Below are 57,050 nucleotides of genomic sequence, written 5' to 3'. Positions count from 1 at the left end.
CGGCAGCCACGCTCGGCGGCTGGAACCTGGCTGTTTCGAAATATTCGAAGCATCAGGAAGAAGCCATCAAGCTGGTCATGTTCCTCGCATCCAAGAAAGTGCAGAAGGACAACGCCATCCTGCAATCGCATCTGCCGACCATCGTGTCGGTCTATGACGATGCAGACGTAGTGGCCAAGCAGCCGGTTCTGGTGAAGTGGAAAGACATTTTCGCCCAGGCTGTGCCGCGTCCTTCGGCTCCGACCAAGACCAAGTACAACGAAGTGTCCAACCTGTTCTGGACCGCCGTGCACGACTCGATTTCGGGCAACGGCACGTCTGCCGAAAATCTAGAGACACTTGAAGCCAAGCTGACGGAACTCCGCGGCGACGGCTGGAAATAAGCTGACATCTTGAAACCCGCAGGGGGCATCTGTGCCGCCTGCGGGCACTCTTTCCTGAAGTCCCGAATGGGGTCATCCCGCTTTTCAAGCGGGAAAAAGGGGCATGCCGATGAGCACTATCACAGAACAACCGCAAGCGCCTGAGCGCAACCAATTGATGGCCGGGCGCCAGCGCGCCGCCTGGCTTTTCCTCACGCCGATGCTGATCGTGCTGGCGCTGGTCGCCGCCTATCCGCTTTTTCTGACCATCTGGTATTCCTTCACCGACGCATCACTGGTGCATCTGAAGGATGCGCAATGGATCGGCTTCAAGAATTACTTCCGCAGCTTCACCACTGACAGTGGCAAGACCGTCTATGGCGGCGTGCTGATGGACAAGGCCTGGTGGGGCGCGGTGTGGAACACCGTGCGCTTCGGTGCAGTTTCAGTGTTCCTGGAAACGGTGCTGGGCCTCGCGGTGGCGCTCGTGCTCAATGCCAATTTCAAGGGCCGTGGCCTGGTGCGCGCCGCGATCCTCATTCCCTGGGCCATTCCCACGGTGGTTTCGGCCAAGCTGTGGGGCTGGATGCTCAATGACCAGCTCGGTATCATCAACCGCCTGTTCATGGACCTTGGGCTGATCCACCAGAAAATCGCCTGGGCCGCCGATGCGGATTATTCGATGATCGCCGTCGTAGCCGTTGATACCTGGAAGACGCTGCCTTTCATGGCGCTGCTCATACTCGCCGGCCTTCAGCAAGTGCCGGGCGATGTCTATGAAGCAGCCTCGATCGACGGCGTTCATCCAGTCAAAGTGTTCTGGAAGGTGACGCTGCCGCTGATCCGTCCGGCGTTGATGGTGGCGGTGATCTTCCGCCTTCTTGATGCGCTGCGCATCTTCGATCTCGTCTACATCCTCACGCCGAACTCTTCACAGACCAAAACCATGTCGGTGATCGCGCGCGAGAATCTCTTCGATTTCGACAAATTCGCCTACGGCTCGGCGGAATCGACCATCCTCTTCCTGTTCCTGCTCATCCTGGTGACGCTCTATGTCAAACTGGGCCGCGTCAATCTCGCCGGAGGCAACTGATGAAAACCGCATGGTATAAAACTGCAGCTTTTTACGCCTTCGTCGCCTTCATCATCGTGCAGGCGGTGTTCCCCTTCTATTACGCGATCATCACCAGCTTCAAATCTGGCGCTGCCTTGTTCGAGATCACCTATCTGCCCACCAGCTTCTCGCTGGAGAATTATCAACAGGTTCTGTTCGGCGGCAACGGCACGTTCCTGCAGAATCTGTGGAACTCGCTGTGGGTCGCCTCGATCACCGTCATCCTGGCCTTGTTCCTGGCGGTCACGGCGGCCTATTCGCTCAGCCGGGTGAAATTCAAGGGCCGGGGGCTCCTTCTGATGACCATTCTGGCCGTGTCCATGTTTCCGCAGGTTGCGGTTCTAGCCGGACTTTTTCAGGTGATCCAGTCCATGGGCATCTACAACACCGACTGGTCGCTGATCTTCTCTTATATGATCTTCACGCTGCCCTTCACCGTCTGGGTGCTCACCACCTTCATGCGTGACCTGCCGATCGAGCTGGAGGAGGCGGCCATCGTCGACGGCGCATCGCCCTGGGTCATCATCACCAAGATTTTCATGCCACTGATGTGGCCGGCCTTGGTTACGACGGGCCTGCTCGCCTTCATCTCGGCATGGAATGAATATCTCTTCGCGCTCACTTTCACAGCGTCCAACAATGCGGCCCGCACCGTGCCGGTCGGCATTGCGCTTCTCTCTGGCTCCACCGATCACGAAATCCCGTGGGGCCTGATCATGGCGGCATCAGTGATCGTCACTATTCCACTCGTCGTACTCGTTCTCATCTTCCAACGAAAAATTGTTTCCGGTCTCACCGCCGGTGGGGTCAAGGGGTAAATCATGGCAAATATCCAGCTCAAGAACGTCAAGAAGTCCTTCGGTGCGATCAATGTCATCAAGGGTGTCGATCTCGACATCAAGCAGGGCGAATTCATGGTTTTCGTCGGCCCCTCGGGCTGCGGCAAATCCACCTTGCTGCGCCTGATCGCCGGCCTGGAAGACATTACCTCCGGCACTCTGTCGTTCGACGGCAAGGTGGTCAACTCACTGGCCCCGTCGCAGCGTGGCATCGCCATGGTGTTCCAGTCCTATGCGCTGTACCCGCACATGACGGTTTACGACAACATGGCCTTCGGCCTGAAACTGGCCAAGGCCGGCACGGACGACATCAAGACCCGCGTGACCAAGGCAGCAGAAATGCTGCAGATCAGCCAGTATCTGGATCGCTTGCCCAAGCAACTCTCTGGCGGCCAGCGCCAGCGCGTGGCCATCGGCCGCGCCATTGTGCGCGATCCCAAGGTGTTCCTGTTCGACGAGCCGCTGTCCAACCTTGACGCTTCATTGCGCGTGGCCACCCGCCTCGAAATTGCCAAGCTGCATCACGCGATGGGCAAGGCCACCATGATCTATGTAACCCACGATCAGGTGGAAGCCATGACGCTGGCCGACCGCATCTGCGTGCTGCGCGACGGCCTGGTGGAGCAGGTGGGCACACCGCTTGAGCTCTATGAAAAGCCGGCCAACCTGTTCGTGGCAGGCTTCATTGGCTCGCCCAAGATGAACTTCCTGAGCGGCAAATTTGCCGAGCCCTACAAGTCCCACACGATCGGAGTCCGTTCCGAGCATCTGGAATTCGTCAAGAGCGGCGGCTGGACCGGCAAGGTCATCCACTCTGAAAAGATGGGCTCAGACACCTATGTCTTCGTCGAGCTGGGCGGTGCTGAGCCGGTGATTGTGCGTGAAACCGGCACCTCCAAACATGATGTGGATGACAAGGTGCAAATCGGCCCGATGAAGGGCTATGTTCACCGCTTCAACGAAGCAGGCAAGACGCTCTAAATCCGACGCGTGGCCTCGAACTAATGGAGATGAGGCATGAGTGACAAGAATTGGTGGCGGGGCGCGTCGATCTATCAGATCTATCCGCGCTCCTACCAGGACAGCAATGGCGATGGCATTGGTGACCTGAAAGGCATCACCCGCCGGCTTGATCACATTGCAGGGCTGGGTGTGGATGCCGTCTGGCTCTCGCCCTTCTTCACCTCGCCGCAGCTCGATTTCGGTTACGATGTGAGTGACTACAAGGGTGTCGACCCGATGTTCGGCAACCTTGAGGATTTCAAGGCGCTGATGGCGCGTGCCAAGGACCTGAAGCTCAAGATCATCATCGACCTTGTCCTGTCGCACACTTCGGACCAGCATCCCTGGTTCAAGCAAAGCCGCCTCTCGCGCGACAATGATTATGCCGATTATTATGTCTGGGCCGATGCCAAGCCCGATGGCACGCCGCCCAACAATTGGCTGTCGATCTTCGGCGGTGGCGCCTGGGAATGGGAAGCGCGTCGCCTGCAATACTTTTTCCACAACTTCCTGAAAGAACAGCCGGACCTCAATTTCCACAATCCGAAAGTGGTGGAAGAGTTGCTCAACGTGGCGCGCTTCTGGCTGGAGCTCGGCGTCGATGGCTTCCGACTCGACACGGTGAATTACTACACCCACGATCCAAGCTTGCGTGACAATCCGCCCTTCCCAGACCGTCTGGTCAGCGATGTGCCGCGCGTCAATCCTTACGGCTGGCAGGATCACATCTATGACAAGTCGCGGCCCGAGAACCTGTTGTTCCTCGAAAAGCTTCGCGCGGTCATGGATGAATATGGCGCCACCACCGCCGTGGGCGAAGTGGGCGATGGCCACAAATCGCTGAATACCATTGCTGAATATACCCGCGGCCAAAACCGCCTTCATATGTGCTACGCCTTTGAATTCCTCAGTCCCGCCTTCGGCAAGGATCACACCGCCAAGACCATCACTGCTTTTGAAAATGTGGCTGCGGATAGTTGGGCCTGCTGGGCCTTCTCCAATCACGATGTCATGCGCCATGCCTCGCGCTGGGCCGGCTTCATTCCGGATCGTGAAACACTCTCAACTTTCTCAATTGCACTGCTCTGCGGCTTGCGCGGCTCAATCTGCCTCTATCAGGGCGAGGAACTGGGCTTCACCGAAAGCGAGCTGACCTTCGACCAAATTCAGGATCCTTACGGCAAAGTCTTCTGGCCGGAATTCAAGGGCCGCGATGGTTGCCGCACGCCGATGGCCTGGGAGCAGAAGGCCTCGCAGGCTGGCTTCTCCAATGCCAACCAGACCTGGCTGCCAGTGAACCCGGCGCACCAGCAAGTGGCGGCGGACACGCAGGTGAAAAACCCGCAATCGATCTACAGCACCTATCAAAGCTTCCTGAAGCTGCGCAACGCGCATCCGGCTCTGCGCCAGGGCGACATCAACATCCTGTCATCGGACGCTGATATTCTGGCCTTTGAACGCAGCGGCGGAAATGAAAAACTGCTCTGCGTGTTCAACTTCGCCAACGCCCCAGCAAGCTATGCCTTGCCAGCTGGCGCGTCGTTGATCGCAGGCTCTGCTTTGCGCGCTGAAGTCAAAGGCAACACGCTTGAATTTGGCCCCGGCGGGGCCGCCTATCTCTCACTGAAGTAAGGTTAGTCAAAATGATCCGTACATTGATTTGGCATGAACACCGCCACGAGAAGTCCAACAAACTCGTCGCCTCGCTTTACCCCAAGGGTATGGATGGCGCCCTGGCTGACGCCCTCAAGCAAGACAAGGATTTCCAGGTCTCGCAGGCCCGTCTTGATGATGATGCCGAGCATGGCCTGTCGCAAAAGCGGCTTGATGAAACCGATGTACTGTTGTGGTGGGGCCACGTCGCTCACGGTGAAGTGAAGGATGAAATCGTCGAGCGCGTGGCCAAGCGTGTTTACGAAGGCATGGGCCTGATCGTGTTGCATTCCGGCCATTTCTCGAAAATCTTCAAGCGCCTGATGGGCACACCTTGCGCGCTGAAATGGCGTGAAGCCGGCGAGAATGAGCGCGTGTGGATTCTCAACCGCAATCATCCCATCGCCGAAGGCCTGCCCGAGCAGATCTTCATTGAACACGAAGAAATGTATGGCGAACCCTTCTCCATTCCAGAACCCGATGAAACCGTGATGATCTCATGGTTCGAAGGCGGCGAAGTGTTCCGCTCCGGCGTCACCTACACGCGCGGTGCTGGCAAGGTGTTCTATTTCCGCCCCGGCCACGAAGCCTATCCGACTTACTACAATAAGGAAGTGCTGCAGGTCATCCGCAACGCCACGCGCTGGGCCTATAATCCTGGTCCGGCGTGGAAGGGCATCCATGATGCGCCCAACGTGCCGCATGACAAGGCGCCCGTGCCGCTGGAAGTCAAAGGCCCGCGCTTGCATGCCGATGGCGAAGAAGGCTTCCGCTGATGTTCGGAAAATCTTCGACGAAAAAAGTGCGTCTCTTGGTACTCGGCACTGGCGGCATGGCAGCAGCTCACGCCGGAAACTTTGCGCAAGACCCGCGCGTTGAAATGGTAGGCACGGTTGACGTGGTGCCAGGCCGCGCGGCGGAATTCGCCAAGACCTTCGGCATCGCCAAGCATTTCACCGATCTGGATGCAGCGATCAAATGGGGCCAGTTCGATGCGGCCGCCAATGTCACGCCAGATTCCATTCATCACCCCACCACGATGAAATTGCTGAACGCCAGAAAGCATGTCTTCTGTGAAAAGCCGCTGGCCGAGAATTTTGAACTCGCCAATGAAATGGCCACCACGGCAGAGAAGAACAAGCTCATCAACATGGTGAACCTCACCTACCGCAATGTGGCCGGGCTGCATGCCGCGCGCAAGATCGTGGCTGATGGTGAGCTGGGCGACATCCGCCATGTCGAAGCCAGTTACCGCCAGTCCTGGCTGGTCGGCAATCACTGGGGTGCCTGGGACAAGGAAGACAAGTGGCTGTGGCGTCTCTCTGAAAAGCACGGCTCCAAAGGTGTGCTGGGTGACGTCGGTATTCACATTCTGGATTTCACCACCTTCTGTGTGGGCATGATGCCCACCAGCCTGCAAGCCCGGTTGAAAACCTTCCACAAGGCGCCGGATGACAAAATTGGCAAATATGAACTCGACGCCAATGACTCGGCGGCGATGACGGTGGAATTTGAAAACGGCGCGCTGGGCATTATTCATGCCAGCCGCTTTATGACCGGTTACGGCAACACGCTGCGCCTCAATGTCTTCGGCACCAAGGGCGCGCTGGAAATCCAGAACGACCACGATCTCACCACTGTGCGCAAATGCGTGGGCGAGGATGTGCATACCCAAGCCTGGCGTGACGTGGTGCGCACCGAAGCGGTGGAAACCAACTACCGCAAATTCATCACCGCAGTAGCCTCAGGCCAAAACGGCGACCCGAGCTTCCGCCGGGCCGCCGATCTGCAAAAAGTTCTGGATGCCTGTTACGTCGCTGATAAGTCAGGCACGGTAACGCTCTAACCAAGTGCCCTCATCCGCCTGTCGGCACCTTCTCCCATTCTTCGAACGGGAGAAGGCGATGTGATTGAAGCTTGGCAGCAAGCTGCCTTCGCCCGTCGCGTCAGCGATGGGAGAAGGTGCCGAAGGCGGATGAGGGCTCTTTCAGCCCCGCGCCTTCGCCTTCAGCCGATATGCATGCAGCACCGGCTCGGTATAGCCATTCGGTTGCTCGCGGCCCTTGAACACCAGTTCACATGCGGCCTGGAACGCGAGGGACGTTTTGAAATCCTTGGCCATCGGCTTGTAGGCGGGATCGCTGGCATTCTGGCCATCCACCACCAGCGCCATGCGCTCCAGCGTTTCGCTCACCTGGCCGTCGGTCACCACGCCATGTGCTAGCCAGTTGCAGATATGCTGCGATGAAATGCGCAAGGTGGCCCGGTCTTCCATCAGGCCCACATTGTCAATGTCCGGCACTTTCGAGCAGCCCACACCTTGCTCTACCCAGCGCACTACATAGCCGAGTAGGCCTTGGGCGTTATTGTCGAGTTCCTTCTGGATCGCATCAGCGCTCCAGTTCGGCCGCGTCGCTACCGGAATGGTGAGGATGTCATCGAGCTTCGCGGGCGTGCGCGATTTCAGTTCGCGCTGAACGGCATGAACATCCACCCGGTGATAATGCGTGGCATGCAAAGTGGCGGCGGTGGGCGATGGTACCCAGGCCGTATTCGCACCCGCCTTCGGATGCGCAATTTTCTGATGCAGCATGTCGGCCATCCGGTCAGGGATCGCCCACATGCCCTTGCCGATCTGGGCATGGCCGGGCAGACCAAGCGCCAGCCCCTTGTCCACATTCCAGTTCTCATAAGCCGCAATCCATGTGGCCGCCTTCATGTCGCCCTTGCGGACCATGGGCCCAAGCTCCATCGAGGTGTGGATCTCATCGCCCGTGCGGTCGAGGAAGCCGGTATTGATGAAGAAGATTCTCTCCTTGGCGGCGCGGATGCATTCCTTCAGATTGGCCGTGGTGCGCCGCTCTTCATCCATGATGCCGATTTTCATCGTATTGGCGGCAAGGCCCAACAGCGCTTCCACCCGCCCGAAAATCTCCACTGAAAAAGCCACTTCCTCCGGCCCATGCATTTTAGGCTTCACAATATAAACGCTGCCAGCGCGGCTGTTGGCGCGGCGGCCTGATTTGCCCACATCATGCAGGGCGATCAGCGTGGTGATTACGCCGTCCATGATGCCTTCCGGAATCTCGTGGCCATCGTCCAGCGTGATTGCCGGATTGGTCATCAGGTGCCCCACATTGCGCACCAGCATCAGCGAACGCCCGGGCAGTGTGAAACTTTTGCCCGCCGCATCCACATAGGCGCGGTCCGGGTTCAGCTTGCGGGTGAAGGTCTTGCCATTTTTGGAGATCGCTTCTTCAAGGTCACCCTTCATCAGGCCCAGCCAGTTGCGGTAAACCCCGATCTTGTCTTCGGCATCCACGGCAGCGACAGAATCTTCGCAGTCCATGATGGTGGTGAGGGCGGACTCGATCACGATATCGGAAATGCCCAGCGCATCGCTCTTGCCGATCACCGTCTCGCGGTCAAACATCACTTCGATATGCAAGCCATGATTGCGCAGCAAAATGCTGTCGCGGCCTGTGCCCATATATTGGCTTTCGTCTTTCAGGAGTGATGGCTCAAAGCTGGTCAGCGTGGTCCAGGAATTCTGCTTCAGCGGAACCGCCACGTCGAGCAGCCCGCGCGCCCAGGCAATCACCTGCGCGCCGTGTTCAGGGTCGTAACCCTTGCCTTCCGGCTTGCCCAAGGCATCGGTGCCATAAAGCCCATCATAAAGCGAACCCCAGCGCGCATTGGCGGCATTCAATGCAAAGCGCGCATTGGACACCGGCACAACTAGCTGCGGCCCCGCAACCGATGCGATCTCCGGATCAACATTCTGCGTTGTCACCTGGAAATCCGCACCTTCAGGAATCAGATAGCCAATCGATTTCAGGAATTCCTGATACGTGGCAGCATCGAACTGCTGCTTGTGCGCGCGGTTCCAGTCATCGATCTTCGCCTGCAAGTCATCACGCTTGGCCAGCAGCGCGCGGTTCTTCGGTGCCAGGTCATGGGCGAGTTCGGAAAAGCTTTTCCAGAATGCCTCACCATCCACACCGGTGCCGGGCAGGGCCTCCTGCTCGATGAAGTGAACCAGCTGGTCGTCAACGGTAAGATTGTATTTTTTCATGAAAGTTTCCGCTCTTTGACTCGGTATTAGCCAAAAGCCCACTCGCATGAAAGGCCCTCATCCGCCTGCATGGCAGATGAGGGCGCATTGCATCAGAACGTCTCGCTGGCCCATTCTTCGCCCTTGGCCCACAGGGCCTTGGCGTGTTCGCCGTCGAGCGCATAGGCGCGCACGCCACCTGCTGCCGGGTTGATCACGCCATCGGTAACGGTGGAGAGATTGCAATCCTCGCAATAAAGCCCGCCCACATCATCGGCCTTGGCCACAAAGCCCGCCCAGACAGACGTGGCCGCGCCCTGCGGTACGGTCTTGAACGCGTAGGGCGGTTTGCCTGCAGCTGCCAATTCCGCATTGATGTTTTTCAGCATGGCGGGAATGGCGTCGGCATCCATGTGCCGGCCAAGCTCAGTCTGAATGCCGCCGGGATGCACCGCCGTAGCGCGCACACCACGCGCCTTGTGGCGGCGATCAAACTCCACCGCGAAAAGTACATTGGCAGTCTTGGAGCGGCCATAACCTGTCCACGGCTCATAAGCGGTCTTTTCGAAATTCGGATCATCCAGGCTCACATCCGAAAAGCGATGGCCTGAGGATGCCAGGCTGACAAAACGCCCACCGTCAGCAATCAGTTTCGCAATCCGGTTCACGAAAACAAAATGGCCCAGATAATTGGTGCCGATCTGCGTTTCAAAGCCATCTACCGTTTTGCCGAAAGGCGGCACCATCACGCCGGCATTGGCAATCACCACGTCGAAAGTCTTGCCATCCTTGACCAGCTTGTCAGCGGCAGCACGCGCGCTTTTCAGCGAGGCAAGATCAAGCTGGATCAACTCAATCCCGCCGCCATTCTTGGCGTCAGCGCGCACGTGCGCCGTGGCCTTTTCAGCCTTGGCGAGGTCACGCGCCGTGCCCACCACCCATGCGCCATGCGCGGCCAATGTGCGTGCCGTTTCCACGCCCAGCCCGGCTGAAACGCCAGTCACCAGAACGCGTTTGCCACGCAAATCCACGCCCGCCAGCACGTCTTCAGTTGTAGAGGTTGCCCCAAATTTGTTTGCCATGTTGATCTCCTTTTGATCTCCTTGTGATCAGGCAAGACCATCCCTTTGCCGGAAAGCACCTTGCTTCCCGGCTTCCTTGCATTTAAAAGGAGGTTGCCTCCGTTTAAATACGGAGGATGCCTCCGCTTTGCAAGACCCAAGATGAAAAAAACTCCCGCACCCCCAACCAGCCCCCGCAAACCGCGCGCCGACGCCTTGCGGAACCGCGAGCTTCTCGTCGCCACCGCGCGTGAAATCTTTGCACAGAAGGGCGCCGCCGCCAGCCTGGAAGAAATCGCCAAGAGCGCCGGCGTCGGCATCGGAACGCTGTACCGCCACTTCCCCAATCGCGATGACATGGTGGATGCGGTCTATCAGGCCGAAAGCGATGAGCTGTTCAAATCCGTCGAACGTTTCTCAGCCAAGCTGCAACCGGTAGAAGCCCTGCGCGCTTCGCTGCGGCAATTCGTCGACTACATGGAAATCAAGCGCGGCATGGGTGAGATTTTGAAATCATCAGCCAAGCCGCGCACACTGAAACCATCGGGCGGCGATAGCCTGCAGGATGTATTTGAAAAGCTGCTGCGCCGCGCCGAGGCCACCGGCGAAATAAAACTGAAGGGCGATCCCATGGATCTCTTGCGCGCCGTCGCTGGTGTGTTGACGCTGAACACCGGCCCTGCCAATTGCATCGGCGCCAAGCACTTGGTGGATGTGCTGATTGCCGGCCTGAAAACCACGGCAAAATAGTCCGGCCTTTCCAAGCGGAAAAATTCCGGCCAGAGTGCCGCAAATTTCAGGGCAGCATGGCGCATTCCAAAATCGAACTGGTGATCTTTGATTGCGATGGCGTGCTGATTGACAGTGAGCTGCTCAGCGCCGCTGTGCTGATGGGCATGATGGCCGAAGTGGGCCTGCCCATCACCACTGAAATTTTCCGCTCGGATTTTTTAGGCCGCTCTTTTGCATCCGCCACTTTGCAGGTCGAAAAACGTTTCGGCCGCCCCTTTCCGCCGGAATTCCAGATGGAATACCGCGAGCGCCTTTTGAAGCGCATGCGCGGAACGCTGAAAGCCATGCCCGGCGTGCAGGATGTGCTGAAGGCGATGACGATCCCCTTCTGCCTCGCCACCAGTTCCAGCCCGCCGCGCCTGAAAGTGTCCATGGAAGAGTCAGGCCTGGAGCCATTCTTCTTCGGCAAGTCCTACACCGCATCGCTTGTGACCAATGGCAAGCCCGCACCCGATCTGCCGCTCTATGCTGCCGCGCAAATGGGCGCCAAGCCGGAACACGCACTTGTCATCGAAGATAGCGAGATGGGCCTGCGCTCCGGTCTCGCGGCGCAGATGCAGACCTGGCATTTCACCGGCGGCGGCCATTGCAAGGATGCCGCGCCGCTGCCTGATGATGTGCGCCCGCACCGCGTGCTTGACTCCATGCCCGCCTTGCACAATGCATTCCGCGAACTTGGAATTGCAAAGTGATCCGTAAAGTAGAGCCAGAGAATGAGCGCCTCGATGATGCCGCACGGGCAGGCTGGCTCTATTACATTGCCGGCAACACCCAGGATGAAATTGCCCGCAAACTCGGCGTCTCGCGGCAAACAGCCCAGCGCCTCGTCTCGCTCTCGGTCACTGAACGCCTGATCAAAGTGCGCCTTGATCATCCTCTGGCCAATTGCTTGGAACTTGCCAACCGGCTGAAGGACAAGTTTGAGCTGCAGGTGGTGGAAGTCGTGCCGTCTGATGCGCAATCCAATTCGGATACTTTGGGCATCGCCGAAGCCGCAGCCGCCGAACTCGAACGTTGCCTGGACTCGCAGCACCCCGTCATTGCTGCCGTCGGCACCGGCCGCACCTTGAGGGCAATGGCCGAACAGGTCAGCCCGATGGATTGCCCCCAGCACAAGATCGTCACCCTTGTCGGCAACATAGCACCTGACGGTTCGGCAACGATCTTCGACGTAGGCAGCCGCATCGGTGATCGCGTGCGCGCGCCCTACTACCCGATGCCGCTGCCGGTTATCGCGACGACCGTGCATGAGAAGAACCTGCTGATTGCCCAGAAGGCCCTGCGCTCATCCGTGGAACTTGCCGAACAGGCCGATGTCACTTTCGTCGGCATCGGCACCATCGAAAATGACGCGGCTCTGCTGCGCGACGGCTTCGTGAAGCCCGATGAAATCCGCTCGCTCCTGCGGGCCGGCGCAGTGGGTGAAATCACCGCCTGGGCTTTTGATGCCGCCGGCAATCTGATCGAAGGCCTCACCAATGACCGTGTCACCAGTGTGCCCTTGTTGAAAGCCGCCAAGCGGCGGGTGATCGGTGTTTCCATGGCGCTGCCACGCCTCAAGGCCATCCGCGGCGCGCTTTCCGGCAAACTGATAAACGGCCTCATAACCAATGAATTAATGGCTTCTTCGCTGTTGCAAAAATAGAATTGACGCAATGCAGCGTTGATTCAGTCTTGACCTTCGGCTGGGTAAAAGATGAGTATCTGCCCTATGACTGAGCAAAAGCTCAGCCAATGGGAGGAATTCAATGAAGACTTTTAAGATGGGCGTCCTTGGCGCCTTCGCTTTCGCCGCCATGGCATCAACCGCTCTGGCCGAAGACACGACCTTGACCATCGCCACCGTGAACAACGGCGACATGATCACCATGCAAAAGATGACCGACGATTTCACCAAGGACAATCCGGGCGTGAAGCTGAACTGGGTCACCATGGAAGAAAACGATCTTCGCCAGAAGGTCACCAAGGACATCACCACCAAGGGTGGCCAGTACGACATCATCACCATCGGCATGTATGAAACCCCGATCTGGGGCAAGAAGGGCTGGCTCAAGGAATTGACCAAGCTCGACGACCCGAAGGATTTCCTGCCCGCAGTTGTGGGTGGTCTTTCTGCCAACGGCAAGCTCTATGCAGCGCCGTTCTATGGCGAAAGCTCCTACATCATGTACCGCACCGACCTGATGGAAAAAGCTGGCCTCAAGATGCCAGACGCTCCGACCTGGGATTTCGTGCGTGACGCTGCCAAGAAGATGACCGACCGTGCTGCTGGCATCAACGGTATCTGCCTCCGCGGCAAGGCCGGCTGGGGCGAAAACATGGCCTTCCTGACGGCCACCTCGAACGCTTTCGGCGCTCGCTGGTTCGACGAAAAGTGGCATCCGCAGTTTGATCAACCGGAATGGAAGAACACGCTGCAGTTCTACGTGGACATGATGAAGGAATCGGGTCCGGCAGGCGCGTCTTCGAACGGCTTCTCGGAAAACCTGGCGCTCTTCCAGTCCGGCAAGTGCGGCATGTGGATCGACGCCACGGTTGCTGCCAAGTTCGTGTCTGATCCGAAGGCCAGCACCGTTGCTGACAAGGTCGGCTACGCTCTGGCTCCCGATACCGGCCTCGGCAAGCGCGGCAACTGGCTCTGGGCTTGGGCCCTGGCCGTTCCGGCTGGCACCAAGAAGGAAGAAGCTGCTCAGAAGTTCATCGGCTGGGCAACCTCCAAGCACTATGAAGACCTGATCGCCAAGCAGGACGGCGTTGCCCAGATTCCTCCGGGCACCCGCACCTCGCTCTACGCGAATGCGGAATATGCCAAGCTGCCTTTCGCCAAGATGACCCTGGATTCGATGAACTCTGCTGATCCGACCAAGCCGACTGTGAAGCCGGTTCCTTACACGGGCGTGCAGTTTGCTTCGATCCCTGAATTCGCAGGCATTGGCACCAAGGTTGGTGAACTCTTCTCCGGCGCTCTTGCCGGCCAGCTGAGCGTGGACGACGCCTTGAAGCAGGCCCAGGACTACACCACCCAGGAAATGACCAAGGCTGGTTACATCAAGTAATAACCGCGCGGGCGGTATGGTTCCTCCATCCGCCCGCAGGTTTCTCCCGCACCACTCCCGTGATTCCGGGGGCCGTAGGCCGATCACGGGGGTGGTGTTTTTTTTACAAGCTGGCCAAAGCCGGCAAAATATGATCGATTGAACGAGGCATGCGTGCCGCAAAGCAGACCCGCCAAGAAGGTTTGCGCGTCGCACATGAGGGAGGTCAGGGAATGGCAACAAGCCACGCACAGAGACTTGGAAGATGGGCTTTGGCACCTTCGGTGGTGGCCCTTGTGGCATGGGCGTTTGTGCCCCTGTCCATCGCCATCTATTTCGCCTTCCTGCGCTACAATTTGCAGAACGACAATACAGGCTGGATGGGCCTGAACAATTTCTACTACTTCATCAAAGATCCCTATTTCGTAAAGGATTTCATCAACACTCTCGTGTTGGTGCTCTCCACGCTGGCGATCACCGTGGTCGGTGGCATCGGCCTAGCCATCCTGCTGGACCAGCCCTTCTGGGGCCGCGGCATTGTCCGTGTCCTGATGATTTCGCCCTTCTTCATCATGCCCACCGTGTCCTCGCTGGTGTGGAAGAACCTGATAATGCATCCGGTCTTTGGCCTGTTTGCCGAGATCCAGAAATTCTTCGGCGCAACGGAGGCGTTTGACTGGTTCAGCTCCGCACCGCTGCTTTCCGTCATCCTCATCGTCTCTTGGCAATGGCTGCCCTACGCGGCACTCATCCTGCTCACTTCGCTGCAATCGCTGGACGAAGAACAGAAGGCCGCCTCACAGATCGATGGTGCAGGCCCGATCAGCTATTTCCGCTACATCGTGCTGCCGCATCTGGCGCGCCCGATCACTGTGGTCATCCTGATCGAAACCATTTTCCTGCTCAACATCTTCGCAGAAATCAAGGTCACCTCAGTGGGCGCCTTCGCCGGCAACCTCACTTACCTGGTGTTCTCGGAATTGAATGACGCCACCGACATTGGTGAAGCAGCCGCAGGCGGCCTCATCGCGGTCGTTCTGGCCAACATCGTGTCGATCTTCCTGGTCCGCATCGTGGGCCGGAACCTGGAGAACTGATCATGGCGAGAAAAGACGTATTCCGCAAAAAAGTCGCCGTCACCATTCTGGCCTGGGCGCTCGGCATCGCCATGTTCTTCCCGATCTTCTGGACGGCGGTTGCCGCCTTCAAGACGGAAAGCGATGCATACACCCTTCCGCAGAATTGGCTCTCCACGCCATGGACGCTGGAAAACTTCTCCATCGTGCAGGAGCGTTCTGACTACGCGCGCTACATCGTCAACACGCTGGTGATTGCCGGCCTCTCAACAGTATTGGGCCTGGTCTTCGCCGTGCCGGCCGCCTGGTCCATGGCCTTCTCGCCAGTGGCCAAGCCGTCGATCAGCTGGAGTGGCAAGCGCTGGCTCGGCACCATCATCGGCACGGCTTTCCTCACGGGCCTGTTCCTCTATGTGGTTCTGGGTTGGGATCTCACCAATAATGCGGCCATCGGTTTCATCTGCCTGATCGTGGTGATCGTGCCCGCCGCCCTCTGGGTCTTCAGCCGCCCTACCAAGGACATGCTGCTATGGATGCTTTCCACCAAGATGATGCCGCCCGCTGGTGCCTTGATCCCGATCTATCTGATCTTCAACCGCAACGGCCTCGTGTTCAAGGATTGGGGCTGGATTGATCTTTCCGACTGGAACCTGATGGACTCGTTCTGGGGCATGGTGCCGCTGATGATGCTGCTCAACCTGCCAATCATCATCTGGATGCTCTATACCTACTTCAAGGAAATCCCGATGGAGATCCTCGAAGCTTCGCGCATGGATGGTGCATCAGTCTGGAACGAGCTCACCCGCATCCTTCTGCCGATGGGTGTGCCCGGCATCGTCTCGACCTGCCTGCTCAATCTCATCTTGGCGTGGAACGAGGCCTTCTGGACCCTCAACCTCACCAATAAATATGCTGCTCCCTTGAGCTTCTTCATTTCGGAATATTCCAGCCCCGAAGGCCAGTTCTGGGCCAAGCTTTCGGCGGCTTCTATCATGGCGATTGCCCCCATCATGGTGGTGGGCTGGTTCTCGCAACGTCAACTCGTACGCGGTCTCACATTCGGAGCGGTAAAATAACATGGGCACGATTTCTCTCAACAAAGTGCGCAAGGCCTTTGGCGAACACGTCATCATCCCGGGCGCTGATCTTGAAATCCGCGAAGGCGAATTCATCGTCTTCGTCGGCCCCTCGGGCTGCGGCAAGTCCACGCTGCTGCGCCTCATTGCAGGCCTGGAAGACACAACATCCGGCCACATCTCGATTGATGGCCGCGATGTGACCGATGCCGCACCGGGCGAGCGTGGCCTCGCCATGGTGTTCCAGTCCTATGCGCTCTATCCGCATATGTCGGTGCGTGACAATATCGCCTTCCCGCTGAAGATGGCGAAGCAGTCAAAGGACCAGATTGACAAGGCCGTGGCTTCAGCCGCTGGCAAATTGAACCTCACCGATTATCTGGACCGCAAGCCGCGCCAGCTCTCGGGCGGACAGCGCCAGCGCGTCGCCATCGGCCGCGCCATCGTGCGTGAGCCGTCAGCCTTCCTGTTCGACGAACCATTGTCGAATCTCGATGCCGCTTTGCGCGTGAACATGCGCGTCGAGATTCTCGAAATGCACAAGAACATGAAGGCCACCATGGTCTATGTGACCCATGACCAGGTAGAAGCCATGACCATGGCAGACCGCATCGTGGTTCTGAACCGCGGCAATATCGAACAGGTTGGTTCGCCGCTGGAACTCTACAACAAGCCCAATTCACTTTTCGTGGCCGGCTTCATCGGCTCGCCCAAGATGAATTTCGTCGAAGGCAATTCGATCGGCGTGCGCCCTGAGCATCTCTCTATTGATGGCAAGAAGGGCGATTGGCAGGGCACGGTGAAACTGTCGGAACATCTGGGTTCGGATACGTTCCTGCATGTGGATGGCGGCAAGCGCGGCCAAATCACCGTGCGTGCCAGTGGTGAAAGCAAGTTCGCCCCCGGCGACAAGATTTTCATGACGCCTGAAAAAGGCCGCACCCATCACTTCAACAAAGAGGGCAGGGCGGTCCCCGCCTGACCACTGCACATGTCCACGGGCTTTGATTATATCATCGTCGGCGGTGGCTCGGCGGGTTGTGTTGCGGCCTGGCGCCTGGTGAAAGAGCGGCAGGCCAAGGTTCTGCTGCTTGAGCGTGGGCCTGCCCGGGCTTCCGGCTTCTCACGCTTTCTCCTGCCAATGCCAGCCGCCTGGATGAAGGGCATCGGCGGCAGTGACAGTGTGGAACTGCATGTGCCGGTGCCGCAGAAACACCTGAACGGACGTTCGCCCAAAATCGGCCAGGCCAACATTCTGGGCGGCGGCACCTCGGTCAATGCCATGGTCTACACAAGAGGCCAGGCCGAAGATTACGACAACTGGGACCGTTTCCTGGGCACCAAAGGCAAGTGGTCCTATGCCGAGATGCTGAAGCATTTCCGCTCGATGGAATACAACCACGATTTCAACAATGAATATCACGGCGTGGGCGGCCCGCTGCACGTCTCCGGCACCGGCGCGCGCTGCCAGGCCACAGAAGATTACATCCTGGCTGCGCAGGGCCTGGGCATTCCCTTCAACCCGGATTTCAATGGCAAGTCGCAAGGTGGCGTGGGCACCATGCAATATACCACCCGCGCGCGTAGGCGGTGGAATGGGGTTGATGCCTTCCTCTCGCAGATCAAGGGCGACAAAAACTTCACACTGGAAACCGATGCGCTGGTCACCAGCCTCATCGTCGAAGGCAAGGCCTGCAAGGGCGTCACCTATCAATGGCATGGCCAGACGCGCACCGCCTATTGCAATCAGGAAGTTCTGATAGCTGCCGGCTGCTACAACACACCGAAGCTTCTCATGCTCTCCGGTATCGGCCCGGAATCCGAACTCAAATCCCACGGCATCCAAACCAAATTCAATCTGCCCGGCGTAGGTGAAAACCTGCAGGACCATCACGAAGTCCCCGTCGTCTCCGCCACCAATGGCCACTTTGGTTATGACGGCGAGGATAAAGGCCTGCGCGCCATCAGGAACGGTTTGCAATATCTGCTGTTCAAGACAGGCCCCGTCACCAGCGTGGGCGTAGAGGCTTGTGCCTATATTGATCCCGATGGCGGCAAGCGCCCGACGATCAAGATGTATTGCGTGCCATCCGTGTATCTTGATGCCGATGTGGCCGGCCCCAAGCCCAAGGATGGCGTCACGCTTAACGCTTGCCTGCTGCGCCCCAAATCGCGCGGCACGGTGAAACTGCGTTCCACTGATCCGCATGACAAGCCGGTGGTGGATAACAATTACCTCGGCGACCCCGATGATCTGCGCCTCGAAATCGAAGGCCTGAAATTCGCTCGCGAAATCCTCAAGCAGAAGCCGCTGGCGGACCGCATCACTTACGAAGTGCTGCCCGGCAAGGATGTGACCAGCAAGGCCGATCTCGCCGAACATTGCCGCCGCACGGTGAAAACCAATTGGCACCCGGTGGGCACCGCCCGCATGGGCAAAGCCAATGACAAAATGGCCGTGCTGGATACTGATCTCAAAGTCCGCGGCATCACCGGCCTGCGCGTCATTGATGCCTCGGCCATGCCCTTCATTCCATCCGGCAACACCAACGCACCGGTCCTGGCTTTGGCCAGCCGTGCCATTTCGTTATTGTAGGAGTTCGCTATGACCAATCTGTCGCTCGCCAATCTGCCGGAAATTGGCAAGAAGATGCGCATTCCCACTTACAAGCGCGAGGGGCTGAAGCCCGGCATCCTGCATTTCGGCGTGGGCAATTTCCACCGCGCGCATCTGGCCGTCTATCTCGATGACCTGTTCAACAAGGGTCATGATCATGATTGGGCGCTGATTGGCACCGGCGTGATGGAATTCGACGAGAAGCTGCGTCAGACGCTCGCGTCACAGGATTTCCTCACCACCGTGGTGGAGCAGGACAATGATCTTTCAACTGCCCACATCACCGGCCCGCTGATTGATTTCATCCCACCCGCCAACAAGCAGGCCATCCTCGAAAAACTGGCCGACCCCGCGATCCGCATCGTCTCGATGACGATCACTGAAGGTGGATATTTCATTGACCCCGCCACCCAGAAATTCGATCCCAAGCATCCAGCCATCGCCAAGGATGCTGCCAATCCGAATGACCCCGCCACTGTGTTCGGTTTCATTGTCGCAGGCCTGAAGCTGCGCAAGGCCAAGGGCATCCCGGCCTTCACCGTGATGTCCTGCGATAACGTGCCACACAATGGCGTGGTGACGAAGAACGCCGTGGTAGGCTTGGCGAAATTGTCTGATTCCACTTTTGCTGATTGGATTACTGCGAACGTCGCATTCCCGAATGGCATGGTCGATCGCATCACGCCGGCTACAGGTGACCGCGAACGCAAAATTTGTGCTGAAACCTTCGGTGTCGAAGACAAGTGGCCGATCTTCTGTGAAGAATTCAAGCAATGGGTGGTGGAAGATAACTTCCCCCTGGGCCGCCCGGCTTGGGAAAAGGTCGGCGCTGAATTCGTCAAGGACGTCACGCCCTGGGAATATATGAAAATCCGCATCCTCAATGGCGGCCACGCGGTCATTGCCTATATCAGCGGATTGCTCGACATTCACTTCGTGCATGACGCGATGGCCAATCCGCTGGTGCGTGATTATTTGAAGAAAGTGACGGATGATGAAATCCGCCCCACCGTAGGGCCCGTGCCCGGCACGGATCTGAAGGATTACCAGAAGCTGATCGAGCGCCGCTTTTCCAATCCCAAAATTGCCGACACCGTGCGCAGGCTGTGCTTCGACGGCTCCAACCGCCAGCCCAAATTCATCGTGCCCCCCATCGCCGACCGCCTGAAGGCCGGCAAGTCGATCAACGGCCTGGCCCTTGAGAGCGCTCTCTGGTGCCGCTACTGCTATGGCACCAGCGACAGCGGCAAAGTGATCGAAGCCAACGACCCCAGCTGGGCCGCACTGCAACCCACCGCCCAAAAGGCCAAGGACAATCCGCAAGCCTGGCTCGACATGGCCGACATTTACGGCGAAGTGGGCCAGCACCCAGAAATGAAGAAACTCTTCGCGCATTACCTGAACGAGGTCTGGAAAAATGGCGCCGAGAAAACCGTGAAAGCCTATCTAGCTTCGTAATCGGCTCATCTGCGCGGCCCCACTTTCCGACCTCGCGCCTTCATGCTAGCCTCTCAAAAAAAGCGGGAGGAACTTCGATGAAAACGCGCGCGGCCGTGGCCTTTGCTTCCGGAAAACCTCTCGAAATTGTCGAGCTTGATCTCGAAGGCCCCAAGGCTGGCGAAGTTCTGGTGGAGATCAAGGCCACCGGCATCTGCCACACCGATGAATTCACTTTGTCAGGCGCAGACCCCGAAGGACTTTTCCCCGCCATCCTCGGCCATGAAGGCGCAGGCATCGTCGTTGATGTCGGCCCCGCCGTCACTTCGGTGAAGAAGGGCGATCACGTCATCCCGCTTTATACGCCGGAATGTCGCGAATGCCCGTCGTGCCTCTCGCGCAAAACCAACCTCTGCACGGCGATCCGCTCGACGCAGGGCCAAGGTGTCATGCCTGATGGCACCTCGCGCTTCTCCTACAAGGGTCAGAAGATCCATCACTATATGGGCTGCTCCACCTTCTCGAATTACACCGTGCTGCCGGAAATCGCAGTGGCCAAGGTCAACACCTCCGCCCCCTTCGACAAGATTTGCTACATCGGCTGCGGCGTCACCACCGGCATTGGCGCGGTGATCAACACCGCGAAAGTGGAACAGGGTGCAACCGGCGTGGTCTTCGGCCTGGGCGGCATCGGCCTTAACGTGATCCAGGGTTTGAAGCTTGCGGGTGCCGACATGATCATCGGCGTGGACCTCAACGATTCGAAGAAGGAATGGGGCGAGCGTTTCGGCATGACCCACTTTGTGAATCCCACAAAGATCGAGGGCGATGTGGTGCCTTATATCGTCAACATGACCAAGCGTGGTGCAGATCAAATCGGTGGCGCTGATTACACATTCGATTGCACCGGCAATGTTAAGGTGATGCGCCAGGCGCTCGAATGCTCGCACCGCGGCTGGGGCCAGTCGATCATCATCGGTGTTGCTGGCGCTGGCCAGGAAATTTCCACCCGTCCGTTCCAGCTGGTGACGGGTCGCACCTGGAAGGGCACGGCTTTCGGCGGTGCCCGCGGCCGTACCGATGTGCCCAAGATCGTCGATTGGTACATGGACAAGAAAATCCAGATCGACCCGATGATCACCCACACCATGCCCTTGGAAAAAATCAACGATGCCTTTGATCTTATGCATCAGGGCAAATCTATCAGGAGTGTCGTCATCTTTTAAAGCGTTTTGACTTTTCGCAGAAAAGTCAAAATCGCCACACGGTCTCTAACTTCGATCATCTTAAAACTGATCTAATAACAGGAGGAAGCCCATGGCTAAAAAAGCAGCGAAGAAGGCCCCTAAAAAAGCGGCCAAGAAAAAGGCGGCAAAAAAATCAGCCGCTCCAAGCGTCAAATTGCATCCCGGCATCGATGGCGGCGTTGCAAAGTCTGCCAAGAAGGGTTTTGCCGGTGGCACCCTCACGTGTCTTTGCACCAGCGATCCGGTGGTGGTCGAGATTGGCGCGCAATCTGCTTACAATCACGCCTGCGGCTGCACCAAATGCTGGAAGCCCGATGGCGCCATCTTCTCCGTCGTCGCCGTAGCGCCGACCGACAAGGTGAAGGTTCTGCAAAATGGCCACAAGCTCAAGATCGTGGATGAAAACGCCGTGATCCTGCGCCATGCCTGCACCGGCTGTGGTGCGCATATGCATGGGCCGGTGAAGCGCGAAGGCCATGCCTTCCAGGGCCTCACCTTCATTCACACTGAGTTGTCGAAGGACAAGGGCTGGTCGCCACCCGGCTTTGCCGCCTTCGTATCCTCGGTGATTGAAAGCGGCGTTCCACCATCCCAGATGCCTGCCATCCGCAAACGCCTCACCTCATTGGGGCTTGAACCCTTTGATGCCCTCAATCACGGCCTGATGGATTACATGGCCACGGTAGCCGCCAAAAAGATGGGCACTTACCGCGAAGCTTGATTTCGGCAGCCATTCCGCCATACGTCGCGCGGAATGGCTGACCTTCTTCTCAATCTGCAAAACATCCTGCTCACCTTTGGGGGCAGGCCGGTGCTCGATCATGCGGAACTCATGCTGCATGGCGATGATCGCATGTGCTTGGTCGGCCGCAACGGCTCCGGCAAATCCACGCTGCTGAAAATCGCGGCCGGCCTCGTCGAGCAAGACGGCGGCACGCGCTTCCTGCAGCCCGGCACAACGGTGCGCTACCTGCCACAGGAGCCGGATTTCGCCGGCTTCGACACAGTGCAGGCTTACGTCGAAGCAGGCCTCGGCCCCACTGATGATCCTTACCGCGCCCGCCACTATCTCAATGAGCTGGGCCTCACCGGCGAAGAAAACCCCACCAATCTTTCGGGCGGAGAAATGCGCCGCGCGGCTCTCGCCCGCACACTGGCGCCAGAGCCTGATGTGCTGCTGCTCGATGAGCCCACCAACCATCTCGACCTGCCCGCCATCGAATGGCTGGAAGAAGAATTGAAGAGCCTGCGCTCCGCCTTCATCTTGATCAGCCATGACAGGCGCTTTCTGGAACGACTCTCCAATCGCACCATCTGGCTCGACCGTGGCGAAACGCGCCGCCTCAACCAGGGCTTCGCCTTTTTTGAGGAATGGCGCGACAAGGTGCTGGAAGAGGAAGAAATAGCCCAATCCAAACTGGCCCAGCGCATCGCCACTGAAGAACACTGGATGCGTTACGGCGTCACCGCGCGAAGGAAGCGCAACATGCGCCGCGTGGCGCTGCTCGGGTCCTTGCGGAAAGAGCGCAAAGAATATGTCGGCCAGCAAGGCGTGGTGAAACTTGCCGCGTCTTCAGGCGAACTCGGTGGTCGTTTGGTTTTCGAAGCCGAGAAGCTCAACAAAAGTTTCGGTGATCGCACCATCGTCGCCAATCTTAATCTGCTGCTCCTGCGCGGTGACCGCCTCGCCATCGTCGGCCCCAATGGCGCCGGCAAGACCACGCTGATCAAGCTGATCACAGGCGCGCTGGAAGCCGATTCCGGAGCTGTGAAACGCGGCACCAATTTGCAAGTGGTCACGCTCGATCAATCCCGCGCCAGCCTCGATCCCAATGACATTGTGCAGGATGTGATCACCGCCGGCCGTGGCCAGTCGGTCACGGTCAATGGCGAGACCAAGCATGTCGTCACATATATGCAGGATTTTCTGTTCCGCCCCGAACAGGCCCGCACGCCGGTTTCCGTTCTGTCCGGTGGTGAGCGTGCCCGCCTCATTCTGGCACGCGAACTGGCCAAGCCTTCCAACGTGCTGGTCCTCGACGAACCCACCAATGATCTCGATCTCGAAACGCTGGACCTGCTGCAGGAAATGCTCGACAGCTACAAGGGCACCGTATTGTTGGTCAGCCATGACCGTGACTTCCTCGACAAACTCGCCACCTCGGTTCTGATGTACGAAGGCGAGGGCAAGTGGGTGGAATATGCCGGGGGCTATTCCGACATGCTGGCCCAGCGCGGCGCAGGTGTCGAAGTCCGCAAGATCAAGGCAGAACCCAAAGTTGAAAAACCAAAAGCCGAAATGCCTGCAGCGCCCGCCGCCGCGCAGCCCAAGCGCAAACTCTCCTTCAAGGAAAAATACGCGCTCGAAAGCCTGCCCGCCCGCATGGAATCGCTGAAATCCGAACTGGCCAAGCTCGAACACGAAATGTCGGACGCAACGCTTTTTACGCGTGATCCGGCCCGCTTCGAAAAAGTCTCCATCCGCCAGGCCGCCGCGCATCAGGAACTGGATGATGCGGAAAATCAGTGGCTGGAACTGGAAATCTTGAAGGAAGAACTGGCGGGTTAGGGTGGTTTTCCCGCGCCCTCAAGTCGCGCCCAAGGGATTTTGACCAACGGATCAAACCGTGCTTAGCTCCCCTCATTCGCCGCCCTCAAGGCGGTTTGAAACAGGGAGAACAACATGAAACTCACCGCAGGATTCGCTGCAACCCTTCTGATTGGTACAATGCTTGCCGCTGGCGCCGCAAACGCCAAGTCGCTGGTTTATTGCTCGGAAGGCTCGCCGGAAAACTTCACCCCGGCCATCAACACCACCGGCACCAGCTTTGACGCGGCCCGCCCAGTATTCGACACGCTGGTGCGTTTCACCCCCGGCACCACCCAGACCGAACCGGCCCTCTCCGAGAAGACCGATGTGTCTGAAGACGGCCTGACGCTGACCTTCCATCTCCGCAAGGGTGTCAAGTTCCATTCCGGTGTGAACGGCTTCACCCCGACCCGTGATTTCAATGCTGATGACGTGCTGTGGTCCTTCGGCCGCCAACAGGATCCGGCCCATCCCTATGCCAAGGTCTCCGGCGGCGCTTATGACTATTTCAACGACATGGGCATGCCCGACCTCCTGGAAAAGATTTCCAAGACCGACGACAACACCGTCGTGATCAAGCTGAAGCAACCGAACGCGCCGATCCTCGCCAACCTGGCCATGGATTTCGCCACCATTGAATCGGCTGAATATGCTGACTTCCTGTTGAAGAAGGGCACGCCAGAACAGTTCGACCAAATCCCGGTCGGCACCGGCCCTTTCAGCTTCGTCGATTACCAGAAGGACGCGGTCATCCGCTTTAAGGCCAACCCGGATTATTGGGGTGGCAAGCCGAAGGTGGATGATCTGGTTTACGCCATCACGCCTGACGCTTCGGCGCGCTATGCCAAGATGAAGGCCGGCGAATGCCAGATCATGGGTTATCCAAACCCGGCTGACATTCCGACCATCGCCAAGGATGACACCATTGATCTGGTGCAGCAGGCTGGCCTGAACATCGGCTATCTGGCCTTCAATGCCCAGAAGCCTCCGTTCGACAAGCCGGAAGTGCGCATGGCCCTGGCCATGGCGATTGACCGTGATGCCATCCTGAAGGAAGTCTATCAGGGCGCTGGCCAGAAGGCCAAGAACCCGATTCCTCCGACCATGTGGTCTTACGACAATGACGCCAAGGACATTGCCTATGATCCGGCAGCTGCCAAGGCCGCTCTTGAAAAGGCTGGTGTGAAGGATCTGGAAACCGACCTGTGGTGGATGCCCGTGTCGCGCCCCTACAATCCGAACGCCAAGCGCATGGCTGAAATGATGCAGGCTGATCTCGAAAAGGTCGGCATCCACGCCAAGCTCGTGTCCTACGAATGGGGTGAATACCGCAAGCGCGCCCAGGCTGGTGAACACCAGATGGCGCTCCTCGGCTGGACCGGCGACAATGGTGATCCGGACAATTTCCTTGCTGTGCTCTTGGGCTGCGGCAAGGACGGAAAGCCGAATGGCAACAACATCCCGAAATGGTGTGACCAGAAATTCCAGGACGACGTGAACAAGGCCGCCACTCTGAGCGATCAGGCTGAGCGCACCAAGCTCTATGTCGATGCCCAGAAGATCGTCGATGCACAGGTGCCGTGGCTCAATGTGGCCCACTCCACCGTGTTCGAACCGGTCAGCAAGAAGGTCACCGGCTACAAGGTGAGCCCGCTCGGCTCGCACGTCTTCTATAACGTGGACGTTGCTGAGTAACAGGTTTTGAAGGGGCGGCCTCGCGCCGCCCCTTCATTTCTATTCGTATCATGCTTCGCTTTCTCATCCGGCGCTTGGCACTGACGATCCCTACTTTCGTCGCGCTGATGTTTGTCACCTTCATGCTTTTGCGGCTTGTACCGGGCGACCCCATCGAGGTGCGCCGCGGTGAGCGCGGCATTTCGGCTGAACGGCTGGCCGATTTGCGCCATCAAATGGGGCTGGATCAGCCTATCTGGAAACAGTTCCTCGATTACGTCTGGAGCATCCTGCACGGCGATTTCGGCACGTCGATTGTTTCGCATGCGCCTGTGTTGCAGGAATTCTGGACGCTGTTTCCAGCTACGCTTGAGCTCTCCATCTGTGCGGCACTTTTCTCCATCATCCTGGGCGTTCCCGCTGGCGTCTTCGCTGCAGTGAAGCGCGGCAGCTTCTATGACCAGGCTTTGATGACGTCGGCCCTGACCGGCTATTCGATGCCGATCTTCTGGTGGGGCCTCGTGCTGATATTCTTCATGTCGAACACGCTGCATCTCACGCCCGTGTCAGGCCGTGTTGACCTCATCAAATTCTATTACCCAGCACATACCGGCCTGCTGCTGATCGATTCACTGATCTGGGGTCCGAAAGGTGCCTTCATCGATGTGGTGCGCCATCTGATCCTGCCCACCATTGTGCTGGGCACGCTGCCGCTCGCCGTGGTGGCCCGCATGACGCGCTCTTCCATGCTGGAAGTGCTGGAGGAAGATTATGTCCGCACCGCCAGGGCCAAGGGCCTCTCGCCCTTCCGCGTGGTCAGCATGCACGCGCTGCGCAATGCCTTGATTCCGGTGGTCACCACCATCGGCCTGCAAGTGGGCACGCTGCTGGCGGGTGCCGTGCAAACCGAAAACATTTTCTCCTGGCCCGGCATTGGCAAGTGGTTGATCGGTTCCATCACAAGGCGCGATTATCCGGCTTTGCAGGGCGGCATCATGCTGATCGCCATCATGGTCATCGCCTTCAACCTGTTGATTGACATGACACTGGGCATCATCAATCCGAAGGTGCGTAATGAGCGCTGAAACCGCCGGCACCATTGTGAAAGCGCCATCGCCACCATCGCCTTTCATGGCGTTCTGGAATGCGTTTCGCGAAAACCGGGGCGCGGTGGTGGGCCTCGTTGTCTTGGCACTCATTCTCGCACTTGGCATCTTCGCGCCGCTCTTCACCCATTATGATCCAATCAGCGACCGGTTCGCCACCAAACTCCCGCCGGTCTGGGCTCATTATGGTGATGTGCAGGGCAGCTGGGAACATTGGCTGGGCACCGATCCCATCGGCCGCGACATGTGGGCCCGCATCATCTATGGCTCGCGGCTTTCGATTTTCATCGGCGTCGCGGTGATGGTGATTTCCACATTCATCGGCATCGTGATCGGGCTGATCTGCGCCTATGTGGGCGGGCTGTTTGATGTGATCGTGCTGCGCATCATGGATCTGATCATGGCCATTCCTGATCTTGTTCTGGCCATCATGATCATCGCAGTGATCGGCCCCAACCTCACCAACACCATTGTGGCCATCACCATCGTTTTCCTGCCGCGTTATGTGCGCCTGGTGCGCGCTGCAGCCCAGGTGGAACTCAGCAAGGATTATGTCACCGCCGCCAAAGTCACCGGCGTGCGGCCCTTCCGCCTGATGCTCACCTCCGTGCTGCCCAATTGCCTTGCGCCAATGATCGTGCAGGGCGCGCTTGGTGTATCTGATGCCATGCTGGAAGCTGCAGGCCTCGGCTTCCTGGGCCTTGGTGCCCAGCCGCCGCTGCCCGAATGGGGCTCGATGCTGGGTGACACCCGCGATCTCATGTCGTCTCAACCATGGGTCACCGCCATGCCCGGCATCGCAATCCTGATCACGGTGCTGGCCATCAATCTCATGGGCGATGGCCTGCGCGATGCGCTTGATCCGCGTTTGAGGCGCAGCTGACCATGGCGCTGCTCAATATCAAGAACCTCACGGTGGAATTCAAAACGGCGCGCGGCTGGTTCCGCGCCGTTGAGAACCTGACCCAATCGGTGGACAAGGGCGAAATCCTCGCCATCGTGGGCGAGTCAGGCTCCGGCAAATCTGTGGCCATGCTGGCCGTCATGGGATTGCTGCCTTGGACGGCGCGCGTCACCGCCGATGAAATGACCTTCGACGGCAAGAACTTGCTGAAGCTCTCCCCGCAGGAGCGCCGCAAGATCAATGGCAAGGACATCGCCATGATCTTCCAGGAGCCGATGACCAGCCTCAACCCCTGTTTCAATGTCGAGTTCCAGCTCACCGAAACGTTGCGCGAACACATGGGCATGAACAACAAAGATGCGAAGGCCCGCGCCATCGAGCTGCTCAAGGAAGTGGGCATCCCGGCCCCCGAACTGCGCCTGAAGGCCTTCCCGCATCAGCTCTCCGGCGGCATGAGCCAGCGCGTGATGATTGCCATGGCTTTGGCCTGTTCGCCCAAGCTGCTGATCGCCGATGAGCCGACAACCGCCCTTGACGTGACCATCCAGGCGCAAATCCTTGAGCTTCTCGTGCGCCTGCAAAAAGAAAAAGGCATGGCGCTGGTGCTGATCACCCATTCGATGGGCGTGGTCGCTGAAACCGCCGAGCGCGTCTCGGTGCAATATGCCGGCCAGAAAGTGGAAGAGCAGCCGGTACAAGGTCTCTTCGCCGAACCACATCACCCTTACACGGCCGCCTTGCTGTCGGCCTTGCCAGAGCGTGCGGTGGGCAAACTTCTCCCCTCGATCAAGGGCGTGGTGCCAGGCCAGTTTGATAGGCCGCAAGGCTGCCTGTTCAGCCCGCGTTGCACCATGGCCACCGATCTGTGCCGCACGACGCCGCCGCCTTATCAATTTGGCGCGCTGTGCCACTATCCGCTGGTGAAAGAGTTGAAAAAAGCATGACGACCGTGATTCAGGCCAACGGTCTCAAGCAGCATTACAACGTGCCGCGCGGCATGTTCTCTTCGCCCGCCATTCTGAAGGCAGTGGATGGCGCCAGCTTCTCATTGAAGCGCGGCGAGACGCTCGCTGTGGTGGGCGAGTCCGGTTGCGGTAAATCCACTCTGGCCCGCATGGTCACCATGATTGAGCACCCCACCGAAGGCACGCTGGAAATCACCGGCAAGCAGGTGGTAGGTGCCGATGATGGCACGTTGCGTGGCCTTCGCCCCAAGGTGCAGATTGTTTTCCAGAACCCCTATGGTTCGCTCAACCCGCGCCAGAAAATCGGCACCATCCTGGAAGAGCCGTTGCTGGTGAATACCAAACTCTCCAAGTCAGAGCGCACCGCCAAGGCCCGCGCGATGATGGAATCGGTGGGCCTGCGGCCGGAACATTACGACCGTTACCCGCATATGTTCTCCGGCGGCCAGCGCCAGCGCATTGCGGTGGCCCGTGCGCTGATGCTCGATCCGGAAATCCTGGTGCTGGACGAGCCGGTCTCAGCACTGGATATTTCCATCCAGGCGCAAGTGCTCAATCTGCTGGCCGAACTACAAGACCGCCTGAACCTCGCCTATCTGTTCATCAGTCATGACCTCGCCGTGGTGCGCCACATCGCCAAGGACATCATGGTCATGTATCTGGGCAAGGTGGTGGAGCAAGGCAGCGTCGAACAGATTTTCGAAAATCCGCAGCACCCCTATACCAAGGCTTTGCTCTCGGCCACGCCGCAGGCCAATCCCGCCCGCAAACGCCAGCGCATCGTGCTGCAGGGCGAATTGCCCTCGCCGCTCAATCCACCTTCCGGCTGCACCTTCCATCCGCGCTGCCCCATGGCCATCGACATCTGCAAGACCACTGTTCCGCTGCTGGAAATGAAGCAGGAGCGGTTGGTTGCGTGCCTGCGTGTAGAGCCCTTCGGCAACAGCGCCGGCACCTGAAGCGTTACTTCGCGTCTTTCGTATAGTCAGGGCCAAATCGCGTCGGCAGGCCGTCGGCCAGTTTCAACCAGGGCAGTTTTTCCTCAAAGGAGACATGCATCGTCGGCGCAAATTTTTCTGGCGCTTCCATAGCGGCCGAGAAAAAATGCATGACACCGGACATGTTCTTTGAGCGAAAAGAAATTGGCGAGCCACACTGATCGCAAAATGTACGTTCCACACCGGGAGAAGAATTGAATACTTTCGGCAACTTGCCTAGCCACCGCCAGCGGCCCTCCAGAACGCCAATATAGGCCGTCATCGGCGCCGAACATTGCCGCCTGCAACTTTCACAATGGCAGACCACGCAAGCCTTTGGCGGACCATCAACTTCAAAAGCAATGGCACCACATAAGCAATGACCGCGCATGAAATTCTCCCTGAGCCAACAAGGGAAGCATCAGGCTGAGTTGTAAGCGGGTCTCGGGTCCATGCGGCGCGTTGGCATTCAATCCCGACACGCGGCCTCGCATCCACCAGACCGCAGCCTAGGTCAGCAGCTCCGTCCACTGCGCCGCATAGCGCTTCAGCGCAGCGCCATCCGCCTTCACCCGCCGTGCAGGTTCACTCGCCGCCGCAGCCGGATTGGCCAGCAAGGCAGCACCCAGCGATGTGCCCGTAGCCTCCGCTGCCCCCAACAAAACCTCACGGCCCGTGGCGGCACTCAGCATGGCCACCAGATGCGCATTGCTGGCAAACGGCCCTTCCACCAGTACCGGCCCGTCAGCGCCGATCAACTCCAGGCATTTCGCCGTCATCAAGCCCAGATAATAAGACGCCGCCACGCGCCGCTCGCCCGGCGTGATTCCGTCGGCGTTGATCCACTCTGCCTTGCGCCCCTGATAGGGCCCGAAGCCTTCCACCACGGCTGGCAGCAGCATCACGCCATCACCAACCACGCGCGCCGCATCGGCCTCGCTTGCGACAACACTGTTGCCTTCCATCAGAATCTGAAATTCGCGCCCGCCCATGAAGCGCGCTGTGGGCGTGGGCTGCCCCATCGCATTCACATTGATCAGCGTGTCGCGCGCCGCATCAAGCTCCACCTGCTTGCCGCCCATCGCCATATTGATCACCCAGGTGCCGGTGGAGACTACGGCAAAAGGCAGCTTCTGCGAAAACAGATGCGGATAAAGCGAGGCGTTGGAATCATGAATGCCGCAATAGACGGGCGTGTCCGCAGGAAGCCCCGTGGCGTCTGCCACTTCCTCTGTAATCGGGCCTAAGCAATCGGATGCCTTGCGGATCGGTGGCATCAAACGCCGCCAGCCCAGCGCATCCACCATGCTGGAATAATCCGCCTTGGCCGGCGCCCACAAATCCGTATGGCAACCAATCGAAGTGACCTCGCCGGCGATCACACCACTCAGAAGGTAAGACCAATATTGCGCATACATCACAATCCAGCGGGTCTTGGCGAATGCCTCCGGAAAAGTCTGCGCCTGCCAGAAAATCTGCGCGCCGAGATTAAGCCCCACATGCAGCCCGGGCGATCCCGTCTCGGCAAAGGGTGGCCGCACCTTGTCATAGGCCGCGCGCGTATCATCAATGCCGATGTGTTCGTAGTCCAGAGCGGGCATGGCAAGCGAACCATCCTCCGCCAGCAGCACGCCGCTCGCGCCATGAGTGGTGATGCTGATTGCATCGACTTGGTGATCGCGTGCCAGTTCCTGCAGCGACGCCAGAATGAAACGCCACAGCCCATCCACATCATGATGCGGATAGAGCCCATCTTTCACAGCGGCATTCGCCATCCGGCGCGACCAGGTTTCCTTGCCCAACGAAAAATCAAACAGCACCAGCTTGGCATTGGTCTTGCCAATATCGATGACCGCAATTTTGGTATGTGGGCTGCTCATGCCATGTGGAAAACATTGAGCAGCGGCGTGGCCAGCGGCTCGTTGGCGGCATTGGTTTCCATGATGTCGGCCATGTAAGCCCACCAGCGCTTCATCACTGCCTGCTTCGGCAGATCGTCCATCGTGTGGTCCTTGCGTCGCCACAACACGCCGAACAGAACATTGGTCTCTTCATCGAGATGGATGGAATAATCCGAAACGCCTGCATCCTTCAAAAGTGTCACAAGTTCCGGCCAGATCTCATCATGGCGCTTCTTGTATTCCGCCGTCTTGCCTGGATGCAGCTTCATCTTGAAGGCGTATTTTTCGAGATCCATTTGGTTTCCACCCGTTTTTTTGTAGCTTAAGCCGAAAGCGTTGAGTCCCGCACGCCCTCAACATCCACAATCATCAGCATCACCCCGGCCTCGCGCAGCACCTGGGCTTCGCGGTCTTCAATGCCACTATCGGTAATCACCACATTCACCCGCGACAGCTTGCACAGCACCAGGCTCGAATGCTGGCGGAACTTGCTGGAATCCGCCAGCACGATCAGTTCATCCGCCTGGGCCAGAAGTTTCTGCTCGGCCAGGATCAGCAGCGGGTCGCTCTCCATCACGCCGAAAGGGCCAATGCCCTGCGCGCTGGTAAACATGCGCCGCGCCGAAAAATTCTGCGTCATGTCATTTTCAAACGGCGAGAGGATGATGTTCTGTTCGCGGTAAATCGTGCCGCCGGGCAGGGTGACGTGATTTTTCGAATGCTTCAGCAGATGCTCGGCAATCGGCAGCGAATTCGTAAACACCGGCATCACCCGCGCGGTGAGAAACTGAACCATCTGGGAAGTCGTCGTTCCGCCATTGATGATGATCGGCTCGCCGTCGCGGCACAGATCAGCGGCAGCGCGCGCAATGGCACGTTTCTGCGCCACATGTTTGGTGGCATTAACGGAGAAGGGCGTGCCCGCCAGATGCGCCGTCTGGTTCATGGCCGTGCAGCCCCCGCGAATGCGGCGCAACTGGTTCTGCGCGTCGAGTGCGGTGATATCGCGGCGCACGGTTGCCTCGGACGAATCCGTAAGCGCCACCAGTTCTTCAAGCGTCACCACCGGCCGTTCCTTGACGGCTTGTAATATGGCGCTGTGTCGCTCTTTCTCGTGCATGTTGATCCTGTCTGGTGTCACAAGCTATGAGCGATATTGATCGAAGTCAATCAACTTCAAGCAGAAATAGTTGCTGCACTGCAGCAAAATGATCGAAGTTGACAGTTTATGATTGACATGGGGGCAGGCGAGTGCAAATTTCCGGGAAAATTCAGGCGAGGTCCCTTCGTGACACAATCATCCACTTCCATTCCAAATCTCTGGGACAAGGCCAAGGCCGACAGCCTGAACGAGGCTGACAGGCTGGTCTATCGCTCCAACCTTTTGGGCTCCGACAAGCGCGTCACCAATTACGGCGGCGGCAATACGTCCTCCAAGATCTGGGACAAGGATCCTCTCACCGGCGAGAAGGTTGAAGTGCTCTGGGTCAAGGGTTCCGGCGGCGACAATGCCACCATCAAACGCGATGGTTTTGCCACACTCTATATGGACAAGCTCCGTGCACTGAAGAAATTGTACCGTGGCGTTGAGCATGAAGACGAGATGGTGGATTACCTGCCGCATTCCACCTTCAACCTCAACCCGCGCGCCGCTTCGATCGACACGCCGCTGCATGCCTTCGTGCCCAAGCCTTATGTCGATCACATGCATCCCGATGCCATCATCGCCATCGCCGCCGCCAAGGATGTGAAGGCACTCACCAAAAAGATATTCGGTGACGACATCGGCACGCTGCCCTGGAAAAAGCCGGGCTTTGAGCTGGGCCTGTGGCTGGAAAAATTCTGCCTCGACAATCCCAAGGCCAAGGGCGTGATCCTCGAAAGCCACGGCTTGTTCACTTGGGGGGACACTCCGGAAGAGTGCTACGAAACCACACTCTGGGCCATCAACAAGGCCGCCGCCTGGCTGGAAGAACAGCAAAAGGGCAAGCCCGCTTTTGGTGGCGCGGTAACGAAATCACTCGCCGCCGATGAACGTCGCGCCAAGGCCGCCAAGCTGATGCCCGTCATCCGTGGTCTCATCTCAGGTGAATTCCGCATGGTCGGCCATTTCGATGACAGCGACACGGTGTTGGATTTCGTGAACTCGAAAGAGTTGAAGCCGCTCGCCGCACTCGGCACATCTTGCCCCGATCACTTCCTGCGCACCAAGATCGCCCCGCTTGTGGTTGAGGATGAGGCCAAGCTGCCGGAAGCAGTGGAAGCTTATCGCAAGAATTACGAGACTTATTACAACACCTGCAAACATCCGAATTCGCCCGCCATGCGCGATGCCAACCCGGTTGTGTTCCTGTTGCCGCAAGTCGGCATGTTCACTTTTGCAAAAGACAAATCCACCGCCCGCATCTCCGGCGAGTTCTATGTGAATGCCATCAACGTGATGCGCGGCGCATCGAGTGTTTCAACCTATACCGGCCTACCGCAGCAGGAAGCCTTCAACATCGAATATTGGCTGCTTGAAGAAGCCAAGCTGCAGCGCATGCCCAAGCCGAAATCTCTGGCTGGCCGCGTGGCTCTCGTCACCGGCGGAGCCGGCGGCATCGGCCGCGCCACGGCGATCCGCCTGCTGCGCGAAGGCGCTTGCGTGGTGCTCGCCGATTTCGACCAGACCGCGCTCGACTCTGCCAAGCAGGAACTCTCCGCCGCCTTCGGCAAGGATTTCGTGGCCGACACGCTGATCGACGTGACCAAGGAAGATCAAGTGGTGCAGGGCTTCGCCAAAGCTGCCGTTGAATTTGGCGGCCTCGATATCATGGTGTCGAATGCTGGCATCGCGTCCTCGGCCCCGGTTGCTGAAACCACGCTGGCGCTGTGGAACAAGAATATGGATATTCTGTCCACCGGCTATTTCCTCGTCTCGCGCGAGGCTTTCAAGCTGTTCGAACAGCAGAAGATCGGCGGCAACATTGTGTTCGTCGCGTCGAAGAACGGCCTCGCCGCGTCACCTAATGCATCAGCCTATTGCACGGCCAAGGGTGCTGAAATCCATCTCGCCCGCTGCCTCGCACTTGAAGGCGCTGAAAAGCAAATCCGCGTCAACGTGGTGAACCCCGATGCCGTTTTGCGCGGCTCGAAAATCTGGGCCGGCGAATGGCTGGAACAGCGTGCCTCGACTTACAAGACCGACAAGGAAGGCCTCGAAGAAATGTACCGTCAGCGCTCGCTGTTGAAGCGCTCGGTGTTCCCGGAAGACATTGCCGAGGCGATCTACTTCTTCGCCTCGGAAGCCTCCGCCAAGAGCACGGGCAACATCATCAACGTAGATGCGGGCAACGCACAAAGCTTCACGCGGTAAAATCCGGGAGAGAAACATGTCAGAACAGATGATCGCCGCCGCCACGGTGGAAGAAACCAACGCCGCGCGCGAAGCCACGCTCAAAAAACAGTATGACTTCCTCGGCGAAGACCTCGCCCGCCGCGGCATCAAGATCGATGACATTCTCGCCAAGGTCTCCGACTTCGCCGTCGCCGTTCCCAGTTGGGGTGTGGGCACTGGCGGCACCCGCTTTGGCCGCTTCCCCGATGGTGGCCAGCCGCGCGACATTTTCGACAAGATCGAAGACTGCGCCGTAATAGCTCAACTCACCCAGGCCACGCCCACCGTGTCGTTGCACATCCCATGGGACAAGGCCGACCCGAAGCGCCTCAAGCAATCTGCCAGCCGTTTCGGCCTGGGCTTCGATGCAATGAATTCCAACACCTTCTCGGATGCGGCCAACCAGAAATATTCGTATCGCTATGGCTCGCTCAGCCACATGGATAAAGCCACGCGCAAGCAGGCCATCGATCACAACATTGAATGCATCGAAATCGGCAAGGAGCTGGGCTCGAAAGCCCTTACCGTGTGGATCGGTGATGGCACCAATTTCCCCGGCCAGCAGAACTTCGCCAAGACCTTCCGCCATTATCTGGATTCGCTGAAGGAAATCTACGCGGCACTGCCCTCAGACTGGCGCCTGTTCACCGAACATAAAATGTATGAGCCCGCCTTCTATTCCACCGTGATGCAGGATTGGGGCAGCAACTATCTTACCGCGAAGGAACTGGGTGACAAGGCGTTCTGCCTCGTCGATCTCGGCCACCATGCGCCGAACACCAATATCGAAATGATCGTCTCGCGCCTCATTCAATTTGGCAAATTGGGTGGCTTCCATTTCAACGATTCAAAATATGGCGATGACGATCTCGATGCTGGCTCAATCGAGCCGTACCGCCTGTTCCTCGTCTTCAACGAACTGGTCGATGCTGAGCTGAACAAGACCAAGGGCTTCAATCCTGCGCACATGCTAGACCAAAGCCACAATGTCACCGACCCGATTGAAAGCCTGATGTCGTCCGCCATCGAAGTGCAGCGTTCCTATGCGCAAGCTTTGCTGGTGGATCGCAAGGCGCTTGAATCTTATCAGGAGTCAAACGACGCCTTGATGGCCACCACCACGCTGAAGCAGGCTTACCGCACCGACGTGGAGCCCATCCTCGCCATGTCGCGCTTGAAGAAGGGCGGCGCCATCGACGCCATCGCCACTTACCGCGCCGCCGGCTACCGCAAAAAGGTAACCGCCGAGCGCCCAGTCGTCGCAGCAGGCGGCGGCGGGATTGTCTAAGGCACAGCCTTCGCTTTATTGGCCGCATCCTTGCGTTGAGCAAACTTTCGTGCCAGAAAAACTGGCCGGGGGAATGTCAACTCATTCAGGGAGTTGCGCATGCGCAAGTCTGGGGCTGGAATTCTTCGTCTTTTTCTGGGATCTTTGATTTGGCCAACGCTGTTGGCAATTTTGATTGCGTTGAGTGTAACGCCCTCATTGGCAGAACAACTCGTTTTCTCTCCGCAGCCAGCAACAAAAACGGCAACCGGCGTCACGATCTATGCGCCCGAAAGTGGCTGTGAAGATGGAGAGTGCAACGGGCTTTCGCTGTCTTGTGACGCCAACACAATATTCAAGCTTGCGCTTCCCTATATTGATGAGGACGCAGTTGTGAGTATCATTCGCAAACAGGAGTTGAAATTGGCTCTCAGCATGAATGGCACCATTTTCAATATCGATCCCAATGAGATGATGCGTTCAGATGAATCCGGAAATTGGGAAGTTGAAGGCGTAGTGGCGGCGGACGATTTTTCAGATTACCTCAAGAATGAGCGGATTTACCTTTTGATTGGATCAGACACTTCCAAAATTGAATCGAATGAGAATCTCAAAAAATTTGCGCAGGATTGCTACGAACTCGTCCACAGGAATGATGTTAAGGCAAAACCCACAGAAATTCCAAGAGACCAGTATTGGAACTGCAAAAATGGATCAACCAACACCGGTGAAGTGAGAACCATGATCAGGAAATCGAGCGGCGTGATGACCTTGCTTTCCAAAAAGAGTGGCCTCAATTTCAAAGCCCCATTCAGATATTGCCAATCATCTCACTGCACGTGGGTGATTGATGGAGCCACGGATAAAGCGGAGGTGAATGAGAAATCTGGTTCCGTCTATATGACAATGCAATCTGGGTCTGACCCAACGCTTCAAATCTATTTGCCAACCGGCGAACTGGATTGTGAAGTCGAGAAGTGAGCGAAAACCCGGCTGGTGGCCTTAACCCACCGGCGTCAGCAGCGGTTTCCCGGCGAAATGCGCCGCCAGATTATCCTGCACCAGTTTCCCCATCGCCTGCCGCGTCTCCACCGTCGCACTCCCGCCATGCGGATGCAGCAACGCGTTCTCCAGCTTGAAGAATCGCTCATTGATCTTCGGTTCGTTCCAGAACACGTCGAGTGCAGCACCCGCGATCGTTTTGTTCGCCAGCGCCTGCAGTAGAGCTTCTTCATCGGCCACCGTGCCGCGCGCCACATTGATGAAGAAGCCCTTGGGCCCCAGCGCCTTCAGCACATCGGCATTCACAATGTTCTGCGTGCCCGCACCGCCCGGCAAAATCGCCACCAGGAAATCGCTGTTCTGCGCCAGCTCCACCAGCGAAGGATAATACGTATAGGCCGAGCCTTCGCGCTTCGTGCGCGTGTGATAGGCAATCGGCATGCCGAACGCTTCGGCGCGTTTGGCAATCGCCAGGCCGATACGGCCCAGCCCCAGAAGCCCCAGCCGCTTGCCGCTCATCCGCGTCAGCAAAGGCCAGCCCTCATTGGCCCATTTTCCAGAACGCACAAAGGCATCGCCCTTGCCGATCTGCCGCGCAATGCCCAGCATCAGCGCCAGCGTCAGGTCGGCCACTTCTTCGTTCAGCACATCCGGTGTGTTGGTCACCGCAATGCCGCGCGCCTTCGCGGCTGCCAAGTCAATCGCATCCGTGCCCACTCCGTTGCAGGCGATGATTTTCAGGTTCGGCAGTTTGTCCATCAATGCGCGCGAAGCGCCGAGGTCACCGCGTGTGCCAATGGCGGTGATGCGCGCCGCATGCTGCGCCACAAAGCCATCCTTGTCGGCCTGTTCCCACAGCCGCAGAACCTCATAGTCCCGCTCCAGCGCCTGCATGTCCCAATTCGGGTAGCTTCCGATCATCAGCAAAGCAGGCTTGGTCATAGGCGTTCCTTTAGCGGCAAGAGTGCTATCAAAAAAACTGATAGCGGCCTTTTGGAACAGGTCAACCCTCAACGCCTGAATGGTCCGTGAATGCTGGTGTCAGAGCCAGTTCAACCACAGTCCGGCAAACGTGCGCCATCACACCCGCAATAACGCGGATAAAATGGAAAAACAAAATGAACGAACTCACTCTCGCCGCGCTGGCTTTCCTTGCTCGCACGTCCATCGCTTCAACCAATCATGCCAACCAGGGCACAGCCTGCGAAAGCTATAACGGTAACTGGGCGTCCGCTCCGGCCACCAACGGCCTGTCCGTCGTCGATGATGGCCAGCATGGCATCAATGCAAACGCCCCAGCTGCGCAGAACCCTGATGACAGCTTCCACAACCCCTACAAGATTAGTACCTAGGAGATAGCATTTCAGCGTTGAGAGCGCCGGCCTCCGCCGGGGCTTTTTCGTTTGGTCAACCCAATCCCGCGCAGGTCAGCTTTTCATCTCGATCCGGATGCCATGCAGCGTCAGCGGTGAAGCATTGAGCACGCGCCCCGCAGCTTGTGGCGCCATGTGAACGACGAGGCTGCCTTTGCCATTCCATGCCTGCACCGCCTGGATGACATCGCGGTTCGGCGGCAGTTGCACGCCATCTGGTGAAATATCGTGGATCGGCCCCTGGATCTGGTCGAGCACAAATACCGAAGGCCATTGGTGATGGTGCACCGGTTCTTCGTCATTGGGTTCAAGCGTCACCTCAAGCACCCGCAGGCGCTCATTCTCAAACAGAACTTTGTGATGCTTCGGCGCGGCCGTCACGGCATCAAGTGCCGGGTCCCAGTCGCCATCATTTTCGGGCAGTGAAGTGGAAGTCATGAAGTCCCTCCTCTTTGCGTGGCAACAGACTGCATCTCAAAACGGTCGTGGTCAACGCGAGAGAGGGGGAGCAACCGCAGTAGCAAAAGAGCGGGCAACCGAACCTCTGTCAAAAAGCTCCAGACAGATAGCCCAAAAGCTACAGCCACCTAGCCTAAACGCCTCAAAAACATGCCTGAGCGGCGAACACTCTTCGGAAATGCTCCGCTGGAGATTCCCCTTGCCAACCCCGTTGTTCACTTTATACTATACTAAATTAGTAGATATTAAAGAGTAGCCGCCCATGAAACGAACCCTTCCGCCCTTGAACGCGCTGCGCGCCTTTGAAAGCGCGGCCCGCAATGTCAGCGTTTCGCTGGCGGCGGCAGAACTTGGCGTCTCCCCGGCGGCCATCAGCCACCAGATCCGCCTGTTTGAGGATTTCATCGGTCTGCCCGTTCTGGAACGATCCGGCCGTGGCATTGCTCTTACCGATGCAGGCCGCGCCGCCCTGCTGCCCATTCAGGCGGGCTTTGCCCAGTTCCATAACGCCATGGACGCGATTGACGCGCTAGGCGAAACCGGCACGTTGAATGTCAGCGTAGCACCATCCTTCGCCGCCAAATGGCTGCTGCCACGCTTGCGCGATTTCGAGGCGCTTTACCCGCAGATCGATGTGAATGTTTCGGCCTCGGTGCAACTGGTCGATTTCACCCGCGACAGCGTGGACATCGCGATTCGCTATGGCGGCGGTTCCTACCCCGAATTGCATGCCGAGCGCCTGCTGTCGGAATCGGTCTATGCGGTCTGCAGCCCTGCCTTGCTGAAGAATGGTCGCCCGCTGAAAAGCCTGGCCGATCTTGCCGGCCAAACCCTGCTGCATGATGACAGCCCGGATAATGATCCATCCTGCCCCGGTTGGGATCACTGGCTGCGCGCCGCTGGCCGCACGGAGATTGATTTCACCCGTGGCCCGCGCTTCAATCAGGCCAGCCTGGTGCTGGAGGCTGCAATTCTAGGCCGCGGCATCGCCCTCGCCAAATCCACTCTGGCCGAGGCTGACATCAAAGCTGGCCGCCTGGTGCGTTTGTTCTCCACCGAAGTGCCGGTCACCTTCGCCTATTATGTCGTGGCGCCGAAATCCAAATTGAACCTGCCGAAAGTGTCGTTCTTCCGCGATTGGCTGCGCTCACAGGTCGAATCGAGCGGAGCTGAAAAGCCTCCAGTTTATAAGGCTGAATTCAATCATGTTGCGGCCTGACGTCCATATTACTGAATTGTGCCGTGTCATTGCCGGGCGCAAACAGGTTGCAGAAATGATGGAGCCCACCATGCATATGCAGCCGAGAAAATATGTCGAGCGCGAATTGACCTTAAGCGAAATGCTGGATGATCCCATCGTGCAGGCCGTGATGAGCCGTGACCATGTGCAGCGCTCCAGCGTCGAGCAGCTGTTTGAAAACCTTCGCCCAGCCATGAAGAGGGCCGCCTGATGAAAAATGTTCTCGAAGCTTTGCGTGTCTTTTTCCGCCGAGACGAGCAGCTTGTGCCATTTCCAGAAAGTGCCATATCCCCAGTCTTGAACACCGCCGCACGTGGCGAGCTTTTCTACGCTGAGCTCATGGAGCATGAATGGGCTCGAAAGCCGCGCGACTATCCTTGGCCTCCCGGCTGGACCAGCTAATCGCATCTTGCACAAGGCCCTTGGCTGTCCCTAGATAGGGGCATGATTTCTCAGCGCGCCCGATATGCTTTCAAGGCCATGGTGGCCCTGGCCCGCGTGCAAGGCGGCAAGGGCCTGCAGATCAAGGAACTGGCCACCCAGGAACAGCTGCCGCGCAAATTCCTCGAGCAGATCCTGCTGGCGCTGAAATCCGCCGGCTATATCTCGTCCCGCCGTGGCCGCGATGGCGGTTACAATCTCCTGAAGCCGGCCGATCTCATTTATATTGGCCCCATGCTGCGCGCCATTGATGGCCCGATTGCGCCTTTGCCTTGTCTGTCGCGCACGGCTTACAAGCGCTGCGATGATTGCAAGACGGAATCCAAATGCGAGGTCCGCCTCGCCTTTGCCAAGGCCTATGGAGATTATTTGTCCGCCTTGGAAACCACCTCGCTGGCTCAGGTGTTGTACCAATCGGATGGCTTGCTGCCGCCGAATTGAGGCCAATTTAGTTTTTCTAAAATGACGTTTGTTCTTTTTAACGAACATTGCACTTGATACTATACTAATTCCGTATACTATGTGGATATTAGAGATTAAACATCAGGAGCTACCCAATGAAACACTTCAATCTCCGCAATGCCGGCGCCATCGCCGCCGTCGCGCTAACCATCGGATCTGGCTCGGCAATTTCGCGTGCAGACACCACGCTGCTGAATGTTTCCTATGATCCCACCCGCGAGCTCTACAAGGCCATCAACGAAAGCTTCGCCGCTGATTACAAGGCTAAGACGGGCGAGAATGTCATTATCAATCAGTCACATGGCGGCTCGGGTAAACAGGCCCGCGCGGTGATTGACGGCCTGAAGGCTGACGTTGTCACCCTCGCTCTGGCCGGCGACATCGACGCAATTGCCAGCAAAAGCAAGCTCTTGCCCGCAGATTGGGCGACCAAGCTGCCGCACAATTCCACCCCCTTCACCTCCACCATCGTTTTCCTGGTGAAGAAGGGAAATCCCAAGGAAATCAAGGACTGGGGCGATCTCGCCAAGCCTGGAATCGGCGTCATCACGCCCAACCCGAAAACCTCCGGCGGCGCCCGCTGGAATTTCCTCGCCGCATGGGCTTGGGGCCTGAAAGCAAATAACGGCGATGAATCAAAGACTAAAGACTATATCGCCGCAGTATACAAAAACGCCCCCGTGCTCGACACTGGCGCCCGCGGCTCCACCACCACCTTCGCAGAACGCGGCATTGGCGACGTACTTCTCGCTTGGGAAACAGATGCTTACTTGGCACTCGATGAATTCGGCAAAGACAAGTTCGACATTGTCTATCCGTCGATCTCGATCAATGCCGAAACCCCGGTCGCTGTGATAGAAGAAAACGCCAAGGCCAACGGCACCGAGAAGCAGGCAAAGGCCTATATTGATTACCTTTTCTCTCCTCCGGCGCAGAAGATTGCAGCCCATCTGCACTACCGCCCGACCGATGCGTCAGCCGCTGATCCGGCCGATCTCGCGCAGCTTCCCAAAATCGATCTTGTCTCCATCGACAAGGATTTCGGTGGCTGGAAAAAAGCCGGCGAAACCTTCTTCGCCGACGGCGCGATCTTCGATCAGATTTATAAGCCGACCAACTAATGTCCCTGGCGCTGCCCTCCCTGCGCTTTAGGCAAGCCAGCGTCATCCCGGGCTTCGGGGTGACGCTGGGCTTCACGCTTTTGGCGCTCGGCATCATCGTATTGATTCCATTGGCTGCTTTGGTGCTAAAGGCATCCGAAGTCGGCCCCGTGGATTTCTGGCGCCTGGCCACCAGCCCCCGCACGCTCGCCGCTTTGCGCCTGTCCTTCGGCGCGGCCGCGGTTGCCGCTCTGGTGGATGGCGTCTTCGGCCTGCTCATCGCCTGGGTTCTGGTGCGATACGAATTTCCCGGCAGAAAATTGCTGGATTCCGCGATTGATCTGCCCTTCGCGCTGCCCACGGCCGTGGCCGGCATCGCGCTCTCTGCGCTCTATGCGCCCAATGGCTGGATCGGCTCGATCGCCGACAAGATGGGCTACAAGATCGCCTACACGCCCTATGGCGTCACGCTAGCATTGATTTTCATCGGCTTGCCCTTTGTCGTGCGCGCGGTTGAACCTGTGCTGGCAGAAGCCGAACGTGATGTGGAAGAAGCCGCTGCCCTTCTCGGTGCCAGCCGATTGCGCAGCATTACCCATGTGGTGCTGCCGAGTATTTATCCTGCGCTACTGACAGGCACCGCATTGGCCTTTGCCCGCGCCGTAGGCGAATACGGCTCGGTGATTTTCATCGCGGGCAATATCCCCATGGTGTCTGAAATCGCGCCGCTGCTCATCGTGATCAAGCTGGAAGAATTTGATTATGGCGGCGCCACGGTGATTGCCGTTGTCATGCTTGCCATTTCTCTTGCCATCCTTCTGCTCGTCAACCGCCTCCAAGCCAGCTTGCGGAGGCGTGATGCCCAGGCGTGATCCCATCGGCGAAAGCGTTTTCACCCGCATCATCCTGATCGGCATTGCCTTGCTGTTTCTGGTCCTGATCCTGTTCATGCCGCTGGCGATTGTTTTCGCGGAGGCATTGAAGAAGGGCTTGGCCACCTACCTCACCGCACTGGGCGATCCCGAAACCCGCGCTGCTCTAAAGCTCACGCTTCTCGTCGCGGGCATTGCCGTGCCGCTCAATGCCGCCTTTGGCCTGTGCGCGGCTTGGGTCACCACCAAATATGAATTCCGCGGCAAAAACCTGCTGCTCAGCTTGATCGATCTGCCCTTCTCCGTTTCACCGGTGATTTCGGGCCTGATCTATGTGCTCGTTTTTGGCGCGCATGGCTGGTTTGGCCCGTGGCTGCGCGCGCATGGCGTAGAGGTGATCTTTGCTGTGCCGGGCATTGTGCTGGCCACCACTTTCGTGACCTTTCCTTTCGTCGCCCGCGAGCTCATTCCGTTGATGCAGGCGCAAGGATCCGAGGAAGAAGAAGCCAGCCTGTCGCTCGGCGCTTCGGGTTTTCATACGTTCTGGAATGTCACGCTGCCCAACATCAAATGGGCACTGCTCTATGGCGTACTGCTGTGCAATGCGCGTGCGATGGGCGAATTCGGCGCAGTGTCTGTTGTCTCCGGCCATATCCGCGGCCTGACCAATACGCTGCCGCTGCAGATCGAGATTCTCTACAACGAATACAACTTTGCAGCTGCCTTTGCGGTTGCAACTTTGTTGGCAGCCTTGGCGCTCGTCACGCTTCTTCTCAAATCAATTCTGGAATGGCGTTACGCTGGTGAGCTGGCCGCCGCACATAAAAATCGAGGAACTGCATAATGTCTGTTGCCGTCAATATCAGTGGAATTTCGAAGAACTTCGGCCAGACCGATGTGCTGCACCGCGTGTCGCTGAAGGTGGATGGCGGTGAGCTTGTGGCTTTGCTTGGCCCCTCAGGCTCCGGCAAGACCACGCTGTTACGTATCATTGCAGGCCTCGAATTTCAGGATGCCGGCGATGTTATGTTCGGAGACATCAACGCGCGCGCACTCTCGCTGCGCGACCGCCGCATCGGCTTTGTCTTCCAGCACTATGCCCTGTTCCGCCACATGACGGTGCAGGACAATATTGCCTTTGGCCTGCGCGCGCGTCCGCGCCTGCAGCGGCCGGGCGAAGCCGACATCAAGAAGCGCGTGAACGAGTTGCTGCAGCTGGTGCAGCTTGATGGCCTTGAGAAGCGCTATCCCGCGCAGCTTTCCGGCGGCCAGCGTCAGCGTGTGGCCCTTGCACGCGCCTTGGCCATCGAGCCGCGCGTGCTGCTGCTTGATGAACCCTTCGGCGCTCTCGATGCCAAGATCAGGAAAGACTTGCGCCAATGGCTGCGTGAACTGCAACGCAAGACCGGCCATACCACCATCTTCGTAACCCATGACCAAGACGAAGCCTTCGAACTGGCCGACCGCGTGGCCATCATGGATGGCGGCCAACTGGTGCAGATCGGCACACCCGATCATATTCGCCAATTTCCAGCTAATGATTTCGTCGCTGAATTCTTGGGCCAAACCTCATCGCAAGATCATGCGGCCACCAGTGGCGCGCAAATCCTGCCGCTCAAGCGCAAGTTCTAACCTTTCGGCACAAAGGCCACGGCACGCACCGGAGAGCCCGTGCCATTCTCAATCGGCAAGGGCAGGGCGGTGAGGAAGCTCCACACCGGCAGCTTGTCCAGATGCGCGAAATTCTCTCCGATCAAAATGCCCGCACCCAGCAGCGCTACATGCGCCGGAAATTTGGCTGAGGTGAAATGATCCATCGACAGGCAATCGGTAGCAACCAGCCGCACGCCGCGTGAAATCAACAGCTGCGCCGCATCTTCCGAAAGGCCGGGCCAGTCCTTCAGGAACCGCTCTTTCTTTTCCCATAGCTTGTGCCAGCCATAGGAAATCACCACCGCGTCTCCCTTTTCGAGCGCGCCATGCGCTGCCTCGAAATCGAGGATCGCTTGCGCCGGAATGGTGCTGTCGGGTGCGGCATGTTCCGCATCGATCTTGGCTAGTCGGCCGAAAAATTTCTCGACTGGAATCTGCGTGATTGAAGCGCCGCCCAGAATGAAATGCGACGGCGCATCAAAATGCGTGCCGGTATGTTCGCTCAGGCAAACCGAGTGAAGGCTGGCGTCATCGCCCTTCTCAAGGAATGACACTTGCTCCATCTTGAATTTCGGATGGGTGGGCCAGAATGGAATGCCGTCGCGCAGCACATGCGTCAGATCCACCAGATCGTAATCGCTTTCATCGCCTGTCCAGACCGCAGTTTTCATGGATGCCCTCACCGTGTTTTGCGATTCATGCCACGCGTCACAGCCAAAGTCTTGGTCCACGCTGCGATTTCCGTGCATTCAATTTCGTGAAACTAAGGCCAATATTTTCACAAGCTTCCCGATTTTAACTTGATTGACTGCCAATCGGCTTGACTCTTTCATAGAAATGAAAAAAACTTACCCTGTTTTCACAGGCAGAAAGGCAAGATGGCGTCATCCACCGCCAGCGCGATGCGACCGACCGGCTTCAGCGCCGCGATGCTGGCACCTGGACTTTTGGTCACCTGCCTGTTTATTCTCGCCGCGCTGGGCCTGCTGGTCTTCTTGGCCTTCCGCCACAATGATGGCTCGCTGCTGGGCAGCGGGCTCACAATTGAAAACTTCATCACGCTGGCCACCGATCCGCTTTACATCCGCATCATTCTGCGCTCGCTGCTGATCGCCGGTGTGGTCACCTGCGTCACCGTGATCACCGCCTATCCGGTGGCCTATTACCTGTCTTTCCATGCCGGCAAGCACCGGCGGCTGATCCTGTTTCTTGTTACGCTGCCGTTCTGGACGTCGTATCTCCTGCGCGTCTTCGCCTGGAAAATCGTGCTGGCCTTTAACGGCGTGTTGAACTCCGCACTGCTCGGGGGTGGCCTGGTCAGCGAACCGACAACGCTGTTCATCAACACGCCCTATGCCGTGGTGGTGACTTTGGCGCATGCCTATGCGCCCTTTGCCATCCTGCCCATTCTGGTCTCGCTCGATGTGATCCCACGCAACCTTTTGGAGGCAGCGGCTGATCTCGGCGCAAAGCCATTCACAGCCCTGCTGCGCGTCACCATCCCCAATTCCATGCCCGGCGTTCTGGCGGGCGCTGTTGTGGTCTTCGTGCCGACCGTGGGTGACTATGTGACGCCTGCACTTGTGGGCGGGCCGGACAGCACCATGATAGGCTCGCTCATCCAGGCGCAATTCGGCAAGGCGCAGGATTGGCCGTTTGGTTCGGCACTCGCCGTGCTGGTGATGCTGACGGTGCTACTGGTCATGCTTCTGGCCCGCCGCGCCAGCAAATCATGGAGTGCGGCATGAAGCGCTTCAGCTGGCTCGGCGCCTATGTGGCGCTCTATCTCGTCTTCATTTATCTGCCGATCGCGTTGATCCCGCTGTTCTCTTTCAACGATGCGGTGCAGGCGGCCTTTCCGCTCAAGGGCTTCACGCTCGCCTGGTATCAAAACCTCTGGAACAATGATGCGCTGAAATCATCCTTGCTCACCAGCGTGGAAGTGGGTGCCGCCGCTGCTTCAATCGCCACACTCTGCGGCACCAGCATTGCTTACGCGGAAATCATCGGCAGCTCCAAACTCGCGCGCTTGATCTCCGGCCTTGCGCGCCTGCCCATTCTCATCCCCGGCGTGATCATCGGCATTGCGCTGTTGATCGTGGTCAACATCATCGCCCTTGGCCCGTCGCGCCTGGCCATCGTGATCGGCCATGTGCTGGTGGCGCTGCCCACCACGGTGATGGTGCTGCGTGGCCGCTTTGCCTCCATCCCGCGCACTATAGCCGAAGCCGCGCAAGATCTGGGTGCCAAGGACGCAACGGTGTTCTTCCGCATCATGTTGCCGCTGGCGCTGTCGGCCATTGCCTCGGCCTTCCTGCTGGCCTTCCTCACTTCGTTTGATGAATTCATCGTGGCCTTCTTCCTCTCCGGCACTGAACCCACGTTGCCGCTTTACATATGGAGCCAGCTGCGCTTCCCGAAATCCCTGCCGATGGTCATGGCGCTGGGCAGCTCGGTTCTAGCGCTGTCCATCATCATCGTCGCCATTTCCGAAATTCTGCGCCGCAAGGACCGCAGCCTTGCACTCACCACTTCACATTAGAAAAAGGGAGAAATAAAATGTTGCAACACCTGAAATCGAAGCGTCTTCGCAAGACTCTTGCGGCGCTGGCCTGCGCCACGGCCATGCTGGCCTCTAGCGTGGCCCAATCAGCCGACAAGCTCACATACTTCACCTGGTCTGGATATGAACCGCCGGAATTCAGCCCCGGCTATGACAAGCTGCACCCCGAAGGTTTTGATGCACCCACTTTCGGCGATGATGATGATGCCTTCACCAAGGTGAAAGCTGGCTTCCATCCGGACATTGCTCATCCCTGCTATGACAAGATCGCGCGCTGGAACAAGGAAGGCCTGCTGCAGCCAATCGAAACCGCCAAGATCAAGAACTGGGACAAGATTTTCCCGGTGTTCCGCAATCTGCCGGATTTGCAGGCGGGCGACGGCAAAGTCTGGTTCGTGCCGTGGGATTGGGGTAACACCTCGATCCTCTATCGCACGGATTTGGTGAAGAACCCGGAAGCCAGCTGGAATCTGCTGTGGAACAAGGACTATGCCGGCAAGATGGCAACCATCGATGCAGTGCATGACACGCCGGTTGTGGCCGCCCTCCTTTCTGGCGTCAGCCCCTTCGATATGGACCAGGCAGGCATGGACAAGGTGGCAGCCAAGCTGCGCGAACAACGCCCGCTCATGTCCACCTACACGACCGATATGACCTCGGTGGAGCAGAACCTGGCCAGCGGCGCGCTGGTTGCCGCGATGACCTGGAATGCATCTGCCGTGGCGCTCAAGAAGCAGGGCGTGCCGGTGGAATTCATGAAACCGAAGGAAGGCATGCTCACCTGGGTGTGCGGCTTCGTGATGATGAAGGACACCAAGAAGGTTGATGCCGCCTATGACTTCATCAACAGCCGCTTGGAGCCGGAAGCCGGTGCCAAACTGATCAACGACTATGGCTATGGTGCATCTACATCCTCCGCTTTCGCCAGCGTGAAGAAAGAAGATCTGGAAAAGCTGCAGCTGCCGGCCGATCCCGACGTGATGTTGAAAAGCACAATCTTTACCGGCCCGATGAAGCAATCGGATGAACTGGCCAAGATGTTCGAAAAAGTGAAGGCCGGCGGCTGACGCCGGCTTTCCTGCCGGAGGGCGTGCACCGCCCTTCGGTTTCTTCCCGCGATTGAAGGATCACGCAATGACAGAAGTGGATGCCACGCCAACGGGTCTGGATGAGGCCGATCTGCGCTTGGGTCGCAAAGTGAGGGCCCTGCGGCTTGAACGCAATCTCTCGCTGGCCGAACTGGCGGGCAAGGCGGGCATGTCACTGGGTGCACTTAGCCAGATTGAACGCGGCCTGTCTTCACTGCGCGTCAAGGTTCTGTGGCAACTGGCGGCTGCCCTTGAAGTCGAACCTACGGCACTGATCGTGGATAGTGATGATGACAGCAATGATTTATTCTGTGTGCGCAGCACCAAGCGCCGTCGCTTGCCAGTGCAGTCGGAAGGCATCGCCAAGCATCTGCTCTCGCCGCCGGGTGCTGCGCTCACCGGCATGATGGTGAAGATCGAACCGGGCGGCGGCACCACGTCCTACGCCCATACCGGTCATGAATTCGGCATCGTCACATCCGGTGAAGTGGAACTTGTAATCGACCAGATCCCCTATGTGCTGCGCGAAGGCGACAGCTTCGCCTTCAAGAGCACCTTGCTGCATTCCTTCCGCAATGAGGGCGCGGCCGCGGCCAGCATCGTCTGGGTGAATATGCAAAAAGTGAAGCCTGCCAAAGATGACTAAGACTTTTCTGCAACTGCGCGGCGTAGAAAAGCGATTCAGCCCCACCATGCTGGCGCTCGATGCGATTGACCTTGATATCCATGAAGGTGAGTTCCTCAGCCTGCTGGGTCCTTCTGGCTGCGGCAAGACCACCACGCTGCGGGTGATTGGCGGTTTCGAGGAACCCACCGCCGGCCGCTTGCTGCTTGATGGTGCGGATATCACTTCGCTCAAGCCCTATGCGCGTCCGGTAAACACCGTGTTTCAGGATTACGCACTCTTCCCGCATATGGACGTCTCGGCGAATGTAGCCTTCGGGCCCTCGCTGCGAAATGTCTCAGGCGCTGAAACCAAAAAGCGCGTCGGCGAAGCGCTGGAGCGGGTAGGGCTGTCCGACAAGGCGAAGGAGCCGGTGCAAAAGCTGTCCGGCGGCCAGCGCCAGCGCGTGGCCTTGGCGCGCGCACTGATCTGCGAACCACGGCTGCTCTTGCTTGATGAACCGCTTTCAGCGCTCGATGCCAATCTGCGTGAACAGATGCGGCTAGAACTGAAGCGCCTGCAAAAGCAAATCGGCACCACCTTCCTGATGGTCACGCATGACCAGACGGAAGCTTTGTCGATCTCCGACCGTATCGTGGTGATGAACCAGGGCCGCATCGAACAGATCGCCGATCCAGCAACACTCTACGACAAGCCGGCCTCGCGCTTCGTGGCCAGCTTTATTGGCACCACCAACCTGCTGCCAGTGCGCGTCGTATCCCGGAGCGGCAATGAGATCGAAGTCAGCCTGGCAGGCACGCATCTGCGCCTTCCAGCTTCAGCTGCGGTGCAGGGCGATCAAGCGCTGTTGAATGTCCGCCCTGAAGACTTCGCGCTGGCCACAACTGGCCCACTCGCCGCCGCCGTAGAAAGCAGCACCTTCCTGGGCCGCAGCTTGCGTGTCTATGCCAGGCTGGAAGACGGCACGCGGCTGGTCTTCGATCTGGATCGCAGTTCACAAGGTGAAAACTTCGCACCGGGCCAGACGTTCAATCTGGCCCTGCGCCCTTCGGCAAAGATCAACCTGATCAGCGCGTGAAGTCAGGCCGTAGCGGCCGGGTCTTTCGAGACCAGCCGCGACTGTAGGATTACCACCGCCAGCAGGAACAGGCCGCGGATCACCGATTGCCAATAGGCCGAGAGTGAAATCCAGCCCATGCCATTCTCGAAGTTCAGCATGTTGAAGATCAACCCAAGCAGCATCACGCCCGCCAGCGTGGCACCCACCGAGCCCACACCGCCGGTGAGCAGAGTACCGCCCACTACCACCGAGGCGATGGCAAACAGCTCCCAGCCCACGCCCTCGATCGGCTGGCCAGCACCGAATTGTGAAGCCAGGATCACGCCGGCCAGGCCCGAAAGACCTCCGCTCAACGCGTAAACAAGGAACTTCACCCGGTCGACCGGCAGGCCCATCAGGCGGCTGGCATCTTCATTGCCACCCACCGCCAGAACCGTGCGGCCCGTGCTGGTATAATTCAACACGACCGAGCCGATAATGTAAGCGGCAACAGCGATCAAGGCAGGGATCGGCAGATTGACGAAATCGCCCTGGCCCAATGTGGTGAAGCTGCTGTCATAGGACACCGAAACTGATTCATCGTGCGCCAACAGCAAGGCCGTGCCGTTCGCCGCCAACATGGTGGCCAGCGTGGCAATGAAGGGCAGGATGCGCAAATTCACGATAACCACGCCATTCAGGATGCCGACTGCCAAGCCCGCCGCCACGCCGCCCGCCGTGCCGATCAGCCAGCCATAAGGGCTGAGGATCGCAGACACCACGCTGCCGAGTGCAGCTGTGGAGCCCACCGAAAGGTCAATGCCGCCGGTCATGATCACAAAGCACATGCCCAGCGCAACAAGAGCAAACATTGAATTATAGCGCAGCACTGTCGAGATGTTGAACAGGCCGAGGAAGTTATCATAGCGCAGCCAGCCAAACAGGATGAGCAGCAGCAGCGCGATCAGAACGCTTTGGCTGGACAGCAGCGAGAGGAATGAAAACTTTTTCATGGCTTAAGCCCTTCCATAGCGCTGCAGCCAGACGGCCGCGACGATCAGCGCCGCTTTGACCAGCTTGGCCACGTCGTCGTTCACGCCGTTGGCCAGCAAGGTGTAGCGCACAAGTTGAATGATCAATGCACCGAGCAAAGTTCCGGTCACGGAGGCTTTGCCGCCGTTGAGCAATGTGCCGCCCACGGCAACCGCCGCGATGGCATCAAGCTCCATGCCCAGGCCCACGAGATTGGCATCGCTGGAGGAATTGATCGCGATGACGACGAGGCCTGCAATGCCGGAGCAAAGCCCACTGATGCAATAGACCCAGCGCTTCACCGCAGCGACAGGAATGCCAGCCAGCCGCGCGGCGCGCTCATTGCCGCCAATAGCCAGGATTTGCCGCCCGAACAGCGACCGCTTCAGCACCCACGCCGCCACAATGACGAGGATCACCATAATGATCACTTGCACCGGAACGCCGAACCAGCGGCCCAGTCCGATCCACTGGAACTGCGGCAGCTTGAAGGGCTGCAAATTGCCATTGGTGGACACCTGTGCGATGCCGCGCCCGGCGATGAAAAGCACCAGCGTGGCAATAATCGGTTGAATTTTGAACCGTGTGATCAGCCAGCCATTGAACCAGCCAAACGCACCCGCAAGCGCCACGGCAACAATCATCGCAACCGCAACCGCCAGATGGATTTCCGGAATCTTGAACCAGGTACCGAGGAAAATCAGCGGGGCGATGGCACCAGAAATGGCCATCATCGAGCCTACCGAAAGGTCGATGCCACCCGTAGCGATCACCAGCGTCATGCCGACGCCAACGATCACAATCGTAGCCACCTGCGTGAGATTCACATTCAGAGTCTGAATGGAAATGAAATGGTTGGTGAAGACAAGGTTGAACGCAATCAGCGCCACCAAGGCCACCAGTGTTGCGTTTCTGGTCAGCAGGCCGATCCAATTCAGGCCTTTGTCTTTTTCGATTTGGGGCAAGGCGGATTGGCTCATGGCGTCAACTCTTTGGCGATCTCGCCGCCGTGCGCCATGGCGCCCATGACGGCTTCTTCAGTGATGTCCTTGCCGGCAAATTCTGCCACGTTATGGCCCTCGCGCAGCACAAAAACGCGGTCAGACCCTTCGATCACTTCTTCAAGTTCTGAGGAAATCATCAACACGGCCAACCCTTGGTCGGCCAATTCTTTCACAATGGTCTGAATTTCAGCCTTCGCACCCACATCGATGCCGCGTGTGGGCTCATCGAGGATGAGCAGCTTGGGATTCATCGCCAGCCAGCGGGCCAGCAGAACCTTCTGCTGGTTGCCGCCGGAAAGTTCGCGGATGCGCTGGCCGGGGCCGGAACATTTCACCCCGAGCCGCTTGATGAATTTCTCCACCAGCTCACGCTGCCTGTCCACATCCACGATGCCCATTTTGACGAGCTGCGGCATGAGGGCTAGCGTCATGTTTTCTGCCACCGACATGTCGGGGATGATGCCTTCCAGCTTACGGTCTTCCGAGGAAAAACCAATGCCGCGGCCAATGGCTTCAATGGGCTCCGACGGGTTGAAGCCTGTGCCTTCCAAAGTCAGCTCGCCCTTCTGTGCCTTGTCAGCGCCAAAGATCAGCCGTGCAGTTTCAGTGCGGCCTGCACCTAAAAGACCAGCAAGGCCGACGATTTCACCACGCCGAACCGCCAGCGAAACATCCTGCACCTTGTGGCCCGCGGCCAGATGGCTGGCACTCAGCATTGTGTCGCCGATGGAGCCCTTGCGTCCGCCAAAGGCGGTGGCGTGTTTCGAAACCTGCGCAATGTCGCGGCCGAGCATGCTGGCTACAAGTTCGATCTTGCTGATCGATTTCATGTCAGAGACTTTCACGGTGCGGCCGTCACGCATGATGGTCACGCGGTCACACACTGCATAAAGTTCATCCAGCTTGTGGCTGACAAAGATCACCGAAATGCCCGCAGCCTTCAGCTGCCGGATCACATCAAACAGCACCGCCACTTCGCGCTCATCCAGCGAAGATGTCGGCTCGTCCATGATGACCAGCTTGGCCTCAAAGCCAATGGCCCGCGCAATGGCCACCATCTGCTGGGTGGCGGTATTGAAATTCATCAAGGGCTTATGAACATCAATGTCGATGTTGAAACGCGCCATCAGGGCCCGCGCTTCGGCATGCATGGCGTTCCAGTCGAGCAGGCCATAGCGCCGCTTCTCGCGGCCCAGGCAGATATTCTCGGTGATCGAACGATAGGGAACCAGGTTGATCTCCTGGTAAATCGTGCTGATGCCCTTGCGCTGGGCATCCTGTGGCGAGCGTGCTTCGAAGGACGCGCCGTCAAAAGTGATATCGCCAGAATCCTTCGACACATAACCGGTCAGGATCTTGATCATGGTGGATTTGCCGGCACCATTCTGGCCGATCAAGGCATGCACTTCGGCATGCCCCACCTCCAGCGAGGCGGCGGACAAGGCCGGTATGCCGGCGAAGGCCTTGTTGATATTCTGCATCGAAAGCAGGCTCTTGCTTCCGGAATTCTGTGTTGAATCCATTTCTGAAATCATCCCCACCCGGCGGCAACACTCGCCTCCACGCCGTTGGACGTCAAGAGGTGAGGATAAGGCCGCATTATCCAGATAAAAACGGGGCCCGATTCCAAACGGTGAAACCGGGCCCCTGGGAGGCTTTTGTCTAGCTCAGCAGATCAATAGCTGTCTGCCATGCTCGCTGCTGCGTTCGAAATGTCGAAGAAGCGGTCGGTGTTGGTCATGTTGGCGGGGAGGGTTTCACCAGCGGCATACTTCTGCGCGGCGGCATAGGCAGCCGGGCCGAACTTCGGATTGCATTCAACCGTGAAGGCCATTTTGCCGTCGATGATCATCTGCAGGGCATCCTTTTCGCCGTCGATCGAAACGACGGTGATGTCCTTGCCCGGAACCTTGCCTGCAGCTTCAATGGCAGCAATGGCGCCAATGGCCATTTCGTCATTGTGAGCATAGACAATGTTGGCTTCGGGATGAGCCTGGAGCAGGGCTTCTGCAACCTGGCGGCCTTTGTCGCGGGCAAAGTCACCCGACTGCGAGGCAACGATCTTCATGCCCGGGTTCTTGGCGATCACTTCGTCAAAACCCTTCTTGCGGTCGTTGGCCGGCGAAGAACCGGTCGAGCCTTCGAGTTCGATGATGGTGCCCTTGCCGCCGGTGAGCTTCACCAGGGCTTCGCCAGCGGTCTTGCCTTCGAGAAGGAAGTCCGAACCGATGAAGGTCACATAGTCTTCACCAGCCTTGGCCAGCGTAGCATCAACGCCGCGGTCGATCAGGAACAGCGGAATGCCGGCCTTTTTGGCTGCCATAACAGCAGGAATCAGCGGCTTTTCTTCACGTGGAGACAGGAAGATGGCATCCACGCCCTGGGCGATCATGCTGTTGACGTCAGCCACCTGTTTGGCAGCAGAACCGGCAGCGTCGGTATAAACCAGCTGCCAGCCGAGCTTTTCAGCTTCAGCTTTCATGCTGGCGGTTTGGGCCAGACGCCATGGATTGTTGCTTTCGGTCTGGGCAAAGCCGACCTTGTACTTGTCTTTTTTGGCCAGCTTCGGCAGCTCGGCCTTGGCAGCGGTTGAACCAGCAACGGCCAGGGCCAGGGCTGAGAACAAGGCTGTCCGACGGGTAATATTGGTCATCTAATCTACTCCCTTGATAAGTTTTTTCGCACGTTCTTTTGGCGGGACGTGTTGGCGGAGTTAAGAACTCTTTTTTTTTATCCGTCAAGGGTATTGTATGACAAAAGGCAGATGCACCCGGAACGTGCACTGCCGACGCGCGCTGAAAGCATGTGCAGCAAGGCGAAATGGGTGCGTTAACCCTCCTTCAGGCGGGTTGTTGCTGGGCCTCTTCATCGACCACCCCCGCGGCCCGGTAAGTGCGCGATGCCAGCAGCAGATACATCGCCGGAACCACGAACAAAGTGAACAACGTGCCGATCGACATGCCGGTGAAAATCACCAGGCCCATCGCATGGCGCCCCGCTGCACCGGCACCACCAGCCACCACCAGCGGCACCACGCCGAACACCATGGCGGCGGTCGTCATCAGGATGGGGCGCAGGCGCGTCGCCGCCGCGTGTTGAATGGCCTCAAGCTTCGACATGCCTTCGGCGCGTGCCGCATTGGCAAATTCCACAATGAGAATACCGTGTTTCGAGATCAGTCCCATCAACGTCACGATGCCGACCTCGGTATAGATGTTGATCGTCGAGAAGCCGAGGAAGATGAACACCACCGCGCCAAACAGCGCCAAGGGCACCGAGATAAGGATCACGATGGGGTCGCGGAAGCTTTCAAACAAAGCCGACAGCGCCAGGAAAACGATGATGACCGACAGCGCCATGGTGATCAGGAAGCCACCTGACTCCTGCTGGTACTGGCGCGACTGCCCGGCATAGTCAGCCGAGAAACCGGTGGGTGCCACCTCCGCCAAGGTCTGGCGCAAGTAATCCAACGTTGCGCCCTGTGCACCCGCGGCAACACCGGAAATGGTAGCCGAGTTGAGCTGCTGGAAATGCGAAATCGATTCGGGAACCACGCTGTGTTCGAGATGCGCGATGGTGCCCACTGTGACAGGGCCTTTCGACGTCGGGATGTAAAGATCTAGCACATCAGAAGGGTTCAGGCGGTTCACCTGCAGCACCTGCGGGATCACCTGATAGGCGCGCCCGTCTATGGTGAAGTAGTTCACATAACCGCCGCCCAGCGCCGTACCCAACGCCGCCGCCACTTGCTGTTTGCTGAGGCCCAGCGAAGCCAGCTTGTCATTGTCCACCACCAGATTGGCCTGCGGCAGATCGATCTTCAGGTCGGAATCCACGAAGTAGAATTTATTGTCGGCGCGTGCCTTCTGCAGCACCGCCTGTACCACGCCATCCAGATTCTGGAACGGCTGTGTGGTAGTGATGACGAATTGCACCGGCAGGCCCGAAGCGCCGGGCAGCGGTGGGAATTGGAAGGCCGCAATATTGGCGCCGGCAATCTTGCTCCAGCCAGCCTGCAGGTCGCCTTGCACCTCGGCGGCACTGCGCGTGCGTTCGGCATAGGGCTTCAGGATCACGCCGGCAAAGCCACCATGCGCGGTGGGAAAGCCGGTGATCTGGAACATCTGGCTATATTCCGGCACATTCTTGGCAACATCATAGGATTGCGTCGAATAAATCTGCATTTGGTCTGCAGTTGCCGTCGGAGGCCCGGTCATGATTCCCACCACGATGCCTTGGTCTTCATTGGGTGCCAGTTCGGATTGCGACATTTGGAACATGGCTACCAGCAGCACGATCAGCACCCCAGCCATCACGATCAAAACTGAATAGGTTTGCAAAAGGCTGCCCAGCAAGCGCTCATAGCCATGCTTTACGCGCTCAAAAATGGCATCGATATGCCGGGCCATCCAGCCCGAATCCTGCGACGGGCTGAAGATGCGCGAGCACATCATCGGCGAAAGCGTGAGCGCCACGATGCCGGAAATGGTCACGGCACCCGCCAGAGAAAAGGCGAATTCCACAAACAGCGTGCCGGTCAAACCGCCCTGAAAGCCAATCGGCAGATAAACCGCGATCAGCACCGTGGTCATGGCCAGAATGGGCCCGCCCAGTTCACGCGCCGCCAGTAAGGCCGATTGCATCGGCGACTTGCCCTCTTCCTTCATATGCCGATCAACGTTTTCGACGACAATGATGGCGTCATCGACCACAAGGCCGATGGCAAGAACCATGGCCAGCAGCGTCAGCAGGTTGATCGAGTACCCGAGAAGCTGCATCACGAAGAACGTGCCGATCAGTGAGAGCGGCATCGCGATCAGCGGCACCACGATGGCGCGGAACGAGCCGAGGAACAGGAAGATCACTACGGTTACGATCAGCAGTGCTTCGCCCAGCGTCTTGATCACTTCATAAATCGACGACTTGATGAACTCGGTGGAATCGTAAACGATCTTGCCAGTCAGCCCGGTCG

53 protein-coding genes and 1 pseudogene (2 of these 54 cut by a window edge) are annotated in these 57,050 nt (G+C 58.1%); 40 read left to right on the top strand and 14 right to left on the bottom strand.

Translation table 11 applies throughout. The annotated features are described in order from the left end of the window. From F8B91_RS09470 to F8B91_RS09440, 7 genes are all read left to right on the top strand, one after another. On the top strand, positions 1-383 hold the 3' end of the coding sequence (locus tag F8B91_RS09470; protein WP_196503458.1) for an ABC transporter substrate-binding protein. Its footprint begins 877 nt before the window's first position; the window shows 383 of its 1,260 coding nt (coding positions 878-1,260); the start codon falls outside the window, past its left edge; its stop codon occupies positions 381-383. Between the two features lie 109 nt (positions 384-492). Further along, on the top strand, positions 493-1,455 hold the full coding sequence (locus F8B91_RS09465; RefSeq protein ID WP_348641746.1) for a carbohydrate ABC transporter permease: 963 nt from the start codon (positions 493-495) through the stop codon (positions 1,453-1,455). Beyond that, a complete protein-coding gene (locus tag F8B91_RS09460; RefSeq protein ID WP_196503456.1) occupies positions 1,455-2,294 on the top strand; it encodes a carbohydrate ABC transporter permease in 840 nt (279 codons plus the stop codon). Before F8B91_RS09465 ends, F8B91_RS09460 begins: the two co-directional genes overlap by 1 nt. Before the next feature lie 3 nt (positions 2,295-2,297). Next, complete coding sequence (locus F8B91_RS09455) at positions 2,298-3,296, top strand: ABC transporter ATP-binding protein (protein WP_196503455.1); 999 nt, start codon at positions 2,298-2,300, stop codon at positions 3,294-3,296. Between the two features lie 36 nt (positions 3,297-3,332). Next, positions 3,333-4,949 carry an alpha-glucosidase gene (locus tag F8B91_RS09450; protein ID WP_196503454.1) on the top strand — a complete coding sequence of 539 codons (1,617 nt, stop codon included), beginning with the start codon at positions 3,333-3,335 and terminating at the stop codon, positions 4,947-4,949. 11 nt (positions 4,950-4,960) lie between these two features. Further along, positions 4,961-5,746 (top strand): ThuA domain-containing protein, encoded by a 786-nt coding sequence (locus tag F8B91_RS09445; protein ID WP_196503453.1) that lies wholly within the window; start codon positions 4,961-4,963, stop codon positions 5,744-5,746. Then, positions 5,746-6,816: a Gfo/Idh/MocA family protein gene (locus F8B91_RS09440; RefSeq protein WP_196503452.1), complete on the top strand. Its 1,071-nt coding sequence runs from the start codon at positions 5,746-5,748 to the stop codon at positions 6,814-6,816. The genes F8B91_RS09445 and F8B91_RS09440 overlap by 1 nt, the downstream gene beginning before the upstream one ends. Positions 6,817-6,957: 141 nt before the next feature. Here the strand turns inward: F8B91_RS09440 and F8B91_RS09435 are convergent, their stop codons facing one another. Together F8B91_RS09435 and F8B91_RS09430 are read right to left on the bottom strand one after the other, a co-directional pair. Then, positions 6,958-9,045 carry a malate synthase G gene (locus F8B91_RS09435; RefSeq protein WP_196503451.1) on the bottom strand — a complete coding sequence of 696 codons (2,088 nt, stop codon included), beginning with the start codon at positions 9,043-9,045 and terminating at the stop codon, positions 6,958-6,960. 92 nt (positions 9,046-9,137) lie between these two features. Further along, entirely contained in the window at positions 9,138-10,106 is a 969-nt protein-coding gene (locus F8B91_RS09430; protein ID WP_196503450.1) for an SDR family NAD(P)-dependent oxidoreductase, read from the bottom strand. A 141-nt stretch (positions 10,107-10,247) separates the two neighbouring features. On the opposite strand from F8B91_RS09430, the gene F8B91_RS09425 reads away from it, so the two are divergent. The 17 genes from F8B91_RS09425 to F8B91_RS09345 all read left to right on the top strand — a co-directional run bounded on the left by F8B91_RS09425 (position 10,248) and on the right by F8B91_RS09345 (position 29,563). Then, positions 10,248-10,835, top strand: a complete 588-nt coding sequence (locus tag F8B91_RS09425) for a TetR/AcrR family transcriptional regulator (protein ID WP_196503449.1) — start codon at positions 10,248-10,250, stop codon at positions 10,833-10,835. 56 nt (positions 10,836-10,891) lie between these two features. Further along, positions 10,892-11,569: an HAD family hydrolase gene (locus F8B91_RS09420; protein ID WP_196503448.1), complete on the top strand. Its 678-nt coding sequence runs from the start codon at positions 10,892-10,894 to the stop codon at positions 11,567-11,569. Further along, positions 11,569-12,522 (top strand): sugar-binding transcriptional regulator, encoded by a 954-nt coding sequence (locus F8B91_RS09415; RefSeq protein ID WP_196503957.1) that lies wholly within the window; start codon positions 11,569-11,571, stop codon positions 12,520-12,522. The genes F8B91_RS09420 and F8B91_RS09415 overlap by 1 nt, the downstream gene beginning before the upstream one ends. Positions 12,523-12,625: 103 nt before the next feature. Beyond that, positions 12,626-13,933, top strand: coding sequence for an ABC transporter substrate-binding protein (locus tag F8B91_RS09410; protein WP_196503447.1), 1,308 nt, complete (start codon positions 12,626-12,628; stop codon positions 13,931-13,933). A 212-nt stretch (positions 13,934-14,145) separates the two neighbouring features. Then, on the top strand, positions 14,146-15,009 hold the full coding sequence (locus F8B91_RS09405) for a carbohydrate ABC transporter permease (RefSeq protein ID WP_196503446.1): 864 nt from the start codon (positions 14,146-14,148) through the stop codon (positions 15,007-15,009). A gap of 2 nt (positions 15,010-15,011) precedes the next feature. Next, positions 15,012-16,064 carry a carbohydrate ABC transporter permease gene (locus F8B91_RS09400; RefSeq protein WP_246715005.1) on the top strand — a complete coding sequence of 351 codons (1,053 nt, stop codon included), beginning with the start codon at positions 15,012-15,014 and terminating at the stop codon, positions 16,062-16,064. 1 nt (position 16,065) lies between these two features. Next, positions 16,066-17,046, top strand: coding sequence for an ABC transporter ATP-binding protein (locus F8B91_RS09395; protein ID WP_196503445.1), 981 nt, complete (start codon positions 16,066-16,068; stop codon positions 17,044-17,046). Between the two features lie 9 nt (positions 17,047-17,055). After that, positions 17,056-18,660 carry a GMC family oxidoreductase gene (locus F8B91_RS09390; RefSeq protein WP_196503444.1) on the top strand — a complete coding sequence of 535 codons (1,605 nt, stop codon included), beginning with the start codon at positions 17,056-17,058 and terminating at the stop codon, positions 18,658-18,660. 9 nt (positions 18,661-18,669) lie between these two features. Beyond that, entirely contained in the window at positions 18,670-20,139 is a 1,470-nt protein-coding gene (locus F8B91_RS09385) for a mannitol dehydrogenase family protein (protein WP_196503443.1), read from the top strand. A 77-nt stretch (positions 20,140-20,216) separates the two neighbouring features. Then, positions 20,217-21,344 (top strand): S-(hydroxymethyl)glutathione dehydrogenase/class III alcohol dehydrogenase, encoded by a 1,128-nt coding sequence (locus F8B91_RS09380; RefSeq protein ID WP_196503442.1) that lies wholly within the window; start codon positions 20,217-20,219, stop codon positions 21,342-21,344. A gap of 91 nt (positions 21,345-21,435) precedes the next feature. Continuing rightward, positions 21,436-22,086, top strand: a complete 651-nt coding sequence (gene gfa, locus F8B91_RS09375) for an S-(hydroxymethyl)glutathione synthase (protein ID WP_196503441.1) — start codon at positions 21,436-21,438, stop codon at positions 22,084-22,086. 33 nt (positions 22,087-22,119) lie between these two features. Next, on the top strand, positions 22,120-23,934 hold the full coding sequence (locus F8B91_RS09370; RefSeq protein ID WP_196503440.1) for an ABC-F family ATP-binding cassette domain-containing protein: 1,815 nt from the start codon (positions 22,120-22,122) through the stop codon (positions 23,932-23,934). Between the two features lie 114 nt (positions 23,935-24,048). Beyond that, on the top strand, positions 24,049-25,650 hold the full coding sequence (locus tag F8B91_RS09365) for an ABC transporter substrate-binding protein (protein WP_196503439.1): 1,602 nt from the start codon (positions 24,049-24,051) through the stop codon (positions 25,648-25,650). A 50-nt stretch (positions 25,651-25,700) separates the two neighbouring features. Beyond that, positions 25,701-26,714 (top strand): ABC transporter permease subunit, encoded by a 1,014-nt coding sequence (locus F8B91_RS09360; protein WP_196503438.1) that lies wholly within the window; start codon positions 25,701-25,703, stop codon positions 26,712-26,714. Next, positions 26,704-27,618, top strand: coding sequence for an ABC transporter permease (locus F8B91_RS09355; protein ID WP_196503437.1), 915 nt, complete (start codon positions 26,704-26,706; stop codon positions 27,616-27,618). The genes F8B91_RS09360 and F8B91_RS09355 overlap by 11 nt, the downstream gene beginning before the upstream one ends. 2 nt (positions 27,619-27,620) lie before the next feature. After that, entirely contained in the window at positions 27,621-28,583 is a 963-nt protein-coding gene (locus tag F8B91_RS09350) for an ABC transporter ATP-binding protein (RefSeq protein WP_196503436.1), read from the top strand. Beyond that, entirely contained in the window at positions 28,580-29,563 is a 984-nt protein-coding gene (locus F8B91_RS09345; RefSeq protein ID WP_196503435.1) for a peptide ABC transporter ATP-binding protein, read from the top strand. Before F8B91_RS09350 ends, F8B91_RS09345 begins: the two co-directional genes overlap by 4 nt. 4 nt (positions 29,564-29,567) lie before the next feature. On the opposite strand, the gene F8B91_RS09340 is transcribed toward F8B91_RS09345, so the two are convergent. The 4 genes from F8B91_RS09340 to F8B91_RS09325 form a co-directional block, all read right to left on the bottom strand. Continuing rightward, on the bottom strand, positions 29,568-29,972 hold the full coding sequence (locus tag F8B91_RS09340; RefSeq protein WP_196503434.1) for a GFA family protein: 405 nt from the start codon (positions 29,970-29,972) through the stop codon (positions 29,568-29,570). Between the two features lie 118 nt (positions 29,973-30,090). Further along, on the bottom strand, positions 30,091-31,461 hold the full coding sequence (locus F8B91_RS09335) for an FGGY-family carbohydrate kinase (RefSeq protein ID WP_196503433.1): 1,371 nt from the start codon (positions 31,459-31,461) through the stop codon (positions 30,091-30,093). Next, entirely contained in the window at positions 31,458-31,778 is a 321-nt protein-coding gene (gene rhaM / locus F8B91_RS09330) for an L-rhamnose mutarotase (RefSeq protein ID WP_196503432.1), read from the bottom strand. Before rhaM ends, F8B91_RS09335 begins: the two co-directional genes overlap by 4 nt. 26 nt (positions 31,779-31,804) lie before the next feature. After that, complete coding sequence (locus F8B91_RS09325; protein WP_196503431.1) at positions 31,805-32,602, bottom strand: DeoR/GlpR family DNA-binding transcription regulator; 798 nt, start codon at positions 32,600-32,602, stop codon at positions 31,805-31,807. Between the two features lie 117 nt (positions 32,603-32,719). On the opposite strand from F8B91_RS09325, the gene F8B91_RS09320 reads away from it, so the two are divergent. From F8B91_RS09320 to F8B91_RS09310, 3 genes are all read left to right on the top strand, one after another. Continuing rightward, positions 32,720-34,837, top strand: coding sequence for a bifunctional rhamnulose-1-phosphate aldolase/short-chain dehydrogenase (locus tag F8B91_RS09320; protein WP_196503955.1), 2,118 nt, complete (start codon positions 32,720-32,722; stop codon positions 34,835-34,837). 16 nt (positions 34,838-34,853) lie between these two features. Next, entirely contained in the window at positions 34,854-36,146 is a 1,293-nt protein-coding gene (rhaI, locus tag F8B91_RS09315; protein WP_196503430.1) for an L-rhamnose catabolism isomerase, read from the top strand. 99 nt (positions 36,147-36,245) lie between these two features. Further along, positions 36,246-37,106, top strand: a complete 861-nt coding sequence (locus F8B91_RS09310) for a hypothetical protein (protein WP_196503429.1) — start codon at positions 36,246-36,248, stop codon at positions 37,104-37,106. Positions 37,107-37,127: 21 nt separating this feature from the next. Here the strand turns inward: F8B91_RS09310 and F8B91_RS09305 are convergent, their stop codons facing one another. After that, the gene (locus F8B91_RS09305) at positions 37,128-38,069 is read right to left on the bottom strand and encodes a 2-hydroxyacid dehydrogenase (protein ID WP_196503428.1); all 942 of its coding nucleotides are present in this window, start codon (positions 38,067-38,069) and stop codon (positions 37,128-37,130) included. A 176-nt stretch (positions 38,070-38,245) separates the two neighbouring features. On the opposite strand from F8B91_RS09305, the gene F8B91_RS09300 reads away from it, so the two are divergent. Further along, complete coding sequence (locus tag F8B91_RS09300; protein WP_196503427.1) at positions 38,246-38,479, top strand: hypothetical protein; 234 nt, start codon at positions 38,246-38,248, stop codon at positions 38,477-38,479. Positions 38,480-38,554: 75 nt separating this feature from the next. Here F8B91_RS09300 and F8B91_RS09295 read toward each other — a convergent pair whose 3' ends face one another. After that, positions 38,555-38,938: a hypothetical protein gene (locus F8B91_RS09295; RefSeq protein WP_196503426.1), complete on the bottom strand. Its 384-nt coding sequence runs from the start codon at positions 38,936-38,938 to the stop codon at positions 38,555-38,557. Between the two features lie 283 nt (positions 38,939-39,221). Here F8B91_RS09295 and gcvA point away from each other — a divergent pair, with 283 nt between their 5' ends. From gcvA to F8B91_RS09260, 7 genes and pseudogenes are all read left to right on the top strand, one after another. Beyond that, on the top strand, positions 39,222-40,178 hold the full coding sequence (gene gcvA, locus F8B91_RS09290; RefSeq protein WP_196503425.1) for a transcriptional regulator GcvA: 957 nt from the start codon (positions 39,222-39,224) through the stop codon (positions 40,176-40,178). Beyond that, positions 40,165-40,410, top strand: a complete 246-nt coding sequence (locus tag F8B91_RS09285) for a hypothetical protein (protein WP_196503424.1) — start codon at positions 40,165-40,167, stop codon at positions 40,408-40,410. Before gcvA ends, F8B91_RS09285 begins: the two co-directional genes overlap by 14 nt. Positions 40,411-40,643: 233 nt before the next feature. Further along, positions 40,644-41,081 (top strand): RrF2 family transcriptional regulator, encoded by a 438-nt coding sequence (locus F8B91_RS09280; protein ID WP_196503423.1) that lies wholly within the window; start codon positions 40,644-40,646, stop codon positions 41,079-41,081. Positions 41,082-41,197: 116 nt separating this feature from the next. Next, on the top strand, positions 41,198-42,223 hold the full coding sequence (locus tag F8B91_RS09275) for a sulfate ABC transporter substrate-binding protein (protein ID WP_196503422.1): 1,026 nt from the start codon (positions 41,198-41,200) through the stop codon (positions 42,221-42,223). Continuing rightward, a complete protein-coding gene (gene cysT, locus F8B91_RS09270) occupies positions 42,223-43,074 on the top strand; it encodes a sulfate ABC transporter permease subunit CysT (protein ID WP_196503421.1) in 852 nt (283 codons plus the stop codon). Before F8B91_RS09275 ends, cysT begins: the two co-directional genes overlap by 1 nt. Then, positions 43,061-43,918, top strand: a complete 858-nt coding sequence (gene cysW / locus F8B91_RS09265; protein ID WP_196503420.1) for a sulfate ABC transporter permease subunit CysW — start codon at positions 43,061-43,063, stop codon at positions 43,916-43,918. The genes cysT and cysW overlap by 14 nt, the downstream gene beginning before the upstream one ends. Then, positions 43,918-44,649: pseudogene (locus F8B91_RS09260) on the top strand (sulfate/molybdate ABC transporter ATP-binding protein); the annotation flags it as partial. The gene cysW and the pseudogene F8B91_RS09260, both read left to right, overlap by 1 nt. Positions 44,650-44,702: 53 nt before the next feature. On the opposite strand, the gene F8B91_RS09255 reads toward F8B91_RS09260, so the two are convergent. Next, complete coding sequence (locus F8B91_RS09255; protein WP_196503418.1) at positions 44,703-45,398, bottom strand: cyclase family protein; 696 nt, start codon at positions 45,396-45,398, stop codon at positions 44,703-44,705. A 207-nt stretch (positions 45,399-45,605) separates the two neighbouring features. On the opposite strand from F8B91_RS09255, the gene F8B91_RS09250 reads away from it, so the two are divergent. The 5 genes from F8B91_RS09250 (at position 45,606) to F8B91_RS09230 (ending at position 50,081) form a co-directional block, all read left to right on the top strand. Continuing rightward, positions 45,606-46,475, top strand: coding sequence for an ABC transporter permease (locus F8B91_RS09250; protein ID WP_196503417.1), 870 nt, complete (start codon positions 45,606-45,608; stop codon positions 46,473-46,475). Further along, positions 46,472-47,269 (top strand): ABC transporter permease, encoded by a 798-nt coding sequence (locus F8B91_RS09245; protein WP_246715004.1) that lies wholly within the window; start codon positions 46,472-46,474, stop codon positions 47,267-47,269. The genes F8B91_RS09250 and F8B91_RS09245 overlap by 4 nt, the downstream gene beginning before the upstream one ends. A gap of 17 nt (positions 47,270-47,286) precedes the next feature. Further along, on the top strand, positions 47,287-48,357 hold the full coding sequence (locus F8B91_RS09240; protein ID WP_196503416.1) for an ABC transporter substrate-binding protein: 1,071 nt from the start codon (positions 47,287-47,289) through the stop codon (positions 48,355-48,357). Positions 48,358-48,424: 67 nt separating this feature from the next. Beyond that, positions 48,425-49,024: a helix-turn-helix domain-containing protein gene (locus tag F8B91_RS09235; protein ID WP_196503415.1), complete on the top strand. Its 600-nt coding sequence runs from the start codon at positions 48,425-48,427 to the stop codon at positions 49,022-49,024. Continuing rightward, a complete protein-coding gene (locus F8B91_RS09230) occupies positions 49,017-50,081 on the top strand; it encodes an ABC transporter ATP-binding protein (protein WP_196503414.1) in 1,065 nt (354 codons plus the stop codon). Before F8B91_RS09235 ends, F8B91_RS09230 begins: the two co-directional genes overlap by 8 nt. Before the next feature lie 2 nt (positions 50,082-50,083). Here F8B91_RS09230 and F8B91_RS09225 read toward each other — a convergent pair whose 3' ends face one another. The 5 genes from F8B91_RS09225 to F8B91_RS09205 form a co-directional block, all read right to left on the bottom strand. Further along, positions 50,084-51,055, bottom strand: coding sequence for an ABC transporter permease (locus F8B91_RS09225; RefSeq protein ID WP_196503413.1), 972 nt, complete (start codon positions 51,053-51,055; stop codon positions 50,084-50,086). A gap of 3 nt (positions 51,056-51,058) precedes the next feature. After that, complete coding sequence (locus tag F8B91_RS09220; protein ID WP_196503412.1) at positions 51,059-52,054, bottom strand: ABC transporter permease; 996 nt, start codon at positions 52,052-52,054, stop codon at positions 51,059-51,061. Further along, positions 52,051-53,601 (bottom strand): sugar ABC transporter ATP-binding protein, encoded by a 1,551-nt coding sequence (locus tag F8B91_RS09215; protein ID WP_246715003.1) that lies wholly within the window; start codon positions 53,599-53,601, stop codon positions 52,051-52,053. The genes F8B91_RS09220 and F8B91_RS09215 overlap by 4 nt, the downstream gene beginning before the upstream one ends. Positions 53,602-53,753: 152 nt before the next feature. After that, positions 53,754-54,731 carry an ABC transporter substrate-binding protein gene (locus F8B91_RS09210; protein WP_196503411.1) on the bottom strand — a complete coding sequence of 326 codons (978 nt, stop codon included), beginning with the start codon at positions 54,729-54,731 and terminating at the stop codon, positions 53,754-53,756. Positions 54,732-54,918: 187 nt separating this feature from the next. Further along, on the bottom strand, positions 54,919-57,050 hold the 3' portion of the coding sequence (locus F8B91_RS09205; RefSeq protein WP_196503410.1) for an efflux RND transporter permease subunit. It continues 931 nt past the right edge of the window; 2,132 of the gene's 3,063 nt are visible here — the last part of the coding sequence; the start codon falls outside the window, past its right edge; the stop codon is at positions 54,919-54,921.

The organism is Aestuariivirga litoralis (assembly GCF_015714715.1).
GTDB classification, from domain to species: domain Bacteria; phylum Pseudomonadota; class Alphaproteobacteria; order Rhizobiales; family Aestuariivirgaceae; genus Aestuariivirga; species Aestuariivirga litoralis_A.
This window is presented reverse-complemented; position numbering and strand designations above follow the sequence as displayed.

Bases quoted from the DNA above. Each gene is read 5' to 3' on its own strand.
- F8B91_RS09465 (WP_348641746.1), top strand. From the start codon at position 493: ATGAGCACTATCACAGAACAACCGCAAGCGCCTGAGCGCAACCAATTG.
- F8B91_RS09460 (WP_196503456.1), top strand. From the start codon at position 1,455: ATGAAAACCGCATGGTATAAAACTGCAGCTTTTTACGCCTTCGTCGCC.
- F8B91_RS09455 (WP_196503455.1), top strand. From the start codon at position 2,298: ATGGCAAATATCCAGCTCAAGAACGTCAAGAAGTCCTTCGGTGCGATC.
- F8B91_RS09450 (WP_196503454.1), top strand. From the start codon at position 3,333: ATGAGTGACAAGAATTGGTGGCGGGGCGCGTCGATCTATCAGATCTAT.
- F8B91_RS09445 (WP_196503453.1), top strand. From the start codon at position 4,961: ATGATCCGTACATTGATTTGGCATGAACACCGCCACGAGAAGTCCAAC.
- F8B91_RS09440 (WP_196503452.1), top strand. From the start codon at position 5,746: ATGTTCGGAAAATCTTCGACGAAAAAAGTGCGTCTCTTGGTACTCGGC.
- F8B91_RS09435 (WP_196503451.1), bottom strand. From the start codon at position 9,045: ATGAAAAAATACAATCTTACCGTTGACGACCAGCTGGTTCACTTCATC.
- F8B91_RS09430 (WP_196503450.1), bottom strand. From the start codon at position 10,106: ATGGCAAACAAATTTGGGGCAACCTCTACAACTGAAGACGTGCTGGCG.
- F8B91_RS09425 (WP_196503449.1), top strand. From the start codon at position 10,248: ATGAAAAAAACTCCCGCACCCCCAACCAGCCCCCGCAAACCGCGCGCC.
- F8B91_RS09420 (WP_196503448.1), top strand. From the start codon at position 10,892: ATGGCGCATTCCAAAATCGAACTGGTGATCTTTGATTGCGATGGCGTG.
- F8B91_RS09410 (WP_196503447.1), top strand. From the start codon at position 12,626: ATGAAGACTTTTAAGATGGGCGTCCTTGGCGCCTTCGCTTTCGCCGCC.
- F8B91_RS09405 (WP_196503446.1), top strand. From the start codon at position 14,146: ATGGCAACAAGCCACGCACAGAGACTTGGAAGATGGGCTTTGGCACCT.
- F8B91_RS09400 (WP_246715005.1), top strand. From the start codon at position 15,012: ATGGCGAGAAAAGACGTATTCCGCAAAAAAGTCGCCGTCACCATTCTG.
- F8B91_RS09395 (WP_196503445.1), top strand. From the start codon at position 16,066: ATGGGCACGATTTCTCTCAACAAAGTGCGCAAGGCCTTTGGCGAACAC.
- F8B91_RS09390 (WP_196503444.1), top strand. From the start codon at position 17,056: ATGTCCACGGGCTTTGATTATATCATCGTCGGCGGTGGCTCGGCGGGT.
- F8B91_RS09385 (WP_196503443.1), top strand. From the start codon at position 18,670: ATGACCAATCTGTCGCTCGCCAATCTGCCGGAAATTGGCAAGAAGATG.
- F8B91_RS09380 (WP_196503442.1), top strand. From the start codon at position 20,217: ATGAAAACGCGCGCGGCCGTGGCCTTTGCTTCCGGAAAACCTCTCGAA.
- gfa (WP_196503441.1), top strand. From the start codon at position 21,436: ATGGCTAAAAAAGCAGCGAAGAAGGCCCCTAAAAAAGCGGCCAAGAAA.
- F8B91_RS09370 (WP_196503440.1), top strand. From the start codon at position 22,120: ATGGCTGACCTTCTTCTCAATCTGCAAAACATCCTGCTCACCTTTGGG.
- F8B91_RS09365 (WP_196503439.1), top strand. From the start codon at position 24,049: ATGAAACTCACCGCAGGATTCGCTGCAACCCTTCTGATTGGTACAATG.
- F8B91_RS09360 (WP_196503438.1), top strand. From the start codon at position 25,701: ATGCTTCGCTTTCTCATCCGGCGCTTGGCACTGACGATCCCTACTTTC.
- F8B91_RS09355 (WP_196503437.1), top strand. From the start codon at position 26,704: ATGAGCGCTGAAACCGCCGGCACCATTGTGAAAGCGCCATCGCCACCA.
- F8B91_RS09350 (WP_196503436.1), top strand. From the start codon at position 27,621: ATGGCGCTGCTCAATATCAAGAACCTCACGGTGGAATTCAAAACGGCG.
- F8B91_RS09345 (WP_196503435.1), top strand. From the start codon at position 28,580: ATGACGACCGTGATTCAGGCCAACGGTCTCAAGCAGCATTACAACGTG.
- F8B91_RS09340 (WP_196503434.1), bottom strand. From the start codon at position 29,972: ATGCGCGGTCATTGCTTATGTGGTGCCATTGCTTTTGAAGTTGATGGT.
- F8B91_RS09335 (WP_196503433.1), bottom strand. From the start codon at position 31,461: ATGAGCAGCCCACATACCAAAATTGCGGTCATCGATATTGGCAAGACC.
- rhaM (WP_196503432.1), bottom strand. From the start codon at position 31,778: ATGGATCTCGAAAAATACGCCTTCAAGATGAAGCTGCATCCAGGCAAG.
- F8B91_RS09325 (WP_196503431.1), bottom strand. From the start codon at position 32,602: ATGCACGAGAAAGAGCGACACAGCGCCATATTACAAGCCGTCAAGGAA.
- F8B91_RS09320 (WP_196503955.1), top strand. From the start codon at position 32,720: ATGGGGGCAGGCGAGTGCAAATTTCCGGGAAAATTCAGGCGAGGTCCC.
- rhaI (WP_196503430.1), top strand. From the start codon at position 34,854: ATGTCAGAACAGATGATCGCCGCCGCCACGGTGGAAGAAACCAACGCC.
- F8B91_RS09310 (WP_196503429.1), top strand. From the start codon at position 36,246: ATGCGCAAGTCTGGGGCTGGAATTCTTCGTCTTTTTCTGGGATCTTTG.
- F8B91_RS09305 (WP_196503428.1), bottom strand. From the start codon at position 38,069: ATGACCAAGCCTGCTTTGCTGATGATCGGAAGCTACCCGAATTGGGAC.
- F8B91_RS09300 (WP_196503427.1), top strand. From the start codon at position 38,246: ATGAACGAACTCACTCTCGCCGCGCTGGCTTTCCTTGCTCGCACGTCC.
- F8B91_RS09295 (WP_196503426.1), bottom strand. From the start codon at position 38,938: ATGACTTCCACTTCACTGCCCGAAAATGATGGCGACTGGGACCCGGCA.
- gcvA (WP_196503425.1), top strand. From the start codon at position 39,222: ATGAAACGAACCCTTCCGCCCTTGAACGCGCTGCGCGCCTTTGAAAGC.
- F8B91_RS09285 (WP_196503424.1), top strand. From the start codon at position 40,165: ATGTTGCGGCCTGACGTCCATATTACTGAATTGTGCCGTGTCATTGCC.
- F8B91_RS09280 (WP_196503423.1), top strand. From the start codon at position 40,644: ATGATTTCTCAGCGCGCCCGATATGCTTTCAAGGCCATGGTGGCCCTG.
- F8B91_RS09275 (WP_196503422.1), top strand. From the start codon at position 41,198: ATGAAACACTTCAATCTCCGCAATGCCGGCGCCATCGCCGCCGTCGCG.
- cysT (WP_196503421.1), top strand. From the start codon at position 42,223: ATGTCCCTGGCGCTGCCCTCCCTGCGCTTTAGGCAAGCCAGCGTCATC.
- cysW (WP_196503420.1), top strand. From the start codon at position 43,061: ATGCCCAGGCGTGATCCCATCGGCGAAAGCGTTTTCACCCGCATCATC.
- F8B91_RS09255 (WP_196503418.1), bottom strand. From the start codon at position 45,398: ATGAAAACTGCGGTCTGGACAGGCGATGAAAGCGATTACGATCTGGTG.
- F8B91_RS09250 (WP_196503417.1), top strand. From the start codon at position 45,606: ATGGCGTCATCCACCGCCAGCGCGATGCGACCGACCGGCTTCAGCGCC.
- F8B91_RS09245 (WP_246715004.1), top strand. From the start codon at position 46,472: ATGAAGCGCTTCAGCTGGCTCGGCGCCTATGTGGCGCTCTATCTCGTC.
- F8B91_RS09240 (WP_196503416.1), top strand. From the start codon at position 47,287: ATGTTGCAACACCTGAAATCGAAGCGTCTTCGCAAGACTCTTGCGGCG.
- F8B91_RS09235 (WP_196503415.1), top strand. From the start codon at position 48,425: ATGACAGAAGTGGATGCCACGCCAACGGGTCTGGATGAGGCCGATCTG.
- F8B91_RS09230 (WP_196503414.1), top strand. From the start codon at position 49,017: ATGACTAAGACTTTTCTGCAACTGCGCGGCGTAGAAAAGCGATTCAGC.
- F8B91_RS09225 (WP_196503413.1), bottom strand. From the start codon at position 51,055: ATGAAAAAGTTTTCATTCCTCTCGCTGCTGTCCAGCCAAAGCGTTCTG.
- F8B91_RS09220 (WP_196503412.1), bottom strand. From the start codon at position 52,054: ATGAGCCAATCCGCCTTGCCCCAAATCGAAAAAGACAAAGGCCTGAAT.
- F8B91_RS09215 (WP_246715003.1), bottom strand. From the start codon at position 53,601: ATGGATTCAACACAGAATTCCGGAAGCAAGAGCCTGCTTTCGATGCAG.
- F8B91_RS09210 (WP_196503411.1), bottom strand. From the start codon at position 54,731: ATGACCAATATTACCCGTCGGACAGCCTTGTTCTCAGCCCTGGCCCTG.